This is a genomic window from Dyella dinghuensis (genome assembly GCF_003977615.1).
Classification (GTDB): Bacteria; Pseudomonadota; Gammaproteobacteria; order Xanthomonadales; family Rhodanobacteraceae; genus Dyella_B; species Dyella_B dinghuensis.
Map to the genome: position 1 here is coordinate 287,837 of NZ_RYZR01000008.1, position 57,265 is coordinate 345,101.

Genomic DNA, 57,265 nt, shown 5'->3' on the forward strand with positions numbered 1-57,265 from the left:
GACGTGCCGATGGGCTCGCCTTTGGACATCCAATACGCATACGTTTCCAGCGCCACCAGCACTGGATCGCCCAACGGGGGCGCTTTGCCGTTCATGCTGTAGTTGAAGCAACCTTGCAGCCGCTCGGCGAATGTATTCACGTGATGATTTTTGCTTCGATACGCGGGATACATGGGATACGCACCCCATAGCGGCGCGGCATTGGCAAGCCGCCCTGCATCGAGGTGGCAGTTTTCGCAGCTGAGTTGATTGCCGACATAGGCCTTCGCATACCGGCCCGGGTCCACAAAAATCTGCCGGCCGAGTGCAATCTGCTTGCCGAAATCATCGTTTGGAATCGACGACTCCTCCGGCGGCGAAAAGTGACTGACGGGCTTCGCAGCAGAAGTTGCCGGCGCCGGTACACTGGCGACGGAAGCTGCCGATTGCGGCGGCGTTGTGTGATCGCAGGCAGCCAGCAATAACGTCGCGCCGGTCACGAGCATGCGCATCGCATTCATGGCTGTCCCTCCTTCGGCAATACCGCAGGTTGCGCGGCATACCACGCGCTGATCGCGCTGATGTCGCTATCGCTTAGTTTGCTGGCGACGCCTTGCATCAGTTGCAACGGATCGTTGTGGCGCGAGCCTTGTTGCCATGCGTGCAATTCATTCGACAGATATACCGACGATTGGGCCGCTAAAGCCGGAAAATGATCGCCAACACCCACGCCGCCGGGGCCGTGGCATTGCTCGCATGCCGGCAGTCCCTTGGACCAGCGCCCGCGCGTCGCCAGGATTTGCGCGAGCTGCGCATCGTCACCGGTTGGTGCATTCGCCGACTGTGCAGAAGGTATCGGCAACTTGCTGTAGTACGCCGTAACGGCATCGCGCTCTGCGTCGCTCAATCCCGTAGCAATGGGCTGCATGGTGGCGTTGGTGCGCGAACCGTTTGCGAAGTCATCCAGCTGTTTGCGCAGATACGCTTGCGGCAAACCCGCCAGACGCGGAAAGCCCGCGGCGGCCTGACCGCCACCATCAGCGCCATGGCACGCCAGACAGGGCGCAACGCCGTGACCATTGCCCTGATGCGCCAGCGTCGCGCCATCAGGCGTGTCGGCTAGCGCTGCAAAGGCACCGAGCAAACCAAGCAGAAGCGTAATGATGTGGAATGCTTTCATGGCTGCGCAGGCTGAAAGCCGTATTTGTGATAGATCGCTTGCGCATCGGCCGACGTCATGAATGCTAGAAAATCTTTCGCCGCCTGCTCATGTGGTGCTGCCTTCAGGCGCGCAGCGGTGTACGTTGCTGTGACGTTCTGATCGGAGGGTATCGCAACGGTCTCGACCGGCCGGTGCAAAATCTGCTGCTGAAAATAGACTTCAGTCGACCATACCGGCGCAGCGTCCGATTCGCCCTGCAACACACGCAATGGCGATTCCCGATGATGGATGCGCGTGAGATACGTGCTGCCGTCTTGCACCTTGCTGTCCATGATCGTGTGATCGAGCGCGTCGCCACCCGCTTTGCGATAACTGGCTTCGATTTGCTTGGCGATACCTTCCCATTGAGGATTGGGCATGCTCACACGCACATCGGCGCGCGCGAGATCTTTCAATCCTTCAATGTGCTTGGGATTGCCCTTTGCGACCATGATCGCAAGTGGATTGCGCGCGTAATTGGTTGTGTCCGCAAACCAGCCTCGCTGTTTTTGCAGATCGGCAATCGAATCCTTGCCGTTGGTGAAGATATCCGGCTTGGCTGCAATGCGCAGATTCCCCATCACGAGCGAACCCGTCTCGATCTGCTTGACGAGAATGCCGGGCGGCAAGGTTTCCACGAAAATACGCTGATATTGCGGATAGCGCTGCTTGAACGCCTCGACCAGATCATGCACGACCATGAACTGGTTGCCCGCAAAAAACACGGTGAGTTGCGGATCGACAATATCGCCATGCAGATCGGCGATCGCATCGAACGGCGGCACCGCGAACGAGACCCCACCTGCCGGCGGCGGATTCCACGGCGGCAGGTAATCGGTCTGATCGGCGCTCGCAGCACCGCAGATAGCAACAAGCCACGCCGCCAGCAACGCACATTGCCAGCGGCGATTCGAAGATGACAGCATGGTCCGCTCCCTGTCTTACAACGGCATCAGGGCGTAACCCTGCTGTTCCAGCACCGTAATCGTGGTGAGTGCCGACAGACTCAGCGTCACGTCTTTCGATGCCCAGTCGTTCGGATAATGGTGTTCGGCCATCGCCTGCCCACACACAGCGACATCCACACCGGCCTTGCGAAGCTGGCTGATCACGACGAGGTTCGGGTTCGCCGTACCGAATTGCGCGCGGTAGTGCGCATCGTCCAGCACGATACCGGTGGCGTCGCCGGAGGCCACGGCCACGAATTTCAGATGATCGAGCGGCACGCCGGCCGAGGCATACAGATTCACCGTGCGCGCCACACGCTCAAGGCTGGGGCTGATGTGGTCGGGCTTGTCGCCGGCCTTGGTCAGCGAAAACACGACTTTGTAAGTCGCATTGCGATCCGGCTGATAGGCCGCCTGCGGCAGCGGATGATAGGCGCCTGCAGCGGTAATGACCTGCGCGGGAGCGTTGTCGGCCATCGCCGCCGCACAACCGAAAAGGCCAAGGGCACAGCACAGCAACAAGGTCGGACGGTTCATGCTTGCATCTCGCTAGGCAACGCGCAGCTGCGTCCCGGAGAAGGCTACGCCGCCTGAAGCCATCAGGCCACTTCATGTTGTCTATATGACAGATAAGATCGATTTATCCACAGCCGTCATCCTGTACCATGACGGGATGAGCGAGCAGTCCACCACCCATTTCGGCTTCCGCGACGTTCCTGTCGGGGAAAAGCAAAAGCTGGTCGGCGAGGTTTTCACGTCGGTCGCCCGCAACTACGACCTGATGAACGACTTGATGTCGTTCGGCGTCCATCGCTTGTGGAAACGCCATTTCGTCGCCGTCAGCGGCGTGCGCCGTGGCGACCGTGTACTTGACCTGGCCGGTGGCACGGGCGATATCGCCGCGCTGCTCAAGCCGGTTGTCGGCGACGAAGGCGAAGTGATCGTGGGCGACATCAACGCCGCGATGCTCAATGTCGGCCGCGACCGGCTCACCGATCGCGGCATGGTCTCCGGTTTGCGCTGGACGCAGTTGAATGCCGAAGCGTTGCCGTTCCCCGACAACAGTTTTGATGCAGTAACCATGGCGTTCGGTCTGCGCAACGTCACCGACAAGGAAAAGGCGCTCGCAGATATCCAGCGTGTGCTCAAACCCGGCGGCCGCGCACTGGTGCTGGAATTTTCCAAGGTTCAAAACGAACTGTTCGGCAAGCTCTACGATTTCCATTCCTTCCAGGTGCTACCGAAGCTGGGCAAGTTGTTCGCCGGCGACTCCGGCAGCTACCAATACCTCGCCGAATCCATTCGCAAGCATCCGGATCAGGAAACGCTCAAGAGCATGATGGAACGCGCCGGATTCGGGCGCGTCGAAGTACGCAATCTCAGCAACGGGATTGTTGCGATCCATCGCGCGTACAAGCTCTAAGCCTTCCGCGCGATGTGTGCGACAAACGCATGGCGTTTGTCGCTGCTTAGCCGCTCAGAACACCATATCGAATAGTGGCTGCTTTTTCTCTTCCATTACGCCGCGCGCAAATCCCGAAGCAACGTACCTTGACGTAACGTTTCTTCCTCGTGGTCGGGATCGCGCCACGTCTCTTTCAGTGCTGCGTCATACCAGCGGCGCATGGATGGCAACGCAAGCATCCGCTGCACATAAGCCTGGGCTGCAGCATCGATGTCCAGCGCATAGCTCTGGATGCGGAAGACAACCGGGGCGTAGAACGCATCGACGGCGGTGAACGTCGCACCAGCCAAGTACGGACCGACGAAGCGCGTGAAACCTTCGTTCCACAACTCCTGCAGTCGTGCGAGATTGCTCGATAGTGAGGCAGGAGTCGTGTGCAGCTTCAGCCGTATGCCGCAATTCATCGGGCAATGCGAACGCAGCGCCTCGAAACCCGAATGCATTTCCGCTGCAGCGCTGCGTGCCCACGCGCGTGCACGCGCGTCACTGGGCCATACGGCCGGATGGCGTTCCGCCACGTATTCGGCAATAGATAGCGAGTCCCATACGGTAATGTCGCCATCGTGCAAGCATGGCACTTTGCCGGTCGGCGAAAACGTGCGGAACAACGTCCAGCTTGACGACGTGCCGTGCTGAAAGGGTGTCAGCTTCTCATCGAAGGGAATGCCCAGTTCGCTCAACAACACCCAGGGTCGCAACGACCACGACGAGTAATTCCGGTTCGCAATGTAAAGCGTGTACATGCATGCTCCTTGTAGAAACGATGTGCCATCGCGGACGTACGTGTACAGCTGCTATCAACGCATCACGATTCGCAACCCTGCTTGGCTGCAACAGGTGCCATCGAAACTGGTGCGGGAGGAGCATTTTTGCGCCGCGCATTCGCCAATGCGACACCGCCTACGGTGATGGCGCCGCCAATCAGGGTCAGCCAACCGGGGCGCTCGCCGAGCCACACCCAGCCGATCAATACCGCAATGGGCGGCGAGAAATAGATGAAGCTGGAAACCTGCGATGCAGACGCACGCCGCAACGCCGCGTTCCACGTCAGATACCCGATGAATGTAGGCGCGATACCTAGCCAGATCAACGCGGCGATGTGCGACCACGGCGCCGCAACCAACGCATGCGGCAAGCCGAAGCCGAACGGCACAGTACCCAACGTGCCCGCGAAAAATCCAAATGCCGTCACGCCGATCATGTCGTTGCGCACAAACAACGGCTTTTGTCCGACGAAGAAAATCGCCGAGGCGATCACGCTTACCAACACCAATGCCGCCATCGGCTGAAACGTCACCTGTTTGCCGCTGGCCAGCACCACCATCACGACACCCAGCAAGGCAATCGCCAGCCCCAGCATGCGGCGCCCGCTGATGCGCTCACCAATCCAGACGGCTGAAAGCGTGGCGGTCGCCGCGGGCACCAATGCAATAAGGATTGCCGCCGTTCCGCTGGCGATGCGCGTTTCGGCGTAGTTGAGGCACAGGTGATACGTCGTCAGACCAATCACACCGAGTATCGCCAGGCGAAGCCAATCGCGCCGGTGCGGTAACGGCGTACGTCTCACCGCTATCAACACGGCAAAACACAGCGAACCGATCGCCAGCCGCGCCAGCGCCACCTGGCCTGGCGTGAACGAAGCCAACGCATAAGCGATCGCCGCGTAGGCGGACGACCACGTGAGCAAGGCGATGGCGATGTAAATCAAAGCGCGCCCATCGAGGCGCTCGGCACTGTCCATGAGTCGATTCCGCGGGGAAAAGGAATGTGCGAATCCTAGTCTTGAGTCGCTTACCGAGGAATAATGGCCCCGTAGCCGAGCTGCATGTTTCGCCGTCGAACGAAATATCCGGAAGCCATTATGACCTACGAATCGAAACCCGAAATGGACACCAAGGATTGGCAGCTATTGGAAGCACTACAGCAGGATGCGCGGCTGGGTTATGCCGAACTGGGACGCAAGGTGCGCCTGTCCGCGCCGGCCGTGGCCGAACGTGTAAAGCGGCTGGAGGAAGCGGGCGTGATCACCGGCTATCGCGCTGTAGTCGAGCCCAAACGCCTGGGCTACGGCATCGACGCCATGGTGCGTTTGCGTTGCGACGGCGGTATCTGCGCACGTATCGGAAAAATCGTGGCGGACGTACCGGAGGTTCTGGATTGCCGCCGGCTGGCAGGTGAAGATTCCGCCCTGCTTCGCGTGGTCGCGATGTCGATCACCCATCTTGAAGCAGTGCTCGATCGACTGCTGAAAATTCATTCCAGCATCAGCACGACAACGTTGATCGTGTTGCAGACGCCACATGCCAATCGCCCGATCACGCGCGTGATGTGGGATGCGGCGCGTCTGTTACCGGATGAGTGACTAGACGTCTGGCCAATGCGCGGCGCGTGAAGCAAAGCCTCCTTGCGCGATGACATGCAAGGAGGCTTTTTACATCAATTATGTGAATGATCGTCTTTCTTCTTCGGTGGCGGTGCAGGATGCGCTTCCGGCTGCGGATGCGCTTGCGGTGCCGCGTGCTGTTGCGGCGGCGGCGCTGGACGCGGCGCGGGCGCCGGATGCGGTGCCGGTTGTGGATGCGGTTGCTGCGCCGCTGGATGAAACGCAGGCTGCGGCTGCGGATGTGCCGCCGCTGGCTGTGGCTGCGGACGCGGCTGAGCCTGCGGATGGAACGCCGGCTGCGGATGCGTCACTGCCGGTTGCGGGTGAGGCTGTGGCGCAACATGAGCCGCGGGTTGCGGGTGCGGCTGTGGCAGCGGATGTGCCGTCGCAGCCGGCTGACGGAATGCTTCCGGAGCATGCGGTGTCGCAGCAGCGGGATGCGCGATTTGCGCCGGCGCCTGATGTGGAATGTTCGGAGCCGGACGCGCTTCCGGTGCTGCGTGCGGTGCTTGCGCCAGATTCGCCGAATGCCCGAAATTCGGCACACTCATCGGCTGTCCAGGCGCACGGTTGTTGTTCGTCACATTGTGGTTGAACTGATTGTTCGTCACGTTATTCGTGGCGTTGCGATTGAACTGGTTATTCGTAACGTTGCGGTTGAACTGATTGTTGTTGACGTTGTTCGTAACGTTGCTGTTATTGATCGTGCGATTGTTGGCGTAGTTATTGTTGTTATTGATGGTGGTGTTATTGACGGTATAGCGGTTGACGACCGTCGTCGATCTCGAAACGTACGTCTGATTGTTGTAGACCACCGCCGGACGATGCCAACCGCCACCGCCGCCACCGTTGTAGCCACCGCGGCCACCACCCCAGTTCATGCCCCAGGAATGCCATCCACCGCCACCACCACCGCCGCCATGTTCAAACATGGCGCCGACGACGATCGCAGCGGTAAATGCCACGGCACCCACCGCGATCACTTCACCGGTGTTGTAAGACGGTTGCGGCGGCGGATAGTCGTAGCCAGGGTAATAAGCCACGTCGCCACCGTAGACGGTTTGCGGGTTGTACACCGGCACATACACCGCATCCGGCTGCGCAGGCTCGATCTGGTAGATCTGCTGTGGTGGCGGCACGACAGGCTCACCGGAATACACCGGCGGCGCGCTGCCGTTATCGACGTAACCGCTCGCCTGTTCGCTTTGCGCGACCTGCTGCGCCGGCTGTGTCGTCACCTGCTGCTGTGCGGACGTGCGCAGATTGCCCTGTGCAGACGCGCGCTGACGCATCACCTGGATCGCATTCAACACATCCGTCGGATCGTTGACGTAGGCCTCGCCGAGTGACTGCGTCCACTGGATGTTCTGCGCCATCTGCGACAACACAGAGGGGAACTGGGTCAGCCCCTTCACGCTCGGGTCCCAGCTTTGCGGCGTAACGGCTGCCTGCAACAGATCGCCTTTCAGATTCGGATTCTGAGTCAGCATGTTTTCTGCGGCAGTGATCTGATCCGGATAGGTGGACCCGGCCAGCACTTGCGCGACGAGCTTGTCGGGGAATAAGGCAATCGGTGCGACCAACTGATAGAGCTGATCCGCCGTGGGCGGCGTGTAGGCTTGCTGCTGTTGTCCGGCAGCTGTCGAAGCAGATGCCGGCGCAGTAGAAGAAGCCGCGGGTGCATTGCTGTTATTCGACGATTGCCAGGGGCAACCGGCGAGCAACAACATGCTTGTACTCAAGCCTGCGCTGATCGCGATTTTCAGGGAAATTTGCTTGTTCACTCGATCACTCCATCGAAATATCAGTCGCAGGGAAATCGTAACTTCCCCTGATTAGGTGTGGCACGGCTGCTCACAGTCGGTATGGAGTTAGCGAGACATTAACAACTGCTTTTCCCCGCTCATGCCGCACATCGCCATGAAAGCAACTGGAGTATGCCTATACCGTCGTGATAATTGGGCTAACGCGCGTTAAATCTGCGACGCGTTTTGTTGGCGTTAGGCAAAACGGTAAGCTCTGCGTCAGCTGTGCTAGCGACATGCGTAGCGCTTCTCTCATCGATATTGCTGCTTGAGCACGATCGGACTGTCAACCATGCGCACCATGTATCCAGACATCGAACCCTATCGCACACACCAGATTGCGGTGGATGCGCGGCACACACTCTATGTCGAAGAGTGCGGCAACCCGGAAGGACTGCCCGTCGTCTTTCTGCATGGCGGCCCGGGTGCAGGATTGTCGCCCTACCATCGACGCTTCTTCGATCCGGCACGTTATCGCATCGTGCTTTTCGATCAGCGCGGAGCCGGACGTTCAACACCTTTTGCCGATCTCACCGATAACACGACGTGGCATCTGGTCGGCGATATCGAAACCCTTCGCGAACGGTTCGGTATCGAGCGTTGGGTGGTGTTCGGCGGCTCATGGGGCTCCACACTTGCGCTCGCCTATGCGCAGACGCATCCGGAGCGCGTGCTCGGGCTGGTTTTGCGCGGCATCTTTCTGAGCAGGCCGGAAGAGATTCGCTGGTACTACGAGGAAGGCGGCGCGTCGTGGATCCTGCCGGAGAAATGGCAGCGCTATGCGTCCATCATTCCGCTGGCAGAGCGCGGCAATATGCTCGACGCGTACTGGCATCGGTTGACCAGCGACGATGAAACGGTGCGGCTCGCTGCCGCCAAAGCATGGGGCGCGTGGGAAGGTGGCGGCATCACGCTGGAGGAAAGTCCGGAAACCGAAGCAAGCTTTGCCGCGCCAGATGTGGCACTCAGCCTGGCGCGCATCGAAGCGCACTATTTTCGTCACCTCGCATTCCTCGAACCGGGCCAGTTGCTGCGCAACGTAGAGAAGTTACGCCGCATTCCCACAACCATTGTGCATGGACGCTACGACATCATCTGTCCGGCAAAAAACGCCTGCGACCTTGCGGCCGAATGGCCCGAAGCGGATTTCCATATCGTCCTCGCCGGACACGCAGCCACCGAACCGGCTATTGTCGATGTGCTTGTGCAGGCGACGGATCGGTTGGCTGATCGCTATTGTTGAGCCCCGCAAAAAACGGATAGCGCAATAAGCAGCGCCATTTGAGAATAGTTGCGTCCTCTTCATAAGGTGCACGCATGCTCACGCTCTTCGATTACCCCGCTTCCGAAAATGCGTGGAAGATTCGCCAGCTACTGCATCACTTGCAGCGCCCTTATGTCACGGTGAATGTAAGCATCTTCGAGGGCGAAGGCCGTTCGCCTGAATATCGGCGCATCAGCCCGACCGGCACAGTGCCTGCGATCCAGCTTGACGATGGGCGTGTATTGTCGGAATCGAGTGCGATATTGTTTTTTCTCGCCACCGATACGCCTTATCTGCCGCCTGATGCATTTGGTCGCGCCAAGGTGCAACAGTGGTTGAGTTTCGAACAGGAACGCATCGAATCGCAGATTGGATCGCTGCGCTACTGGACGCTCACCGGCAAGCTCGACCGCCGCCCATTGTTTCTGATTCAGATGAAGCGCGACACCGGCGAGCGCGCGTTGCAGATACTCAACAACGAATTATCGCAGCGCCCCTTCTTGACCGAATACGGTTACACCATTGCAGACATCGCTGTCTTTGCGTACGGCGGCCGCGCGGAGCAAGCCGGCTTTTCGCTCGCGCCTTATCCGCACTTTCGTGCCTGGATCGAGCGGGTGAAGTCGCAGCCGGGCTTTTTGCCCGTCATGCATCCGTACTCCGAAGACCCCTTCAGCGCCAACGAGTTGCCGTAACTGACCTCCGTCACGGGGCAGGATGAAGGTGGGAGTGGCATACTCGCCCCTCCCAAAACCCTCCGGAAACTGCACGATGTTCCCGCTCCGCACCATGGCCCTGGGCGCCCTGCTTCTGCCCGTAGCGGCCTTCGCCAACGACCCGTATTCGTATGCCCAGCCCGACGAGGTGCGCGTCAGCCATCTCGACCTTCAGCTGAAGCTGGATTTTGCCCAGCGCCAGCTCGATGGCCAGGCCACGCTGACGCTGGATTGGAAGAATCCGAAGGCCACGAATCTTGTGCTGGATACACGCGATCTGAACATCAGCAGCGTGGAATCGGTGGATGCCAGCGGTAAAACCGCCGCGCTGAAATACGCGCTCGCGCCGCGCGACAAACAGCTTGGCAGCAAGCTGACCATTCAGACGCCGCAGCGGCCGCACGAAGTGCGCATCGTCTACACGACGTCGCCGGCAGCAAGCGGCTTGCAGTGGTTGCCGCCTGCGCAGACGGCGGACAAAAAGCAGCCTTTCATGTTCTCGCAATCCGAATCCATCCATGCGCGTTCGTGGGTGCCGCTGCAGGATTCTCCAGCGATTCGCTTCACTTACGACGCGCATGTCGCCGCGCCGCAAGACACGCGCGTAGCGATGAGTGCACCGAACGATCCGAAGCATCCGTTGAATGGCGATTTCAGCTTCAGTCAAACGCATCCGATCCCTTCGTATCTGTTGGCCATTGCTGCAGGCGATTTGGACGTCCGCGAAACCGGCCCGCGTTCGGCGGTGTATGCCGAACCATCCGTCGTTGGCAAAGCCGCGCACGAGTTCGAAGACACCGAAAAGATGATCGCCACCGCCGAGAAGCTTTATGGCCCGTATCGCTGGGGCCGCTACGACATTCTCGTGTTGCCGCCAAGTTTCCCGTACGGCGGCATGGAAAATCCCAACATGACGTTTGCCACGCCAACCGTGCTGGTCGGCGACAAGAGTCTTGTGTCGCTCGTTGCTCACGAGCTGGCGCATTCGTGGTCGGGCAATCTGGTGACGGCTGCATCGTGGCGTGACATCTGGCTCAATGAAGGCGTGACGACTTACGTGCAGGGTCGCATCACCGAAGCGCTGTACGGAACGCGCCAGGCGGATGAAGAAGCATTGCTCGATATTCACACGCTGCAGAAGGAAATCGGCTCGATGCCGGCGAATTCGCAGCGCCTTGCACCCAAGCCCGGCGCGGTCGATGCGGACGATTCGCTCTCTGACGTCGCCTATACGAAGGGTTCGTGGTTCCTGCGCACGCTTGAGCAACGCTTCGGCCGCGATACGTTCGACAATTATCTGAAGAGCTACTTCAATCATTTCGCATTCCAGAGCATCACTACCGAACAGATGCTCAGCTTTCTGAAGCCGAACCTGATCGACAAATACCCCGGCAAAATGAGCTGGGCCGACGTGCAGGATTGGGTTTACGGCACCGGCATTCCGAAGAATGCGCCGATCCCGGATTCGCCGCGGTTCGACACGATCGACAAGGAACGCAGCGCCTTCCTCGCCGGTACGCTGACGGCCGACAAGCTCGATGCGAAAGACTGGAACACGCAGGAATGGATGTACTTCCTCAACGGGCTGCCGGATGTGCCGCCGCTCGACAAGATCCAGGCGATCGACGCCGCATGGCACCTTACCGGGACGCCGAACGCAGAAATCGGCATGCGCTGGTACGTGCATGCCATTGCCGCAGGCGACAAGAGCGTATGGCCGGCCGCTGCGGAACACATGACGCGCATCGGGCGCCTGTATCTCACGCTGCCTGTGTATGCGGCATTTAGCAAAACACCGGATGGTCTGGCTTACGCCGAGCAGGTGTATGCCAAAGCGAAAGACGGTTATCACCCGCTGACGCAGCAGGCCGTCGAAACACTGTTTGCAAAAGCCAAAGCACGCCACCATTGAAGCAACACACCACGCGGCTCGTCATTCCGTTTCATACCGGAGTGACGAGCGCTGTTCCGTCCATGTGAGCATCAACTATGAATACACCAACCGGTCCCAACGCACGTCCACTCTGGCAACGCCTGCTGGTGCGCCGCCTGAAATTTCTCGGCATCATCGCGGGGCTAGCCATCGTCGGCCTGGGCGGAAGCTACCTGGTCGCACCACAGTTGCTGCTCAAAGGCCACGTCGCCTGGGAAGCGATGAACGCGCAGCTTGAAACACGTTCAGTGCAAGTGGGTGATACGAACTGGGTGTATTACGAAGGCGGCCAGGGACCGACCATCGTCCTGCTGCACGGGTTCGCTGCGAACAAAGACGTGTGGCTGAAAGTAGCGCCGATCCTGACCCCGCACTTTCACGTGATCATTCCCGACCTTCCGGGCTGGGGCGAGTCGTCGCGCGTTGCGGGCGCCAGTTACAACATCGATAGCCAGGCCGCGCGCCTGAGTAATTTCCTGGATGCGGTCAACGCTCACCATATCCTTCTCGTCGGTCATTCGATGGGCGGTGCGATTGCAGGCGTGTATGCGTCGGAGCACCCCGACAATGTCATCGAACTGGCGCTTGTCGATTCGCTCGGCCTGAAGTTCAAGGAGAACGACTTCGCGAAGGAGGCCTTGGCCGGTACGGATCCTTTCATTTTCAATGATCGCGCGGGTTTCGAACGTGCCACATCGTTGGCGTTCGAGAATGTGCCGAATATTCCGGGTCGTTTTATCGATGTGTTCGTGAAGGACAACATCAAAAACCGCGCATTTATCGAAAGCACGTTTAAAGAATTGCGCGACAATTCGCAGGCGCTGGCGCTTCAGGATCGCCTCGACAAATTGACCATGCCGGTGCTCGGCCTGTGGTGCCACGACGACAAGATCATCGATATTTCCGCGCTCGACACGCTGCGTGACGGCCTGACGCATTCGCCTGCGATCAGCACCAGCATCATCAATGGCTGCAACCACATGCCGCAGATGGAAAAGCCGCAGCAGTTCACACAGATTCTCACCAACTTTGCGTTGGCGCATCAGTAAAAGCATGTGGCAGGCTGCGTCATGGCGCAGCCTGCCGTGTATTCGCGTTACGGATTCAAAGCACCCAGGGAATCAGCGCTTTCACGCGCTGCATATAGGCGCGATATTGCTCGCCGAACAGCTCGGTCAGCCAGCGCTCTTCTAGTCGTAACTTTCGCCAGAACGACACGCCGACGACTGCCGTCGCGATCAATCCACGCCATTCGCCGATACCCACCGCCGTACCGAAAAAGGCGAGCAGAAGGCCTGTGTAAATCGGGTGGCGAACGAGGCTATACGGACCGCGCACGATCAGCTCGTGATCCTGCTTGAGCTGCACAACACCGCTCCAGTTGCGCCCGAGAATCACACGCGCCCAGCAGGCGAAGGCCAGGCCGGTGATGGTGAGTACAAACCCCAGCCACACGACCCACCACTGCGCCGGCACAAAACGCTCGACCAGAAAAGTACCGCGATACGCGGGATAATTCTGCAGCAGTAGCACGGCGACGATGAGCGGCAGTACGTATTTGCCAAAACGCGAAAGGCTCGATTCGACACGCACCGCGCTTTTGACGTTCAGCGCACTGACGCCCCAGTAAATCAGCCAGATCAGCCACGCGCCACCGAACAAGTAAGCGAATGAGAACGACATCCGTATCCTCCTCGTGAAGATGAGCGGCTTAGCGTGACGAACGCACCGTCAATCCGCGACGTCGGCGATCAGTCGATCCAGTTCGGCCTTCAACATCGCGCCGTTTTGGCGAAGCCAGTCGCGCTGCTCGCGCCAGTCCGGGAAAATCGATTCGACATGCGCCCAGAAACGCGGCGAGTGATTGCGCACTTTCAGATGGCAAAGCTCGTGCGCGAGCACATAGCGCAGTGCCGCAGGCGGCGCCAGCGCCAGCGCGAGATCGAGGTTGATGCGATCGCGTGTGTCGAGGCTGCCCCACAAACTTTTCATAGGGCGAATACGTAATGCCGTCGGCGCCAGGCCAAGTTGCGGGACGTAACCCGCAAGCCAGCGCGAAACGTCGCGGCGAATAAGGTTTTCGAAGTGCGAGGCGAGCAGACCGCGCGCGACCGGCAGCGCACGGCTATGCGGACGAGGGATCTCCAGCGTGACGCCACCGTCGTAAGCGACCACACGCGGATAGGCACCTTCGGCCCAGTCGAGTACCACCGGCTCACCGCGCAGCGGGAACTCCAGCACATGGCCTACGCGCAACGGCGGCAGCGGTTCGACGACGAGATTCAGTTCGTCGAGTTTCTTCTCCAGCCAATCAGCGTTGTGGCGAAGAAACGCGTTGACCTGCGACGGATGCGTGCCCTGCGGATACGTCACGCGCGCACCTTTCGGCGACACGGTGAGCCGCAGCCGTCGCGCCCGCGGGTGCGAAGCTTTAAGCACACGAATGGTGTTGCCGCTGGGGGTTGCCAGCTCCAGCCAGTCGCCGTCGAGGTACGCCATGATCCTGCCTTTCCCTACTGCTGCCAGGGGCCAAAATGGCCCTCGGCTCCATCGAGAATGTGGGGTGGCGAAGCCCTGCGCAAGGGCTATTTTGCCTCCCCCTCGGGAAGGCCGGTCTGGCGCGCGTCTCAGCTTTCGGTGGGACGCGGGAGGCCGAACCACTCCTCCATTTTGGCCAGCAAACGCTCCAGCTCCAGGGTCAGGAGGGCGAACCGGGCGTCCATTTCGGCGGCAGCGTCCTGCTGGCTGTCGCCCAGCTCGTCCATCACCACGTCGAGGAATTTCAGCTTGCGGATGACCAGATCCTCGCCCAGGACGAAACTCATGCGGTCGTCGAAGACCAGGCCCAGCTGGAAGACCTGCTTGCCGTTGCGCAGATGCTCTTTCACTTCTTCGGCATCGAGATCCTGACGACGGCAGCGTGCGATGGCGCCGGTAGCTGTGGCGGGATCGCGCAGCTCACATTCGTCGCCAAGGACCAGGCCACCTGGCAACTTGCCGGTGGCAAGCCAATCGGTCATCAGTGCACGCGGACCTTCTTCAGGCGCCAGCGACACAGCAGGGAAACTGCCGAGTGCTTCGCGCATCTGCGTCAACGCATTTTCGGCCGACTTGCGGCTAGCCGTATCCAGCACCAGCCAGCCGTTCTTGCGATCCACGTAGGAGGACATGCGCGAACTGCGCACGAACGCCCGCGGCAGCAGCTCCGTCAGCAGATCTTCCTTGATGCGCTTGCGCTCGCGGCCGCCGACCTTGCGGCCTTCTTCCTCGGCGATTTTTTGCACCTTGCGCTGCAGCTCATCGTTGACCACGGCAGCGGGCAGCAATTTCTCTTCGCTGCCGACGGTCAACAGCGTGCATTTGTTGACTTCGTGCGTGAGCGCCGCCTCGTCGCCGCGACCGACCGGCGGCACGAAACCGCGCGTGCCCATTTCAAGCGGACCACAGGGGCGAAGACGATGATCGGCCAGCGCCTCATCGAGGCGCTTCAGATCTTTGGCAACGGCGGGAGAGAAGCGAAACAGCGTGAGGTTGCGAAAAAACATGAAGACCTTTTTTTAAATGTGTTCCGACAACGTAGATGTTCCGCCCCTTCCCCTGCTTGCAGGGGAAGGTTGGGATGGGGTCATACGGATTTCGACATGGGCTGGGCTTCACCCCACCCCAGCCCTCTCCTGCTGCACGCAGGGGAGGGGGTACTACGGCGTATCAGCGAATAACAGTAGCGACAGCAGAAACCACGTTGTCGAGATTCGCGCGATTCAACGCAGCGACGCAAATGCGGCCGGTACCGATGGCGTAAATCGCATGCTCTTCGCGCAAACGATCCACCTGCGCCTTGCTCAAACCCGAATACGAGAACATGCCCGCCTGCTTCTGAATAAAGCTGAATTGCGGCGCACCTTGCGCAGCGAGTTTTTCGACCATGCCGGCGCGCATCGCATGAATGCGTTCGCGCATGCCGGCAAGTTCCGACTCCCACAGCGCACGCAATTCCGCGCTGTTGAGCACACCGGCGACCAACGCGCCGCCATGTGTGGACGGACTGGAATAGATCGAACGAATGATGCGCTTGACCAGCGACTGCACGCGCAGCGCCTCATCGCGATTCGCAGCAACGATCGACAACGCACCCACGCGCTCGCCGTACAACGAGAACGACTTCGAATACGAGTTGGCGACGATGAACGACTCGATGCCCGACTCGGCAAACAAACGCACCGCTGCGGCATCGTCATCGATGCCTTTGTCGAAGCCCTGATAGGCCATATCGATAAACGGCAGCAGGTTGCGGTCTTTCACCAATGCAACGACCTGCTTCCACTGATCGACAGTGAGATCCACACCCGTCGGGTTGTGGCAGCACGCGTGCAACAGCACCACGGTGCCAGGTTCGAGCTTGTCGAGATCGGCCAGCATGCCGGGGAAATTCAACCCATGCGTGGCGGCATCGTAATAAGCGTATTCGACGACGTCGAAGCCCGCAGCCGTGAACACGACGCGATGGTTTTCCCAGCTCGGGCTGCTGATCGCGATTTTTGCGTTCGGCAACGCTTTCTTGAGCAGATCCGCACCCACGCGTAACGCACCGCTGCCGCCGATGGTTTGCGAGGTGGCCACGCGGCCCGCAGCCAGCAGCGGCGATTCGGGACCGAACACCAGCTTCTGCGTGGCCTGCGTGTAAGCAGGCAGACCGTCGATCGGCAGATAACCGCGCGGCAGCGATTCGGCCGCGAGTTTCTGTTCAATTTCTTTGACGGCGCGCAACACCGGAATACGACCGGTTTCATCGTAATAAATGCCCACGCCGAGATTGACCTTGCCCGGACGTTTGTCCGCCACGAATGCCTCGGTGAGGCCAAGGATCGGATCGCCAGGGGTCATTTCAACGGATGCAAAGTGGGACACGGCAGTACTCGATATCAGGGGTGAATGAAATGGACGTCTAAATCAATGCTCGCCAGCGTCGCCGCCGGCCAGCCAATCGTGCGCGTCGGCGCGCATGACGCCTTCGCGCGCACCGAGCGAAGAGAAATCGAACAGCTTGCGATCGGTCAATTGCGATGGAGCCACGTTGCCGAGTGCGCGGAAGATGGTTTCGCTGCGCCCCGGAAACTGGCGCTCCCATTCCTGCATCATGCGCTTGACCGCTTTGCGCTGCAGATTTTCCTGCGAACCGCAGAGGTTACAGGGAATGATCGGAAACTGCTTGTGCTCGGCATAGTCGGAAATGTCATCTTCCTTGCAATACGCCAGCGGGCGAATCACCACATGGCGGCCGTCATCCGAACGCAACTTCGGCGGCATCGCCTTCAAACTGCCCTGATAGAACAGGTTGAGGAAAAACGTGCCGAGAATGTCGTCGCGATGATGGCCCAGCGCTATCTTGGTGACGCCGTTGGCCGCCGCCCAGTGGTAGAGCGCGCCACGGCGCAGACGCGAGCAGAGGCTGCACATCGTCTTGCCTTCCGGAATCACGCGCGTGACGGTGCTGTAGGTGTCCTGCTCGATGATGTGGAACGGCACACCGCGCTCGGTAAGGTAGTCCGGCAGCACGTGCTCGGGAAAATCCGGTTGCTTCTGATCCAGGTTCACCGCGATCAGCTCGAAGCGCACCGGCGCCTTGGCCTGCAGCGACACCAGGATATCCAGCATCGTGTACGAGTCTTTGCCGCCGGACAGGCACACCATGACCTTGTCGCCGTCTTCGATCATGTTGAAGTCGGCAATCGCCTGACCCACCTGATGGCGCAGACGCTTCGCCAGCTTGCCGGCTTCATAAGCCCGCTTGCGGGTGACTTCCAATGAAACGATGTCAAGGTGGGCGGACATGGCAACGGCATCGAACGGGCAAGCGCGTATTGTACCTGCCCCGCCCGTTCGGTTTGTTCCGCAGCGCCAGCCGCCTGGGAGCGCGCTACAATCACGTTTTCATCGCCGCCCCGAGCGCCCCTACGCCATGCAGGCTCAGGATCCGACCCAGATCGCCCACTTACTGGCAGAGCTTCGCCAGGAGCATCGCGACCTGGACGCGGCGATCGAGCAATTGGCGCAAGCCGTTGGCCGCGACGAGCTGCAAATCACACGGCTGAAGAAACGCAAGCTGCTGCTGAAAGACACCATCGCGCGGCTTGAAAGCAAACTGATCCCCGACCTTGACGCCTGAATCGATGCCCGCACTCGCCCCGGTTGCTCTCCAGGACGACTATGTCCTGCTCGAACCACTCGGTCTGCACCACGTTCCCGACCTCGAAGCGGCCGCGGCCGACGGCGAGCTGTGGAATCTGTGGTTCACCAGCGCGCCAGCACCCGGCCAGGCGCACGTCTATATCCAGAAAGCGCTGGATGGATTGGCCGCGAACACGATGCTGCCGTTTGCAGTGCGCGAGAAGAACAGCGGCCGGATCGTCGGCACCACGCGCTTTTATGATTTCGCGCCGGAACTGCCGCGTATCGCCATTGGCTATACGTGGTATGCGAAGCGCTGGCAGAAAAGCCATCTCAATACCGCGTGCAAGCGCCTGCTGCTGAAGTATGCGTTCGAGTCGCTTGATTGCGTGGCGGTCGAGTTCCATACCGATGGCCGCAACCTCGATTCGCAACGCGCTATCGAGCGGCTCGGCGCACATCGAGATGGCGTGCTGCGCGCGCACAAGCGTCGACCCGACGGCACGCTACGCGACACGGTGTGTTATTCGATCATCGCCAGCGAGTGGCCCGATGTGCAGCGCTGGCTGGACATGCGGCTGACGCGGTTGAGCAGTTAGAGCCGTCGATTTTCAGCCAAATGGCGCCCACGATAACCTCGGCAAAAATCTCATTGAAATCCACTGCGGTAGGGCAACGGCGCGTATTCGCATGCTTTCTGCCTAGCGCCAAGACTACTGATGGAATCCATCTCAACGCAGCAAAGCTATCGACTCGGAGGGGCCGCATCGGACTCGATGCCCTAACGCTTCTCATCAATCATCTTGCTCGCGTTGTTGTTTGTAATAGGCATCGGCACGCTCGATAAGCTTCGTATAGTGCTTTACGACAGCCTTCCAAGCCAGCGTTGCCTCTTTGAGATGCTCACCCAGATCGTCCGGCACCTTGTCACTAATATGATCGATCAGCTCAGGTACTTCGAGATTCCATTTGTGCAGCAATGCATCGGGCCGCACATGCGTAACGATCAGGGAATCGAGTACCGAAGACATGACGTGTAATTGTTGAACCGTGCAAATGCGCTGCACTTCCAGGAAATGGATAGTGTCGCGATGACTTTCCAGAATCGTTTTCAGCCATGGCGCCGTCTGCGCCTGCCAGTCGAACAATGCCTCAACCTTTTGCTCCATGTCATCGGTATCGCAATCCAGCGCGACCGTGGGCCCGGACGCAGGGAACAGCGCGGCCCGCTCGAGCCGCCACCGTTCCAGCTCAGCCTGGTCGATCGTCTGCGTCGGGATCTCGGCCGGGGGAAGACTCATCTGTTCGAACATCCATTGTTGTGCGATCTGCGCCCGCCTCTTTGCTCGCCACTTGCGAAAAAACATCGCTGCACTCCTGTCGCAATCTCCATGCCTGCGGTGTGACCTTCGGCCAGCCGCGAGGCGTCCCTGTGCTTTTTGGTTCCGCTAGAGTCGAGCCATCAACGTCAACTACCGGCCGCCGCCGGGCAACCCCATCGCGGGTGTCTGTGCACCGACGTGCGCGCGCTGCATCTCAAACTGTTGGTGTTCGTGCGCTTGCTGCTGCGCCACCTGCCCCATCTGCTGAAACGAGTGCTCGGGTGCATGCTGCATGGCTTGCGCAGGAACGATGTCGTTGCGGTAGCCATAAACGTGGTCGGGTTGGCGAATCACCAAGGGGCTCTGGGGTCCGATGACGCCGCTGGCGCGATCTTGCGCAACGAAGACCTGATTGCCCTGGGTCCAATCGACCTGCGTGACCTGCGCTTGCAGCAACGTCGCCGCCGTGGCGTGTTCGAGTTGTGTATCGCTGCGCGGTATACCGGCTTTGCCGTAGGCGTCTGCTACGTGCGTGTGGACCTGCCGATACAGCGCATGTTGCGGGTGATCGGGATGGCGCAGATCGTGCGGCGGCAACGTACGCGGATCGGGGCGCCATTCGGCGGCGATGGCGGGCAGCGGTTCGTGCACATGCGGCATGGCGCGTTTGGACCAATCGTCCGCGCGCTGCCCGACGGTGCGCGACAACGCATGTTCAACGCTCACACTCACGTCGCGTTCGGGCATATAGACGGAGGGCCGGCTTTGATGAGCCACCACTTGCGCGTGCTTGCCTGCGCCGCGCAGTTCAAGCCGGTCAAGGCTGCCGAAGCGCGCCTCATGCAAGGTATCGACTAACGCGGCGGCCATGCGCTCGCTGTGCTCGCCATGCGGCACCTTGTTGAGGTCTTCCATCGCGTGCACCTTGGTGAGCGCGCGCTGGTAAGGCTGCTGCATGGGATGATCGGGATGGCGAAAATCGCGCAGATGATCGGGAATCGACGGCGTTTGTTTTGCGGCGGCCTCGTGCTTGGATGGCGCATGCTCCGTGACGGGCGCATGCGGCGGGCGCTCAAGAGAAGGCGTGTGCTGCAAGTATTCCCTCGCCGCTGCCTCCCGCTGTTGGACGTAGTAATCCATGCTGGGCGCGACGGTGGCCCCCATCAAATGACGCTGGAACGCTTCGTTGCCGGTAGGAGCCGCGTGGCGCACCGCATCGACAGCCTTGTTCAAATGCGCCTGCCCGGAAGGTAGCGCAGCCGTGGAAAGCGCCACGCCAGTAGCGGACAAACCGGTGACGGCAGCGCCTGTCGCTGTGAATGCCTCGTGCTGATAATCGCCCACGCGTTGTACGGCGTTGCCGGCGCCATCCAGCTGTCGGCCGACCCATTCTCCTGCTTGTGCGCTCGCATCGTGCTGTGCTTGCCCATAGTCGTTAGCGAAGGCCGTCGTCGCATGCTCGGCGCTCAGGCCCGCACGACGCAACGCGGCCGCATCGTGTTCGCCCGCAAGCCGATCCGCAGTGGCCTGCATGGCTCCCTGCACCACAGCGCGCTGCCCGGTGCGCTCCAATGCATCGGCCTGCATAGCGAGCCGTTGCTGCGCATCGTGCGTAACCACATGCCCGATGCCGCGCAACACGGCGGCATCGAGCGACGTGCCCCACTGCCGTGCGTGACCCACGGCTTGATCGATCTGCGCGCTGATCTCTGCACCCGCCACGCGCGCATGCGCTGCGGCGGCCACGGCAACATGTTCGGTCTGGCGTCGCATCTCGCCGTCCATCTGTGTGTTTATCTGTGCCGCCTCGCCGCGCAGCTCACCTGCGTGGCGCACGTTCGCACCAACGCCATGCAAGACGTTACCTCCCAAATGCTGCGGCAGCGACGTGACGGCACCCAACGTATCGCCCGCGCGTGCACCCAACGATGCCACGCTCAGCACTTCCATCACCGGTGCGAGTCGTGCAGAGAGTTCGGGCAAGCCCATCGTTGCATCGCGCGGCACGAGGTCGCCGTGCGCATCGCGGGTCATCGCTTCGAGCAGTTGAACTTGACCGCTAGCTAAAGGCAAATCACGCAGCAGTTGATCGGCATTGCCGTGTGCCACCTTGTCCATAAACGCGAGCGTCGACTGTTGCGCTTGCAGTGGCAGATCGATCCGCTGCATCCATTCATTCAGCGCATGGCGCGCATCGGGCAACCGCGTGCCCAGATTGCTTACTTCCTTCAACACCATCGCGAGCTGCGCGCGCTCGCTGTTGTCCATGGCGTGGATATTGCCCTGCACCCCATCGTTTAAAAGTTCGCCTTTGACTTGGTAGGCGGTGACATGTTGAGAAGCGTCGTACAGCGGGATGTTGTTTTGATCGCAGAAGCGTTTGGCGGTGAGCGGATGAAGCCCGGCGGCGTTGAAGGTGGTTGCGGAATAGCCCGTAACAGCAGCCGCGGCGGAAGCCATGCCGCCTGCCAGGCTGTGGCCGGCGAAATCGACAACAATGTTATGGATCTTAAATTCGAGACCTAGCCCCATCGCACGGTCGTAATAGTCGGTCTCCAAACCGACGGATTGCGGACCGTTATTGCCAAGGAAATCTTCAATCGTGGTGTCGTGATGCTTGCCGTCGGAGGTCTTAACTTCACCGGACGAACCTTTAAAAGCCACCGTCGGCTTGAAACTGGGACCTAGGATTTGGGGATCGGGAATGTAGACCTCCGCACGAAAGCCCGATTGATCGGAATGCAGAGCTTCATTGAGTTCCGCATCGCTCATACGGAGATCCCGCGCATACTGGCGAAATAGCTCCGGATGTTCGCTCAATCTCACCCAACCCAGCGGGGGATGGCCTTCGCCATTGGCTGCCTTATAAACATCTTGCGACAGGGCTTCCATTTGTCGATCGCGATAATCCTTTTGCACTTGATTGGCGTACTGAAGCGAAGCCGTATCACCGCGAGCACGCAGTTGTTGAATCAGCTCTTGCTCGTCTTGCATTTGTTGAAGTTCGTTAGACATCACGTCATTCCTTGATCGCTGCTGTTACAGCAGAGGGATATCTTTTTCTTCGTATGGCAAACCGAACGCTTTACGCCATTCACGAAAGGGCGCTGATAGAGGCGGTCGCTTATAGCCATGGCTAAGCAACCACTGTTGGCATTTGCGTTGCCACTCAAGTACCTCCAGTTTTTTTGGGTCGGTTGGATACCAAAAAATACTTTCTATGACCGGATATCGTGTTTCGGTAGCCGGCGGAATAGGATTAGCCATCGCTGCGGACTTTGGATCAGCGCCATGCTGCAGCAGCCAATAAACCTGTTCAAAGCCACCGGATGTGGCGAAGTTGTAGAGAATGGACCTCCCCTGCGCGTGCGCATTTACATCAGCACCATGCTTCACCAGCGCCTGTACGTTCTTCCATTGTCGATGCCAAATGAATGCTTGAAACAGCAACGTTTCGTTGTTGCCATTTCTCGTGTTGGGATCGCCACCATGATCCAGAAGAAGGTTCAAATAGATCGGATCGTCCTGCTTGGCCGCCCACACCATGGCGTTGTCATACATAAAGTGATCACTAACGCTCCCATCCGGAAACTTCTTGACCCTATGTCCAGGCTTACGCGCATTCGGATCTGCCCCGTTATCCAGCATGGCCTTCAGGCCAGCTGGATTAAGATTGAACACCGGCCACGCGATCAACGGCATGCCGCTGTCGTCGTCGGCAAAGATCGTGTCGGGGTTGACGTGTTCGTCTTTCATCAGATGCCGCACTTCTTCAACATCGCCCCGCGCGGCAGCATTGGCCAGCGCTTGCGCCTTGGGGTCTTTGAAAACCTGATCGGCGAAAAAGAGCGGTCGTTGCGCAGAGCCACCCGATGAATCGGGTATGTTGCAACCGGCGAGCAACACCGCTGTTGCAACGACGCACGCGAAGCGCATCCATGCGATTTTTATAGGCGATCCCAGTCCATAACCCCCACTCTTCACCATGAGAGGGTACCGCCGTGTTCGTGCATCCGGAGAATTAATTCTTGCTCGTCCTGCAGTTGTTTCCGTTCATTAGACATATTGTTTCTCCTTGACTTCAGTCATTACAGCAAAGGGATATCTTTTTCTTCGTATGGCAAACCAAACGGTTTACGCCAATCACGAAAAGGTGCTGACAAAGGAGGGCGCTTATAACCATGACTGAGAAGCCATTGCTGACATTTGCGCTGCCAATCCAGCCAATCTGCGCGCTTGGGATTGGTGGGATACCAAAAGACACTTTCGATAACCGGATATCGTGTTTCGGTAGACGGTGGAATAGGATCAGCTATCGCTGCGGACTTTGGGTCAGCGCCATGCTGCAGTAACCAATAGGCCTGCTCAAAGCCACCGGATGTCGCGAAGTCGTAAAGAATGGACCCAGATCCGCTGTGCACGTTTACATCGGCGCCATGCTCCACCAACGTCTGTACGTTCTTCCATTGGCGATGCCAGATGAAAGCCTGGAACAACAGCGTGTCATGATCCATATTGCGCGTATTCGGATCGCCGCCATGATCCAATAAAAGCTTCAAATAGATCGGATCATCTTGTCTGGCCGCCCATACCAGTGCACTGTCATGCTTATGGAACGATTCACTGCTGCCATCTGAGTTATAGGCGATGCGTTCACCTGCCTTACGCGCATTCGGATCTGCGCCGTTATCCAGCATGGCTTTCAGTCCCGCCGGATTGAGGTTGAACACCGGCCACGCGATCAACGGCATGCCGCTGTCGTCGTCGGCAAAGATCGTGTCGGGGTTGACGTGTTCGTCTTTCATCAGATATCGCGCTTCGTCGACATCGCCCCGCGCGGCAGCATTTGCCAGCGCTTGCGCGTCGGGGTCTTTGAAAACCTGATCAGCGGAAAAGAGCGGTTGTTGCACCGAGCCGCCCGATGATTCCGGCATGTTGCAACTAGCCAGCAGCATCGCCGTCGCCACGAGCCATGCAAAGCGCGTCCACGCTTTTTTCATATATCTTCCTGTCTGCACGTGTGCGTGCGTCTTTATTCACAGTTGTCCGTTGCACTAACTCACAGTTCCAGCTTGGGCACCTCCACTGCGCCGAGCAATTTAGGCGTGCAATCCCTGTCTTCGTAATAGCGGATCTTGTCGCACAGGACGGGACGCTCCGCGCCTTCGACAAAAACGATTTCCTTTTTGGGGCTGAGTGCCTTCAACTCTTGCGGCAACATCAGTGCGCGGCGTTCTTCGATGTCGGTATACGAAACGTTGCCACCGCTGGCGCGTGTGCGCTGTTGCTTGCGCTCGGTGGTATAGCCGAGCATTTCGCTGAAGTCGTTGGCATCGCGCTGCTCGCTCGGGGCAAAAATCACTCGGCAGGCGAGGTTGGTGATCATGGTCCGTGCTTTGTCGGGCCCATAGACGTCATCGAGTTGGGATAGCGATTGAATCATGCAGGCTAGGCGGACGTTATAACCGGCAACGTAGGTCGTGCCATCGACAAGGCAGTCGATGCGACCCAAAGCGGCGAATTCATCGAGCAGAAACAGGCATTGGTGTTTCACCGACGGATCTTTTTGAGGTGTGACATCTGTGTTGAGCTTGATCGCCTGCTCGAAGAACAAGTTCAGGATGCCGCGCGCTTCAGCCAGCCTGTTTGGCGCAACGCCGACATAGATGCTTTGTCTTAGGCGGCGCAAGCTGCGCAGGTCGAAATCGTTGCCTGAGGTAGCTTCGTCCAGGACACGGCTGGCAAAAATGAGCAAAGGCGCTTGTGCGACGCCAATCACCGAGGAGAAAGTTTGATCGGCCAATGAGGTGATGTTGGCGAATGCGGTGCGCGTAGCGGTGCTGGTGCCTGGTTGCGTGAGCTGAGATTTGAAATGAGCCTTCAGATCGTCACCGTTGCCGGACATTAGGCGATATATGGCGCCCAGCGTCGGATACAGCTCCTGCGCATCGGCGCCGGATTGCTCAGCGTGCTGCCACCTATCGAATAACAGGCTGGCTGCGGCCTCAAAGGCGTTGCGTGCCGCGTTGGCCCAGAATGGATCTTGTCCGGGTGTTTGTTTGTAGAGACATTCGGAAATTGCTTGCAGGTCGCTGGCGCGGTGTAAGCGATCAGCACGCACGTAAGCAAACGGGTTCCACCGATGAGTGCGCAGGTCTTCGGCGAAGGGATTGAAAAGGAACACGGGACCTAGAAGGGAACGCGCTTTGGAGGTGATATCGAAGCCTTCCTGCTTCATATCGACCATGACGAGCGAGCCCTCGTAATGCAGCGCATTGGGTATGCCAAAGCTGACACCCTTGCCGCTGCGCGTGCCAGCGGCAAGAAGAACATGGCGCGTACCGGACAAGCGCAAAAAACGCCCGGAGGATTTGCCGACAATGATTCCGCTGGGATCCTTGCTGAGCATGCCGGATTTACCGAGATCGCTACGCGCTGCGAAGCGGGCGCTGCCGTGAGTGGCTCGCTTTTGGGTGCGCAACATGGGATACAACACGCCCAGCCACGCCAATGCCGTTGAGCCGTAACCAATGCAACCAGCCATTTTTATTCGGCCGGCATACATTTGGAAGGCGGGCATATCTAGCGCCTGTAGATAGCGCCAGTAGGTCAGCCCGCTCAGCGGGACATTGACATGGAGCAGCAGCGTGACAAGCCAACCTGATAAATACGAACCGGCGATGATCGTCGGCAACAAAAGTACGGCGGCAATACCCAGCTTCACGCGTGCGCTCATTGACCTTTCCTCCGCGCATGCGATTCGCATGCGTATGGTAAAAGGCCAAGCTATCGCGGGATGTTCGATCCAGCTGTAGGGTTCGAGCTTCACGAGCTGTGCTCGGAAATTGAATATGGCATCAGGCAATATGGCGGAAGACCACCCTGTCTTCGCTTGGGCGTGCGCCGCATCATGCGATCGGCCGCTTGTTTCGCGTCCACTGAATCTAAATCTCTAACGGATGCGGCTGGGCAAAGCGATCCCACTACAGCAAGCGATTAAGCAGGCGGTCGAGCCGAACGCGGCGCAGTCGGCGCAGCAGCGTGCGCACATCGGCGGGATAATGCCGCGGGTTGTCGAGCGCGTGATAGTCGTCCAGACGGGTGGCGTGGCGGCGTAATGCTGCCCACTCCGCTTCGTGCTGCGCCGTCAATCGATGCGATGGATCGCGCAGCAGTAATCCATTCTCCAGATCCAACGCCCACGCTCTTGGATTGAGGTTGTTGCCGGTAATGAGCGCCATCTCATCGTCGATCAGCAGACCTTTCAGGTGATAGCTGTTACCACCGTCGCGCCACAGCCACAGATTCAATTGCCCGCGTAGCATGTGCGCACGATGATTGCGGGCAAAGCGGCGCAGGTTGTTCTCGTAGAGATAGGGCAGCAGGCCAATCTTTCGGAACGGCTCTTCCGGCGGAATGTAAAAATCATTCGCCGTTTTGTCGCCGACCATGATGTCGATCACACAGCCACGGCCTAACAAATGACCTAGCACTGCGCGCACCTGTCTAGGCAAATTGAAATACGGCGTGAAGATCACCACACGTTTTTGCGCGCTGCGCAACAGCATCAACAGCGCATCGTTGAGTTGATTGGCACTGCGGCCGAAACCCACCAAGGGTGTGACGGCGACGTCGCCCTCCTTCAATGCCGCATGCGGTGTCGTGTAATGAGCATGCTGCAACGTACGGCGCAGATGTCGAATGGGTGCCTGCAAGTCGCGCGTGGAAGGAAGCGGCCGCTGATCGAGTCGCGTTACCGCCTCCGATTCGGCGAGATGGTGCTTCGCAAAGCGAACCATGCTGTCGGCCAAACCCGCGTGATGAATCCGGTGATAGCGATCGAGCCGATAGCGCCCGTGTTTCACGAGATAGACATCGTTGATGCTGGCGCCGCTATACAGCACATCATCGTCGATGACGAAACCTTTCAGATGCAGCACACCAAACAATTCGCGATTTTGTACCGGTACCCCATACACCTTCACAGCATCGCCGTGTTGCGTAGCGTACTCGCGATACATCGCAGCATTTCCTTCGCTCGCCGCCTTGCCGATCAGTCCGCGGCGCGCGCGGTGCCAGTCGACGTAGACCTCAATATCCAGCGTTGGATTTGCCTTGTGCGCGGCGGCCAGCGCTTCGAGCACCTCACGCCCCGCATCGTCGTCCTGCAGGTATAGCGCCACGAGCACGATTCGGCGTCTGGCCTGCTTGATCAGCGTCAAAAGCGCGCTGCGGAACGAGGCAGGTCCATCCAGCGTCTGGATATCTTCCGGGCGCACCGCAAAAGCGGGCATCTCCTGTGCCGGTTGCTTCCTTGATCGACTGAACGGCAAAAGGCGTCGGGCCAGTCGTTGTGGCAAAGGTGGGCGAGAACTCATGCCGCCCATGGTAGCGTGTCACGCAACGCGCCCAACACGCCCATCCTCACTGCTTAAGTCACATCTCGCATTCCCGAAGAACTTTCTTCAGGAGCCCATCGAGCTCCTTCAGCTCCGTCTGCGAGAGCACTTGCGACAAACGATCCAGCAGGGCACTGACGACGGGCAAGAAAGCATCGATAAGCTGCAAGCCCTCAGGCGTAAGATTGAATGTCACTTTTCGCCTATCTCGTTGATGTAGTCCTCGCACAATCAGCCCTTTTGAAACCAGAGGCCGAGCCAGACGTGCGAAGCTTCCTGCGCTCTCACCCATAGCGTCGCACAACGCCGCCGTGGTCAGTGTGTAACCCTCGGTGCCATAGAGCGACATCAGGATCATGTATTCCGAATGGCTGATAGCCCATGTTTGCAATACCACGTTGGCATCGGATGCGACGCGCCGCGCGATCTTCCGGATCATCCGAAGAAGGAGCGATATATCTCGCGGAAAATTGGGATGACGGCGATACGTAATCGCCACGCGTTTCTCGATGAGCACTGCACTGTTTACGGCTGCATAAGACCTTCCGCCTATCCGCGCGCATGGTCTCGCATCGAAGACGGCCATGACCACCGCCTCGCCCTTCAATCGCTGAGTCCTTCGCGAATTTAGGTATCCACCTACGTAAACATACGAACCAGTACTCCGCAAAGAACCAACTCAATTTAGTTTCGCATGAAACAAAAGTGGCGCGAAGTCATTGTTAGATGCAGACGTTTAGCCGTCCATACGCGCACGCATTCGCAGTTCGGAAAAATAATCATAAAAAAATGATTGACACATCGTTGCCGGGTGCCGTACGGTCCATGACATGCCGCAGCGCAACAGCCACCGCTACGTGACCCGGGCCATCCGTCCTCCAACGGTTGCCGACATGTTGCCTCTGGGCGGCCTCCTTCTTCTCTCCCTCGTACTCGTACTCCTTATTACTAACGGAGGTGCGGGCTGAGGGCGCGTGTCCAGGTAAAGCAAAACTAACCTAGATACCCCGAAGAACCCCGCACCCGACAAGGATGCGGGGTTTTTTGTTGCCCCTCGGCACCGACCCAAACGGAGCCAGGCATGAACCCCGAAACAGTAAATCCGACAGACCACGCCGAGGGCGGCGATAGCGCCGAGGATCGCGTACGCATCTTCGACACGACCCTGCGCGACGGTGAGCAGGCGCCCGGTTTTTCCATGGACCGGCGTGCGAAATTGTGCATGGCACAAGCCCTCGAAACCCTTGGCGTGGACGTCCTGGAAGCGGGCTTTCCACAGGCTTCTCCCGACGATTTTGCAGCCGTCGACGAAATCGCACGCACGTTGCGCAACACGACGGTATGCGCACTCGCGCGATGTCAGAACGGCGATATCGACACCGCGGCACGCGCACTCGAACGCGCACACCATGCACGCATTCACTTGTTTCTCTCGACCAGTCCGCTGCATCGCGAACACAAGCTCGGGATGAGCAAATCGCAAGTACTGGAAACGGCAGTTGCATCGATCGAGCGCGCGCGTAAATACAGCGCAGACGTCGAGTTCTCAGCGGAAGATGCATTACGCACCGAACCGGATTTTCTCGTCGAAGTCTTCAGCGCAGCGATAGCTGCCGGCGCAACCACGCTCAATGCACCCGATACCGTGGGTTACACGACGCCGGCCGAAATGGTCGAGCTGTTCACCTATCTGCGCAAACACGTTCGCGATGCGCACAAGGCGGTGTTTTCCGCGCATTGCCACGACGACTTAGGGATGGCCGTCGCCAACAGCCTCGCTGCCGTGAGCGCAGGTGCGCGCCAGGTCGAATGCACCATCAACGGTATCGGCGAGCGCGCAGGCAACGCGGCGCTCGAAGAAATCGTCATGGCACTGAAGGTTCGCGCGCCGCATTTCGGCCTGCGCACCAACATCGACACGCGCAAGCTGTATCCCACTTCGCGCTTGTTGACGCAGGTCACCGGCCAAGCGGTACCGCGCAACAAGGCTGTGGTCGGCGAAAACGCCTTTGCGCACGAATCGGGCATCCATCAGCACGGCATGCTCAAGCATCGCGGCACGTACGAAATCATGCGCCCGCAGGACGTGGGCATCGCCGAAACCACACTGGTTCTGGGCAAGCATTCCGGCCGCCACGCGCTTCGTCAGCGCCTGGAAACGCTCGGTCACACGTTCGACGAAGCCGCTATGGAGGGCATCTTCAAGCGCTTCAAGACACTCGCCGATCGCAAGCGCGATATTCGCGATGAGGATCTGGAAGCGCTGGCACTCGGCCAGGATCCGGACGCCATCGGTCCGTGGCGCATCGATCAGCTCAACACCACCTCGCATCTTGGCGGTAGCGCGTCGGCAACCGTGAAGCTGTGCCACGAAGACGGCCGCGAAATCGGCGAGGCCGCCATCGGCGACGGACCGGTCGACGCAGTATTGCGCGCGATCGAACGCGCTACCGGCACCGACATGGTGCTCAAGCGCTTTCAGGTGCGTGCGATGAGCGAAGGCGGCGATGCGCAAGGTCATGCGCAACTTACGGCACGTCACGCACAGCGCGACTGGAACGGCAGCAGTGTCAGCACCGACATCATCGAAGCCACCGCACATGCGGCACTGGCCATCGTCAACCGCATCGAGCGACAGGTAAGCGACGGACCAGGAGCCGCACGAACGGCGCAAGGAGTCTCCGCATGAGCACGCCCTTTCTTTGGCACAACGGGCGGATCAAGCCCTGGGCCGAGGCCACCGTCCACGTCAGCACGCACGCGCTGCATTACGGATCATCCGTATTCGAAGGTGAACGTGTGTACGCGACGCCGGAAGGTCCTGCGTATTTTCGCCTCGCCGATCACACACGCCGTCTGTTCGAATCCGCGCGCGTGTACGAGATCGAGATCGGCTACAGCGAGCAGGAGATCGATGAAGCATGCCTGGAACTGATTCGCGCCAACCGGATGGCATCGGCTTATGTACGACCGATTGTTTTTCGCGGCGCCGGCGGGCTCGGCGTTCTCCCCAGGGACGGTGCGCCCGTCGACGTCGCGATCATGGCCTTGGAATGGGGCGCGTATCTGGGTGAAGCCGCCGAAGTAGGCGCCGATGTTTGCGTGTCGTCGTGGAATCGCCCCGCACCGAACACGCTTCCCAGCTGGGCCAAGGCGGGCGGCAATTACCTCAGCAGTCAGTTGATCGGTCTGGAAGCGCGCCGCGGCGGTTTCGACGAAGGCATCGCGCTGGGACATAACGGGCTCCTGAGCGAAGGTGCGGGCGAAAACTTGTTCCTGGTGAAGCGCGGAAAGTTACTCACGCCACCGTCGAGCGCTGGCATTCTCGCCGGTATCACGCGCGACACGGTGGTCGCGCTTGCCGCCGATCTCGGTATCGCCGTCGAAGAGCGCGACCTGCCACGCGAAGCGCTGTATTCCGCCGACGAAGTCTTCATGACCGGCACCGCTGCAGAAATCACGCCGGTGCGTTCGGTCGACCGCAAGAACGTCGGCAACGGTACGCCGGGACCCATCACGCGCGCACTACGCGATGCGTTCTTCGGGCTTTTCGATGGACGCACGCCAGACCGCTACGGCTGGCTGACTCACGTGAATGCGGTCATCCCTGATCGCGAAAGTCAAAAAACGACTATCCATGGCCGCACTACTCAACAACAGCACGCTACGTCAGAGGTTTCGGCATGAGTCCGCGCACGCTATTCGAAAAAATCTGGGACGCCCACGTCGTCGCTGCAGAAACGCCCGATACACCGTCCGTGCTGTACATCGACCTGCATCTGGTACACGAAGTCACTTCACCCCAGGCATTCAGCGAATTGCGTCAGCGCGGACTGAAGCTGCGCCGTCCCGATCGCACACTCGCCACGCTCGACCACTCCACACCGACGTTGCCGGCGCTGGCGAACGGCGAACGTCCGTATGCAAACGACGAAGCGAAAGCGCAGGTCGCGCAACTGGAAGCCAATTGCCGCGAATTCGACGTGCAACTTTATGGTTGGGATAGCAGTGATCGCGGCATCGTGCATGTGATCGGGCCAGAACTGGGCGCGACGCAGCCCGGCATGACGATCGTGTGCGGCGACAGCCACACCTCGACGCACGGCGCGTTCGGCGCGTTGGCGTTCGGTATCGGTACCACCGAAGTCGGTCACGTGATGGCGACGCAGTGCCTGCTGCAACGCAAGCCGAAAACGTTCGCGATCCACGTCGACGGCAAGCTTCCGCGCGGCGTGGGCGCGAAAGATCTGATCCTGCACATCATCGGCCATATCGGCGTGGATGGTGGCACCGGACACGTTCTGGAATATCGCGGCGCCGCGATTGAAGCGCTGTCGATGGAAGAACGCATGACGGTGTGCAACATGTCCATCGAAGCCGGCGCACGCGCCGGATTGATTGCGCCTGACGAGACCACGTTCGCATGGTTGAAGGGACGTCCGCGCGCCCCGCAGGGCGCGGCATGGGACGCGGCAGTGCAACGCTGGCGCGCGCTGCGCAGCGACGAAGGCGCCGAGTACAACCGCGAAGTGCATATCGACGCGAGCCAGATTCGTCCGACCGTCACCTACGGCACGCATCCCGGCATGGCGATCGCCATGGACAAACCCGTTCCTGTCGCACGCAATGCGCCGGAACAGCGCGCGCTCGACTACATGCAGGCCAAGCCGAACCAACCGATGCAAGGCATGTCGGTCGATGTGGTGTTTATCGGCAGCTGCACCAACTCGCGCCTCTCCGATTTGCGCGAAGCGGCGAACGTGATGCGCGGACATCGCGTCGCCGATGGCGTACGCGTCCTGGTGGTGCCGGGTTCCGAAGCGGTGCGCCGCGATGCGGAGCGCGAAGGCTTGCATGAGGTGTTTCTCGCTGCCGGTGCGGAATGGCGCATTCCCGGCTGCTCGATGTGCATCGCGATGAACGGCGATCTTGCGCAACCGGGCCAACTCGTCGTCAGCACCTCCAACCGCAACTTCGAAGGCCGCCAGGGCAAAGGCGCACGCACTGTGCTCGCAAGTCCTGCAACGGCTGCTGCTTCGGCCATCGCCGGCGCGATCGCCGATCCACGCGAATACCTGACGGAGGCCGCCGCATGAATCACACACGCGACCACCGCGCATCACTCCCTCCCCTGCACGCAGGGGAGGGTTGGGGAGGGGTAAAGCGCACAAACCGAGGCCAGCTCGTGCAACTCCCTCCCAACCTCCCCCTGCAAGCAGGGGGAGGGGCAATACGTCGTCTTTGCATCGTCGCAGGAGTTTTTTCATGAAGGCCGTTACACGCATTCACTCGCGCACCGCGGTTCTCGTCGATGAAAACATCGATACCGATCGCATCATTCCCGCGCGCTTTCTCACCACGACCGAGCGTAGCGGTCTGGGCAAATATTGCTTTCAGGATTGGCGCTACACGCAAGACGGTGGCGATAACCCGGATTTCCCGCTCAACAAACCCGAAGCACGTGGCTGCAGCATTCTTGTCGCCGGCCGCAATTTCGGCTGCGGCTCGTCGCGCGAACACGCGCCGTGGGCGTTGCTCGATTACGGCATTCAAGCCGTGCTGTGCAGCGAGATCGCCGACATCTTCCGCGGCAATGCGCTGAAAAACGGCTTGCTCGCCATCGTGCTCGAAGAAGCGGAGCACCACTGGTTGCTCAAGAACCCCGGCATCGAACTGTCCATCGACGTGCGCGAGCAGGCGATCGAACTGCCCGATGGCGGACGCATCCGCTTCCAGCTTGAGGCATTCGCCCGGCACTGCCTGCTCAACGGCGTCGATCAACTCGGTTTTCTGCTTCAGCAAAACAACGCAATCACACACTACGAACAGCAACAGGAGAAGGCAGCATGAAAGCGCGTATCGTTACCCTGCCCGGCGATGGCGTGGGTCCGGAAGTCACCGATGCGGCTGTTGCCGTACTGAAAGCTGTCGCCGAGCGCAGCGGTCATACCTTCGAATTCGAATCGCATGCCATTGGCGGTTGTGCCATCGATGCGACCGGCCAACCGCTGCCCGCTTCCACGCTTGAAGCGTGCAAGAAAGCCGATGCCGTGTTTCTGGGCGCAGTTGGCGGTCCGAAATGGTCCGACCCGCACGCGAAAGTTCGTCCGGAACAAGGCTTGCTCGCGTTGCGTGCTGCGCTGGGCGTATTCGCCAACCTGCGCCCGCTGCAGGTGCATCCGGCGCTCGCGTCGTTCTCGCCGCTGAAGAACGAGAAGCTGAAGAATGTCGACGTGTTGTTCGTGCGCGAACTCACCGGCGGCGCCTACTTCGGCGCCAAGACGCGCACGGAAGACGCTGCCACCGATGAATGCAAATACACCGTCGCGGAAATCGAGCGCGTCACACACCGCGCGTTCGAACTGGCGCGTGATCGCCGTCAACATGTCACGTCGGTCGACAAGGCCAATGTGCTCGAGACATCACGTCTGTGGCGCAGCACCGTGCAGCGTATCGCAGCCGATTATCCCGACGTCAAACTCGAACATCAGCTGGTCGATTCAATGGCCATGCTGTTGCTGACGCAGCCGTCGCGTTACGACGTTGTCGTAACCGAAAACCTGTTCGGCGACATTCTCACCGACGAAGCAGCCGCACTCGCTGGCTCGCTGGGCTTGCTGCCTTCGGCGTCGCTCGGTGCAGGCAAAGTGGGTCTGTATGAACCCATTCATGGCTCCGCACCGGATATCGCCGGCAAGGGCATCGCCAATCCGCTGGGCGCGATTCTTTCGGCAGCGTTGTTGTTGCGTCACTCGCTGGAACTGGAGATCGAAGCGACGACCGTCGAAGCTGCCGTTGCCCAAGTGCTCTCCAACGGACCGTACAGCCGCGATTTGAGTGGCAACGCAACTACCACGCAATTGCGTGATGCAGTGATCAGCGCATTGGATGATGTGGCAACGCCCGCCTTCCTGTGCGGCTTGCGCGCGTGCGGCTGAGCGAGGGAACGATGCGAAGCGATCTCATCAAAACCGGTCCGGATCGTGCACCCGCTCGTGCCATGTTGCGCGCCACGGGTTTGCAGGATGCCGATATCTCCAAGCCACTCATTGCCGTCGTGCACACGTGGTCCAACGTCAGCCCGTGCAATCTCAATTTACGCGAGCTGGCCGAGCACACAGCGGCGGGTATCCGTGCAGCGGGTGGCACACCTATCGAATTCAACACCATTGCCGTGACCGATGGCATCGCGATGGGTACGCCAGGCATGCGTGCGTCGCTGATCAGCCGTGAAGTGATTACCGATTCCATCGAGCTGGCCGTGGACGGTCACTGCCTGGATGCGATGGTGGTGCTCTGCGGCTGCGACAAAACCATTCCGGCCGCCGCGATGGCGATGGCGCGTTTGAACATTCCAGCTGTTGCGCTGTACGGCGGCAGCATTGCGCATGGCACGCACAACAATCATCCGATCACGATTCAGCAGGTGTTCGAAGCAGTCGGCGCGCATGGCGCAGGCAAGATCGATGATGCGGAACTCGCCGCCGTCGAGAAAGATGCATGCCCCGGCGCAGGGGCGTGTGGTGGACAGTTCACCGCGAACACGATGGCCATGGTGATGCAGGCGCTCGGCTTGTCGCCGATGGGTTTCAACGACATTCCCGCCACGCATCCTGCGAAAGCACACGCTGCCTTTCGCTGCGGCGAGCTGGTGATGGATTGTCTGCGCGCGGACCGCAAGCCACTCGACATTCTCGATGTCACCGCATTCCGCAACGCTGCACGCATGGTCGCTGCGACAGCCGGTTCGACGAATGCCGTGCTGCACTTGTTGGCGATCGCACGCGAAGCAGGCGTGCCATGGACGATCGAGGATTTCGAACCGGCATCCGTGCACACGCCTGTCATTGCCGACTTGCTGCCCGGCGGCCGCTATACCGCCGTGGAATTGTTCGGCGCAGGCGGCAGTGCGCGCGTGGCGCAGGAACTCATCGCCGCCGGCATGCTCGAAGATCGCCCGACGGTCACCGGCGTGCAGCTGTTTGAAGAATGCGCGAAGGCACCGCGCGCCGAGCAACAGGATGTCGTGCATCCGGTGAACAAGCCGCTCAAACCACGTGGTGGCTACTCGATTCTGTACGGCAATCTCGCGCCGGAAGGCTGCATTCTCAAACTCGCCGGCAAAGGCGCCAATCACTTCGAAGGTATCGCGCGCGTGTTTGAAAGCGAGGAGGAAGCCTTCGCCGCCGTGCAAGGCGGAAAGATCAAACCAGGTGACGTCATCGTCATTCGCAACGAAGGTCCCGCTGGCGGCCCTGGCATGCGCGAAATGCTCGGCGTCACGGCCGCGCTGGTCGGACGCGGACTCGGCAACGACGTCGGCCTGATCACTGACGGCCGCTTCTCCGGCGCCACGCACGGCTTCATGGTCGGCCACATCGCACCCGAAGCCGCACGCGGCGGACCGATTGCATTGCTGCGCGACGGCGATCGCATCTTCATCGATGGCGACCACCGTGAGCTGCGCACGAATGCCGATCTGGAAAGCCGGCGCGCCAGCTGGAAGGCGCCCGCCGCGAAAGTCACGCACGGTGCACTCGCCAAGTACGCGCAGCTGGTCGGCTCTGCCTCGGACGGCGCAACGACGCATCCGCGCACCGCCGTCGCCACACCGCATTCCACTCAACGACATACCTCGACAGAGACCCAAGCAGGAGTTCCCGCATGAGCACCACCGCAACTACCGATATGCTCGCCAAGGCGCGCATCGCCGTTCTCGGCTATGGCAGCCAGGGCCGCGCCCACGCGCTCAATCTCAAAGACTCCGGCCTGGATGTTGTGATCGGCCTGCGCCCGAATGGGCCGACCTGGAGCAAAGCCGTCGCCGATGGCTTCCATGTGGTGGAACCTGCCGAAGCGGTGCGCGATGCCGATCTGGTCGCTGTATTGACCCCGGATATGGTGCAGCCGACTCTGTACAAAGAATCGATCGAACCGAACATCAAGGCCGGTGCTGCACTGTTGTTTGCACACGGCTTCAACGTGCACTTCAAGCAGATCGAACCACGCAGCGACATTGATGTGATTCTCGTCGCACCGAAAGGTCCGGGCGCACTGGTTCGCAGCGAATACGAACGCGGCCGCGGCGTTCCATGCGTGTATGCCGTGCACCAGGACAAGACCGGTCACGCCGAAGACAAAGCCAAGGCGTATGCAGCCGGCATCGGCGGCGCACGCGCCATGCTGATCAAGACCGACTTCAAGGAAGAAACCGAAACCGATCTTTTCGGCGAGCAGGCTGTGTTGTGCGGCGGCGCGAGCGAACTGGTCATCAAGGGTTTTGAAACACTGGTCGAAGCGGGCTATCAGCCTGAAATTGCCTACTACGAAGTGCTGCACGAACTGAAGCTGATCGTGGATCTGTTCTACGAGGGCGGCATCACGCGCATGCTGCAGTTCGTGTCGGAAACCGCGCAGTACGGCGATTACGTCAGCGGTCCGCGCATTGTGGATTCGGCGACGAAAGAACGCATGAAGGGCGTGCTCACGGACATTCAGGACGGCACCTTCGCGCGCAACTGGATTGCCGAATACAAAGCGGGCCTGCCGAACTACAAGAAGCTGAAGCAAGCCGACCTCGATCATCCGATCGAGCAGGTTGGCGCAAAGCTGCGTGCGCGCATGCCGTGGCTGCAAGCCGGCGCGAAAGCCGAGCAGCCCCAGCTGAAGAAAGTGGGTTGACACCGTGCAGCGCTCTCTCATCTCCCTTCCCCAAGGACTCCGGCGAGAGAGCGCTGCGGCTTTTTTTATCGGCACTGTTTGATCGTCACCAAGGGACCGTTGTGAATATGCCGCTGCTGAAATCTTCCTCCGCTGCGGATGCCGAACCGGGCATCTCGCGCCATCCGCTGACCGGGACGTCGCTGAGCGGTGCGGATGTCGTCGTACAGGTCTTGGCGGATGAAGGCGTCGATGTGCTATTCGGCTATTCCGGCGGCGCGATTCTGCCGGTGTACGATGCAGTGTTCCGTCACAACGCCGAACACATCAAACCTGATGGCAGCGAACCCATGCCGTTGATCGTTCCCGCGAACGAACAAGGCGCAGGTTTCATGGCCGCCGGTTATGCGCGCGCATCGGGCAAGGTTGGCGTGGCGGTGGTGACGTCGGGCCCAGGCGCCACCAACATGGTGACGCCCGTGCGCGACTCGACGGCGGATTCGATTCCGCTAGTGGTGATCTGTGGACAGGTCGCAACGCAAGCCATCGGCAGCGACGCCTTCCAGGAAGCGCCCATCAGCAACATCATGGGTTCCTGCGCCAAGCATGTGTTTCTGGTGACCGATGCATCGCAACTTGAAGCAACCATGCGCACCGCGTTCACCATTGCACGCAGCGGGCGGCCAGGACCGGTGGTCGTGGATATTCCCAAGGATATCCAGAACACCACGATGACTTTCAAAGGCGAAGGCGAATTGGCGTTGCCGGGTTACCGCGCACGCCTGCGTGCCATTGAGCAAGCCTCGCTTGCCGATGAAGATTGCAAGCTCTTCTTCGAGGCGCTGTCGCGTGCGAAGCGTCCGCTGATCTATGCGGGCGGTGGAGTCGTTGCGGGTGGCGCAGCTGCGGCCTTGAAAGCCTTTGTCGATGCATTTGGTCTGCCCGTTACTACCACGCTGATGGGCATCGGCGGCTACGACACGACCGACGCGCTTGCGCTGCACATGCTCGGCATGCATGGCACGGCGTACGCGAATTACGCAGTGGAAGATTGCGATTTCCTGCTGGCGCTCGGTGCACGTTTTGATGATCGCGTGGCCGGCGTTCCCACGCAGTTCGCGCCGCGCGCGAAATTCGTGGCGCATATCGATATCGACCCTGCCGAAATCAACAAGGTCAAACAGGCGCACTGGCATCACATCGGCCCTCTCGACCGCGCCTTGCAACGTCTTACCCGTTTCGGAAAAACACACGATTACAGCTTGTCGCTGTCGGATTGGCACGCGCATGTCGCGGCACTCAAGCGCGATCACGCGATGAACTACGACCGCGACAGCGCGCTGATCCAGCCCTACGCGGTGCTGGAAGAAATCAACCGTCACGCGCAAGGCCGCGCCATCGTCAGCACCGGCGTCGGCCAGCATCAGATGTGGGCGGCGCAATACCTCGATTTCTGCGCACCGCGGCATCTGCTCACCTCCGGCTCGATGGGGACGATGGGTTTCGGTCTTCCCGCCGCCATCGGCGCGCAATTTGCCAGACGCGATGCGTTGGTCATCGACATCGATGGCGACGCCAGCATTCGCATGAATCTGGGCGAGTTGGAAACCGTGACCACGTATGGGCTTCCATTGAAGATCGTCGTGCTGAATAACGTCGGCGACGGCATGGTGCGTCAATGGCAGAAGCTGTTTTTCAAAGGCCGCTTCGCCTCGTCCGATAAAAGCCTGCATCGCAAGGATTTCGTGCGTGCAGCCGAAGCGGATGGATTCGCGTGGGCGCGCCGCCTGGAACAGCGCGACGAACTTGCCGCAACGATCGCCGAATTTCTCGCCTTCGACGGCCCCGCTTTTCTGGAAGTGATGATCGACCCCGATGCCGGCGTGTATCCGATGGTTGGCCCTGGCGCCAACTACGCACAGATGATCACCGGCGACTTCATTCCCGCACGCACGGCTCCGAAAGCAGCCGATGCGGCGGCCACCGACATGTTCTGATCTGACTGGAATCCATCATGCAACACACGTTGTCCATTCTTCTGCAGAACGAAGCCGGTGCATTGGTGCGCGTGGCGGGTCTGTTCGCCGCACGTGGTCACAACATCGATACGCTGACCGTTGCCGCGACAGCCGACCCTGCCGTTTCGCGCCTGACGTTGACGTTGCGTGGCGACGACGCAGCCCTGACGCAGATCGTGCAGCAGACACGCAAACTCGTCGATGTCCTGCAGGTCGAACATCCCACGCACGCATGAACGCAAGGCCCTCGCATGCCGAAAGCGATCCAGTACTGACCGCAGCATCTGTATTGCGCCGAGCTGAAGCCGCTCGTGTGTACGAGGTTGCCGAACACACGGCGCTGGATCTGGCGCCGTTGTTATCCACGCGAATTGGCGCATCCGTGCTGCTGAAGCGCGAGGATCAACAACCTGTCTTTTCCTTCAAGCTGCGCGGCGCGTACAACCGCATGGCGCAACTCGATGAGGTGCAGCGAGCCAAAGGCGTGATCGCTGCATCCGCTGGCAATCATGCGCAAGGCGTAGCGCTGGCGGCTTCTCGTTTGGGTATCCGAGCCACCATTGTCATGCCCGTCACCGCGCCACAAGTCAAAGTCGACGCCGTGCGGCGCTTCGGCGGAAACTTCGTCGACGTGGTGCTGGCTGGCGATTCGTACAGTGACGCGCAGACCGAAGCACAGCGTCTTCGCGATGCCTTGGACGCAACCTTCGTGCATCCGTTCGACGACCCCGATGTCATCGCCGGCCAGGCCACCGTTGCGCTCGAATTGCTGGATCAACACCCCGGCCCCTTGCATGCCGTTTTTGTGCCCGTAGGCGGTGGCGGCCTTCTGGCTGGCGTCGCGTCAGTGATCAAAGCGCGGCGACCGGATGTGCGCGTGTTCGGCGTACAAGCGTGCGACGCCGACGCCATGGTCCGCGCACTCGACAAGGGCGAACGCATTGTGCTCGAGGATGTGGGCCTGTTCGCCGACGGCACGGCCGTCAAGCAAGTGGGCGCGCTGACGTTTTCGCTTTGCCAGCAATACGTCGACGGCATGCTGCGCGTGGATACGGACGCCATCTGTGCCGCCATCCGCGACATTTATCAGGACACGCGAAGCGTGCCTGAGCCTTCCGGTGCATTGGCACTGGCCGGTCTCAAACAATACGCCGCGGCACACGGCCATTGCGACGGCGCGCTCGTTGCCATCGTGTCCGGCGCCAACATGAACTTCGATCGCCTGCGTTTTGTTGCCGAGCGCGCGGAAGTCGGCGAGCAACGCGAAGCCGTATTTGCTGTGACGATCCCCGAGCAGCGCGGCAGCTTTCGGCGCTTTTGCCATGCGTTGGGCCAGCACGCCATCACCGAGTTCAATTACCGCATCGGCGATGCACGCGCCGCACATATCTTTGTGGGCATTCAAACGGCACAGCGCGGCGAGCGCGCGGCTTTGGCGAACGCATTTCGCGACAACGATTTCGGTGTGCTCGATCTCACCGACGACGAACTATCCAAGCTTCACCTTCGCCACATGATCGGCGGCCGTTCGTCGCTGGCACACGATGAGCGGCTTTATCGCTTCGACTTTCCGGAACGCCCGGGCGCATTGGCGCGTTTTCTCGAGCGCATGCATCCTGACTGGAATATCAGCCTGTTCCATTACCGGAATCACGGCGCCGACTACGGGCGCATTCTGGTGGGTATTCAGGTGCCGCCGAGCGAAGACGCGTTATTTCAGCGATTCCTCACTACGCTTGGCTATCGATACATCGACGAAAGCGACAATCCGGCTTACCGGCTGCTGTTACGCGTGTAACGTGTACGTCTGCTGCGCGCAGCCAGCAAGCACTTCATCGAGAGAAGCATCCACGTTCAACTCGAACACGTGGTTGTCGTAGTCGGTGAAATACAGCGCGGTGTCTTTCCGCGCCATGTAGTGCTCGACGTCGAACGTCGTAAGCTTGTCCGCGCAGGCGGTCAATTCGTCCTGGCTGACATGCAGTGAAATGTGGTCGCCATTACGCACGGAAGGGCCATCGCCCTGACGCAGCACGAACCACAGGCCGCCGAATTTCGCAAAGCTTTGCGGGTGACCGTCGTCATCGGGACGAGGCGGAACGATTCGGGCGCCAAGGACACCGGCAAATAATTCTGCCGTGCGCGCAGGATCACGCACGATCAGTGCGATGTGACTGATGGACCCGACCATGAATAACCCAACTCCCCCAAGCGTAATGGTCGATCCTAGACCGTTCACCTGCTGGCGGGCAATCTACATCAAAGCGCGGCCCGGTGGGATTCGGCACACTTTCCCGGTAAGAGCAGCACGTTACACTTGTGGGATGGCACCGACTTCTCGCAAACGTCCAAGGCGCACTCCTTCGGCACCGACTGTTAACCGCACCCGGCCCATCCCGCCGACGGTGCGTAAGGTACCGCAGCCGGCCGACAGCTCCACGCATGCTTCGCGCGTGCTGGACTGGTTGCTGCAGAAACTGCCGGAGGCCTACCGCGAAAAAGTGCGCGACATTCTTGTACTTACGCGCATGGATCGGCCGATCGGCGCACTCTTGCTGCTGTGGCCGACGTGGTGGGCGCTATGGCTGGCCGCCAATGATTTTCCGCCTTGGAAGCCGTGGCTGATTTTCACGCTTGGCGTTTTTGCCATGCGCGCGGCCGGTTGCGCCATTAACGATTACGCAGATCGCAACCTGGATCCACAGGTGGCCCGCACCGCCGGCCGGCCGATCGCCGCCGGGCGGGTTACGCCACGCGAAGCCCTGATCGTGTTCCTTGCGTTGCTGGCTTTTGCCTTTCTGCTGGTGCTGCTGACCAATCCGCTGACGATCAAACTTTCCTTCATCGGCGCTGCCCTCGCAGCGCTGTATCCGTTTACAAAGCGATATACCGACCTGCCGCAGGTCGTTCTCGGCGCAGCGTTCGGCTGGTCGATTCCGATGGCATTTGCAGCGATTCAAAACACCGTGCCGCCGGTCGGGTGGCTGCTGTTTATTGCCAACATTCTGTGGTCGGTGGTTTACGACACCGAATACGCGATGGTCGATCGCGACGACGATATCAAGGCGGGTGCACGTTCCACCGCCATTTTGTTCGGCGATGCCGATGTGCCGATCATCGGTGTGCTGATGGGGACCTTCGTCATTGCCCTGGTGATGGTCGGCACGCGCGCAAAACTTGAATGGCCGTTTTGGCTGGGCATCGTCGGTGCGGTGGCACTGTTTGGATGGCAGCTGTGGTTGATTCGCAACCGCGAGCGCGACGCCTGCCTGAAGGCATTTCGCCACAACAACTGGCTCGGCTTGACGGTCTGGATCGGTATCGCACTGGCACTGGCCGTGCGTTGATTTTCAACGACCGGGAATCGGTGCGCGCGCGAGTGCCCAGACATCGACGCGTGCAACCCCCGCGCGTTTCAGCACTTTTGTGCATTCGGCCAACGTGGTGCCCGTCGTGAATACATCGTCCAGCAGCGCGATGTGCGGCGGCAGCTCGACACCTTTGCGCAATGCAAACGCGGCATTCAAATTGCGGCGACGCTCCGCCGCATTCAACGTCGTCTGCGCGCCGGTATTCCGCACGCGCTCTAGAACATCAAGGCGATAAGGCACATTCAACGCACGCGCCAGCGGCGCTGCTAATTCCAGCGCCTGATTGTAGCCACGCTCCCGAAGGCGTTGCTTATGCAGCGGAACGGGCACGATAAATTGCGGCAACGGCAATCGTCGCGCCTCGCCTTCCCACAACGTTGAAAGAACCCGGCCCGCTGCAAGATCGCGACCGAACTTGAAGCGTGTTTCCAGACGATCAAGCGGCCACGCATAACGAAACGGCGCCCACGCTGCATCCCACCGCGGTGCCTTGCGCTGACATTGGCCGCATAGTGGCGCAGACAAAGGAAGTGGCAGCGCGCAGCGTTCGCAGCAGTGCGTATTGCGCGGAAATTCCGCGATACATGCGGGACAAAGATCGACGCCCTCGGCTCCGGCATCCGCGCACAGCAGGCAACGCCAAGGAATCAGCCATCGGCGCAGCGGGTCGGTCAATCGATTCAGCGCATCCATGCGCAAGGACTTACCTCAGTTGCCGGGTTTGTAGAGCGCCGCGTCGATGATCGACCAAAGGTGAATGATCCAGCCCATCCAGATCACCCACAGCGCCGCTGCCAACACAAACATGACGATCGCCTTGAGCAATCGCCCCTGCACCAGCTGCCCCAGGCCGGGGATGAAGAAACTGCATACCGCGGCGATGACATTGCCCGTACTGCCCTGACCTGCACTCATGAATCGCGTCCTTGATGGGTGGTGACGCCATGGTAACGGGTTCGGGGGCGTCAACCATTCCGTGGCGTATCTAGTTGACAGCCTTCCGGGGCACTTCCACACTTATACGCCGCGTATTTTGTGGATTTCCCAGCCTATGTCCGTAGCCGCTCTTCGCCACGACTGGACCCGCGACGAAGTCGTCGCGCTGTTCGCCCTGCCTTTCAACGAATTGCTGCATCGGGCGCATGGCGTGCATCGCGCCAACCACGACCCCAACGCAGTGCAGGTTTCCACCCTGCTCTCGATCAAGACCGGCGGCTGCCCCGAGGATTGCGGGTATTGTCCGCAGGCTGCGCGTTATCACACCGGGGTCAAGGCGGAAAAACTGATGGCGGTTGACGCAGTGGTCGCGCGCGCGCAGGCGGCGAAGGATGCCGGGGCCAGCCGCTTCTGCATGGGCGCGGCATGGCGCAGCCCAAAAGATCGTGACGTCGCCCAGGTGGCGGAAATCGTCTCGGCGGTGAAAGCACTCGGCCTGGAGACGTGCGCCACGCTCGGCATGCTGACCGACACGCAAGCACAAACGCTCAAGCACGCCGGTCTGGATTTCTACAACCACAATCTGGACACCGCGCCGGAGTTTTACGGCGAGGTCATCCACACGCGCGAGTATCAGGATCGTCTCGACACGCTCGAACATATTCGCGAAGCGGGTTTGAAAACCTGCTGCGGCGGCATCGTCGGCATGGGCGAATCGCGCGAGCAGCGCGCCGGTTTGCTGCAGACGCTCGCCACACTGCCCGAGCATCCGCAGTCGGTGCCGATCAATCAGCTGGTGCAAGTGGAAGGCACACCGCTTTACGGTACCGATGCGCTCGATCCGTTCGAGTTCGTACGCACGATTGCCGTCGCGCGCATCTTGATGCCCGCCTCGATGGTGCGTTTATCCGCAGGCCGCCAGCAAATGGACGATGCGGTGCAGGCACTCTGCTTCTTCGCCGGTGCCAACTCCATTTTCTACGGCGAAAAACTGCTGACCACAGGCAACCCGGAAGTCGAACACGATCGCGCGCTGTTCCGCCGCCTCGATCTGCACGCGTTGGAAGTGGTCGAAGAAGCTGGCACCGTGCACGCAGACATTGTCGAAACGGAAGCAGCGAGCTGCGGGCAAGGCTGTGGCTGCAGTGCCGCGGCCTGATCTGATCGAACGATTGGCCGCTCAGACGGCCGAACGTGCGCAGGCTCAATTACTACGACGCCTGCGTACGATCACGCAAACCGACGGTGCGTTTATCGAAAGCGACGGACGCCGCCTTCTTTCGTTCTGCAGCAACGACTATCTGGGTTTGGCGCAGCATCCCGGGCCGGTCGCCGCATTGAAGCAGGCTGCCGATGCGAGCGGCGTCGGCAGCGGATCGGCCCATCTGATCTGCGGCCACCGTCGCGAGCATGCTGCGCTGGAAGAAACGCTGGCCGAATGGACGGGGCGCGAACGCGCGCTACTCTTCTCCACCGGCTACATGGCCAACCTGGGCGTCGTCCAGGCACTGCTCGAACGCGGCGAACTGTGCGTGCAGGACAAACTCAATCATGCGTGCCTGCTCGACGGCGCGCAGCTCGCTGGCGCAGCGCTCAAGCGTTACCCGCATGCCGATGTCGAAGCGGCATCACGTCAACTGCAAGGCCAAACTGAAGGTTGCGCCTTGCTGGCCACCGACGGTGTTTTCAGCATGGACGGCGATATTGCACCTTTGCGTGAGCTTGCTTCGCTTTGCGCAAGCGAAGGCGCAACGTTGATGGTCGACGACGCGCACGGACTAGGCGTACTCGGTGACGATGGCGCGGGAAGCATTACCGAAGCGCGCTTGAGCGAGCGCGACGTTCCCGTGCTGATGGCGACATTAGGCAAAGCACTGGGATGCAGCGGCGCATTTGTCGCCGGTTCCGCCGCGCTTATCGATGGCCTGATCCAGTTTGCACGCACCTACATCTACACCACGGCCATGCCACCTGCGCTCGCGGCAGCGACACACTGCGCAGTGAATCTGGCACGCCAGGAAAGCTGGCGTCGCGAAAAACTTCAGCATCTGATCCAGCGCTTTCGCCGTGGCGCAAGTGAGCTCGGGTTACCGCTGATGCCTTCGCGCACGGCCATTCAGCCGCTTTTGATAGGTGATTCGCAACGCGCGCTGGAGGCTTCGCGCGCCCTGGAAGCAAAAGGCTTGCTAGTCGTCGCGATCCGCCCACCTACCGTGCCCCAGGGGCAAGCGCGGTTGCGTATCACCCTATCCGCCGCGCACGAAGACGCGCACGTCGACCAGCTGCTGCAGGCGCTCCAATCCCTGCGGCTCGCACACGCCCCGGTATAATTGCGTTTCAAGCATCCCTGCCTCTCCTATGTCGATCCTGAACATCTCCGCCTATCGCTTCGTCAGCCTGGACGATCTGCCAGCGCTGCGCACACGCGTGCTTGCCCAATGCGAGGCGTTGGAACTGAAGGGCACCATCTTGCTCGCGCCCGAAGGCATCAACCTGTTTCTTGCGGGCTCGCGCGACGCGATCGATGCGTTCCTGGCATGGCTGCGCGAAGACTCGCGCTTCGCCGGTCTGGAAGCGAAAGAATCGGTTTCCGACGACGTGCCGTTCAAACGCATGCGTGTGCGTCTGAAAAAAGAAATCATCACCTTGCGCCAGCCCACGATTCGGCCGGAAGGTGGCCGTGCGCCTGCCGTAGACCCAGCCACACTCAAACGCTGGCTCGATCAGGGACACGATGACGACGGTCACGAAGTCGTGTTGCTCGATACACGCAATACGTATGAAACCGACGTCGGCATGTTTCCCCACGCCGTTGACTATCGCATTGCGAGCTTCACCGAATTGCCCGCCGCGCTGGCTGACGATCAATCGCGTTACGACGGCAAAACCGTCGTGTCGTATTGCACCGGCGGCATCCGCTGCGAGAAGGCCGTGTTGCACATGCAGGACATCGGCATGCAGCGCGTGTTTCAGCTGGAAGGCGGCATCCTGAAATACTTCGAAGAAGTGGGCGGTGCGCACTGGCACGGCGATTGTTTCGTCTTTGACGAACGCGGTGCAGTAGACAAAGCGCTTGAGCCTGCACCGATCTCGCCTCCCGATGCGGGAGATGGCACCAAGGCGACTTCCACATGAGCCTGCACGTCGAGGTTCATGGCAGCGGCACGATACCGCTGGTGATGATTCACGGCTGGGCCATGCACGGCGGCGTTTTCGCGCCACTGGTTGAAGCGCTGCAAGAGCACTGCACGATGTATCTGGTCGACCTTCCCGGCCACGGTTATTCGCGTGACAGCACGCTGCCGCTGCAGCCGGATATCTGCGCACGTGCGATTGCCGACGCCACGCCGCCCGCTACGTGGCTCGGCTGGTCCTTGGGTGGCCTTGTTGCGTTGAGTGCCGCGGTGAATCTTCCGGATCACGTACGCGGGCTGGCCATGCTTTGCGCGACACCGCGCTTCACCAGTGCAGCCGATTGGCCGCATGGCAGAGATCCCGCACTTGTGCAGCAGTTGGCCACGGATCTGGAAACGGATTACCACGCCACCATCGAGCGTTTCCTTGCACTGGAAGTCATGGGCAGCCCCGATCCGCGCGGCGAATTGCGCCGTTTGCGTGCCGAAGTGTTTTCGCGCGGCGAACCGAACATGCGCGTACTGCAGGAAGGCATTCGCATCCTGGATGAAACGGATCTGCGCGCCAGCTTGCCGACTTTGAAAGCAGGAAATAGCTGGTGGACCGCTGGACGTCTTGATCGCCTTGTTCACCCCGACGCCATGCAGTGGTCCGCCGATACGAGCCACGGCGAATTCCACGTCGTTGCGCATGCCGGACATGCGCCTTTTCTAAGTCACGCCGATGCCGTTGCGCAGACGCTGCTGCCCTGGCTTGAGGCAAATCCATGAGCGACTTTCACGTCGATATCCAACGCGTGCGTGCCAACTTCGGCCACGCCGCTGCGAGCTACGAACAACACGATGCGTTGCAGCGCGAAGTGCAGCAGTTGCTGCTGGAGCGCCTCGATTTCTATCTGCAGCAACCCGAACGCATCATCGACGTCGGTGCCGGTACAGGCCGCGGCAGCGCAATGCTGAAGAAACGTTATGCCAAAGCACAGCTAATCGCCGTCGATGCCGCACTACCCATGCTGCATGCCGCGAAGGCGCATACCGGTTGGCTGAAGCCTTTCGTGCGCGTGTGCGGTGAGGCGACAGCGTTGCCGCTGCCCGATCACAGCGTCGACATATTGCATTCCAACCTGTGCTTTCAGTGGATCGACGATCTCTCCGCGCTGTTCGGCGAATGTGCGCGCGTACTGAAACCCGGCGGCATGCTGCTGTTTTCCACCTTCGGTCCCGATACCTTGCGCGAATTGCGTGCTGCGTGGGCTTCTGTCGATCAGCATTCCCACGTCAGCCGGTTTCTGGATATGCATGATGTAGGTGACGCGATGATCGCCGCTGGTCTGCGCGATCCGGTGCTGGACGTAGATCGGTACACACTGACGTACAGTGAACCCAAAGCGTTGCTGCGCGAACTCAAGGGTTTGGGCGCAACACACGCTGACCGTGGTCGCGAACGCGCGCTAACGGGCAAGCATCACTTTCAGCGCATGTTGGCAGCTTACGAAGCGATGCGTGTCGATGGTCGCATTCCCGCCACGTGGGAGGTGGTGACGGCACACGCCTGGGGTCCTCCGCCGGGCCAGTCGCGCCGCGGGAAAGACGGCGGCGAGATTGCAAGCTTCTCTCTCGACAGCTTGCGCGGCTCGCGTCGGCGCTAAGCGCCGCCAGACTTACGTGTGCGCAGCGGGCTCGGCTGCTGCGCCGTCAGCTGAAGAGGACTTCGCATTGCCAGGTTGTGCCGGCGCGTCTTTTCCCGTTTTTTGCTTCGGATAATAAATTGCGCTGACATTGCCCACCCCCGTGAAGTGCGTGGTGTTGGTGTCGTAGGTGATCTTGTCCGCGCGGGCTTCGCCGGTGTTCTGCTCGGTGACAACCGCATTCGGATAAAGCACCGCAATGCCGTTGATGTTGTCGTAATCGAGCGTGGGCGCCTCGCCCGTCATGAGGTTGTTGTCGTCGTCCAGCTGCTCGATATGCGCATGCGGCTTGCCGGTCATGACGATGCGGCTGACCTGCGTATCGGCATCCAGATAGATTTTGGCGACGTCGCCTTTTGCCTTCATCGTGCCCTGCGTGACCACCACGTTGCCGGTTAGCGTGGTGATGGTGTTGGGCGCATTGAAACCGTCGAGATGATCCTGCGCGGTGTTCATCGGCTGATTGCGGTCGCCGGTTTTGGCGTAAGCCGATGCGGCGGCCAGCGCAAAAACAGCTGTCGCACTGACCAGCAGAACGCCCCGGGCAGCACGCATGCGAGAGGGGAAATTTAGTGAGCTCATGATTAAGGCTTTCCTCCGCAGGCTTTGAATCTGAAACATTCAGTGACGTGATCGTTGACCATGCCGGTCGCTTGCATGAAGGCATAGCAGATGGTCGTGCCGACAAACCGGAAGCCACGCTTCTTGAGCGTCTTGCTCATCGTATCCGACACGGGCGTGCTCGCAGGCACATCACCCTTGCTTCGCCAGCGGTTCTGAATGGATTTGCCATTCACGAACGACCAGAGGTACGCATCGAGGCTGCCGAATTCATCGATGACTTCCAGCGCTACTTTGGCATTATCGCGCGCCGCCGTGATTTTTAGGCGATTGCGGATAAGTCCCGGATCGAGCAGGAGCTTTTCCAGCTCGCGATCCTTCATGGCGGCGACGCGGGCGATGTCGAAGTGATGAAACGCGCGCCGATAGTTTTCGCGCTTTTGCAGCACGGTGCGCCAGGAAAGTCCGGCCTGCGCGCCTTCCAGGCAGAGAAACTCGAACAGTGCGCGGTCGTCATGCAACGGGGCGCCCCATTCGGTGTCGTGATACGACTGCATCAGCTCACCGTCGGCCGCCCAATGGCAGCGAATGCGTGACGTCACTGCCGTTCTCCCTTGGTCCCAGGAGAACAGAATAACGCCACGCAGCGGAGGATGGTGAGGAATCCTTAAATGCTGAGGCTGGAACGGTAGCGCTGGCGCCAGTAATGAAGCACCAGCGTCAAACCCAGCAAGGTGGCGGTGATCACGAAGATGGTGACGCCCAGATTACCCACGCGCAGACCGTCGGCATAACCATCGGGCACCTGACCGCCGTTGTCCTCGAAGGTCGCCGCGGCCATGCCGGTGTAATGCATGCCACACACGGCGACGCCCATCACCAATGCGCTGCCGATCATCTGCAGCGGACCGCGAAGATTGAACGCGAGCCACAGCGCGGCCATCGATGCGGCCACGGCGATGACAAAGGAGAGGAACACTACGCCGTAATCGTAGTTCACCGTGGCCGGCATCATCATCGCCGCCATGCCGAGGTAATGCATGGAAGCCACGCCGACGCCCATGCAGGTTCCCGCTCCCGCCAATTTCAGCCAGCTGAATTGCCCATCGCCGACCAGCAGCAAACCGCCGGAGCAGGCTGCGAATGCCACGACGGCCGATAGTGCGGTGATGGCCGGGTCGTACGTCACATCCATACCGCTGTCGCACGCAAGCATCGCGATAAAGTGCATCGCCCAGATGGCGCCAAGCCCCATGGCGCCTCCCGCCATGGCGACCGCTGCGGTTTTCTGGCGCTGATTGCGCGCCAGCGGAATGGCCACGGCGAGCTGCAACGCGGTGAATGAACCGAGCACTGCAACGGCGTACGACAACAGCACGAGCAGCCAGTTGTAACTCATCGGCATAGGCATGTCGGTTCCCCCCGGAATGACGCGATCAATGTGAGATTTCCATACTGCAGTGAGCCGCTCCGGCGCTTCGGCAGCTCAGATGTCGAACGAATACTTTTTTGGGCGTGACGGATGCGCCGAGCAAACCTTCCAGATAACCGCCGTAGAACTTGCAGCCCGACTGCACACCCGGCGTGCACAAGGGACTATTGAGAATATTGATGTGCACGCCGTGTTGTTCGATGTCCGCGAGCAGCTTCAGCGCCGGCACGCCGATGCGCTTGATCGCATCGCTCAGGCTCAGCTTGGCGCCCATCGCGTAGTCGCGTTTGTAGACCCACGCGCCGGTGCGTCGTCCGGCCAATATCAACGAGGATTCGCGCACCGAATCGGCGACGCTGTTTTCCAGCGCAACAAGCCACGGATAGATGTGCGGATAGTCCTGCGCGAGCTTGGGCAAGATGTGCTCGACCTGAGAAATATCCGGCGTTACCGGCGCAGTAGGTGCGACGGGCGGTTCCGGCATCGGCGCAGGTTCTTCCACCACCGGCTGGGCCATCGTTTCGGTAATTCTTGGAATGTGTGCCACCGGTGCCGATAGAGGTGTCACTTCGCCAGCGAGTGCCGCTTCAAAGCTCAACACACGCGTATGTGTCCCAAGCATTTCTTCCAGCGCAAAGCGTTGCTCGGCGGGGCCGCGCACGAGCATGGACAGCCAGGCACCGCGGCTGTCCTGTGTCAGCCGCTGTCGCAACAGCGAAAAATGATTGGTGACGACAACGTGCCCAAGCTCGGTGAGCAGGCCCTCTCTGCGGTCAGAGTGGACCTGTATTTCCAGCTCGACCATAAGGCCCCCCTGTTGCTCGATGCTGGGATCAGATTGTGAGCCGGGAGGATGAGTGATTTAAAAAAAGGAAAGCGTGATTGACATCATGATTCACCACGCACAAAAACACGCGATGACATTTCTGGCGCGAATCTTGCAGATTTTTCGGGCGTAGATCACAACATGATCGCAAGCACGTTCGATCACGCCGCTTGCGTGCTGCTACCAGGGCAGCGCATCCAGATCCACATTGCCGCCGGTCAGCACCAGGCCGACACGCTTGCCTGCGAAACGCTCGCGCTGTTTGAGTACGGCCGCGAAGACCGTGGCGCTGGATACTTCCACCACCAGCTTGAGCGAACGCCACAGTTCGCGCATCGCAGCGATGCTCTCTTCGTCGGTGACGGTGATCACGTCGACACGATGCGCACGCAGTGCTTCGAGGTTCGATTCGCCAACAAGGGTGCGCAACCCATCGCAAACGGTATTCGCCGTGAAGTGGTCGATGCGTGCGCCACGCGCGAGCGATTGCGCAGTATCGTCGGCGCCAGCCGGTTCGGCACCGAATACCTTGATGGTTGGATCGATGCCGTGTGCAGCAATCGCGCTGCCGCTGGATAATCCGCCGCCGCCAATGGGCGTGATGAGCATATCCAGGCCGTCGGACTGGCGCAGCAACTCCAAGGTGGCCGTAGCCTGCCCGGCCATTACCTGCGTGTTGGCATACGGGTGAACCAGAATGGCGCCGGTCGCCTGCTGCACTTCCGCCGCTTTTGCTTCGCGTGCTGCAGTCGTCGCTGCGCAACGATGCAAGATGGCCCCTGCTTTTTCGATGGCCTGGAGTTTGGCGAGCACCGCGCCTTCCGGCACCACGACGTGCGCAGGAATACCGCGCGTGGCCGCCGCCATGGCAAGTGCATTGCCGTGATTGCCAGACGAATGCGTCACGACGCCACGCGCCGCCTCTTCATCGGAGAGCGACCACACAGCATTGCAGGCGCCGCGAAATTTGAAGGCACCGCCACGTTGCAGGTTTTCGCATTTGAAAAACAGCTGCGCGCCGACCAATTCGTCGAGCGTGGCGTTGCGCAATACAGGCGTCAATACGGCGTAAGGCGCAATGCGTGCAGCTGCATCGCGGATCTGATCCATCGTCGGCAACGGAACACTCATGCGACAGCGATCTCCACACCGCAACGGAATTCGCGTTCGGCACCGGGCTCCAGGCGAATCGCGTCCGCGCAATCGGGACGATTGAATGCGTTGGACATGCTTTCCATTGGCTCGAGTGCAACGGAGCGGCGGACGTCACGCGTCACCGTATCGGCGGTAAATGCGAGCGTCACACCCTTTTCCTGCCAGACGCTGATGCGTATGCCGCTCGCCGGATCGCGCAGACGTGCGTGTGCGCGTCCATCCGCGCCGTAAACGAGATGGGCGTAAGCGTTATCGATCTTTGTCGCGCCGATAGGTTTGGCGTGGCGAAAATCTAATGCACGTGGAGCGTCGTCGAGCGGCTGATAAGCCTCCGTACCGGCCAATGGAATGGCATCGGCGTTCATCCGAATGAAGCTCGTTGCTGGAATCTCTAGTTCCCAGGTGTCGACGCTACTGTCACCGACGCGAAAGTACGGATGCCAGCCGAAGAAACAAGGTGCCGCCTTGTCACCGACATTGCGCATGCGCGCCACCAGCGACAAACCGCTGGCATCAAGCGCAAAAGTCACCGCCAGATCGATGGCGAACGGATAACCTGCGAACTTGCCGGGCCGGATAACGGACGTTGTAAACGTGACCTGCGCAGATTGCGCGTCGGCATGCAATGCGGCGATATCGAAATCCACGCCACGCACGAAGCCATGTCTGGCGGCGCGCTCCGCACCCTGCACGCCCGGCTGCAAATCGTAGGACTGACCGTTGAACGTGTAGCGAGCATCGTCGATACGATTGGCGAACGGCGCCATGATCGCGTAGCGCGAACTCGGACGGCTCTCGATCTCGGCGGCGTCGCGGTAACCGTCGGCGAGCTGATGCACCGTGCCGCCGATGGTCTGCTCCAGGCTGATCAATGCCGCGCCATGGCGTGCGAACCGCACCGAGCGCTCTCGCGCGGCGTCGCGGAGAATCACGATATCTTGCGTCCCCAGACGCGCCTGCTCGATGCTGAATGCGTTCATCCGCTTGTTCCTGCCGGGGAAAACCCGCATGTTAGCCTGATCCGTCCTTGCTCGGCCCTTCTGCAGTATGACCCTTGTGAACGAAACCACCGCCGCCCCCATCCGACTGCGCGATTACCGCCGCCCGCCGTGGTCGGTCGACACAGTTGAACTCGATGTCGATCTGGGTATCGACACCGCCGAAGTCACCGCACGACTGGTGCTTCGTCGCGACGCCGAACAATCCCAGCCGCTGAGATTGGACGGTGAAGGGCTCGAATTGCTGGCAATTTCGCTCGACGGCCGCGCACTGGATGCCAACAGCTATCGCCACGAAGACAGCGTGCTGGAAGTGGATGGCGCGAAAGACGGTAGCGTGCTTGAGACGCGTGTGCGTTTGAAGCCCGCGGCGAATACGGCGCTGGAAGGCCTTTATTTGTCCGGCTCGCGCGAAACCGGCTTCCTACTGACTCAGTGCGAAGCCGAAGGGTTTCGCCACATCACCTTTTTCCCGGATCGACCGGATGTGCTGGCGCGTTACACCGTGACATTGCGCGCCGACCGCGAACGTTTTCCCGTGCTTCTTGCCGGTGGCAACCCGAACGGCGCGGGCGAACTTGAGCACGGTCGCCACTGGGCGCGCTTTATCGATCCCCACCCCAAGCCGAGCTATCTCTTCGCACTCGTCGCCGGCCGACTGAAAAATATTCGACGTGACTACATCACCGCCGACGGCCGCAACGTCGCGCTGGTGATGTGGTCCGAGGCAAATGTCATCGATCGCTGTCACTACGCACTCGACGCGCTGGAACGTTGCATGCGCTGGGACGAGAAAGCGTATGGCCGCAACTACGATCTCGATGTTTTCCACGTCGTCGCCACCCACGATTTCAATATGGGAGCGATGGAGAACAAGGGGCTGAACATCTTCAACGCGAAATATCTGCTTGCCGATCCGGATAGCAGCACGGACGAGGAATATCGTGCCGTGGAAGCCGTCGTGGCGCACGAATACTTCCACAACTGGACCGGCAATCGCGTGACGTGCCGCGACTGGTTTCAGTTGTCGCTGAAGGAAGGCCTGACGGTGTTTCGCGAACAGCAGTTTTCAGCCGACATGAATTCGCCGTCGCTGAAACGCATCGAAGACGTGTCACTGCTGCGTCGCGCACAGTTTCCGGAGGATGCAGGCCCGCTGGCGCATCCGGTGCGGCCTGCCGAATATCGCGAGATCAATAATTTCTACACGGCGACCGTTTACGAGAAAGGCGCGGAGTTGGTACGCATGCTTGCCGGAAGCCTGGGCCCGGATGGCTTTCGTCGCGGCATGGATCTTTACTTCGAGCGCCACGACGGACAGGCGGCAACTATCGAGGATTTTCTGTCCGCGCTGGGTGACGCCAACAGCGTCGACTTGATGCCTTATTTGAGCTGGTACGGGCAGGCTGGCACGCCACGACTGCACGCGCATGGCGAATACGACGCAGCACGCAAGGAATACACACTCACGCTGTCGCAACACACGCGCGCGACGCCGAACCAGCCGGAGAAAACACCGCTCCCCATTCCGGTGAAGCTTTCGCTGTTCGATCACAGCGGCAACGTGCTGCCTTTGCATACCGACGGACAAACGCCCGAGACGGAAAAGGTCGTGGTCGTCAGCAAGGCATCGCAGCCGATTGTTTTCCGTCACATTGACGCACCACCCGTACCATCGCTGCTGCGTGGCTTCTCTGCACCGGTGTTGCTGGAATACGGTTACGCACCGGCGGAACTCGCGTTGCTGCTGACGCACGACCCCGATGGCTTCAATCGCTGGGAAGCTGGCCAGCATTTGGCTTTTCTTGCGTTCGACTCGCTGCATGCGCCAACAGACAACGATGCGTGCGGCGCCTGGTGCGATGCGCTCGCGTCGCTATTCCACGGTCGTGCTATCGACGATGCCTTGCTCGCCGACCTGATGACACCGCCCGGTGAAATCGAATTTGCCGACCGCCAAACGGAAGTCGATCCCGCAAAAATTCATGCGCATCGGCAGGAGTTGCAACGACGACTGGCCGCACATATCGGCATCGAGACGCTACACGCGCGCTATCACGCGTTGAACGTGGGCGGTGACTTGAAACTCGACGCCGGGAATCAGGCCAAGCGCCAACTCAAACGCCGCGTGCTCGAATTATTGGCGCTGGTCGATGCCGACGGAGCGCACGCACTGGCGGCCAAGCAATACGAGTCGGCGACGGGCATGACCGATCGCCTCGCCGCTTTGGGTGTGCTGGTTCGTCAACGTGCACCGCAAGCAGCAAAAGCGCTTGCGCACTTCCGTGAACGCTACGCGGACAATCCGCTCGCGTTGGACAAGTGGTTCACCGTGCAAGCACAGGTACCGGGCGATGCAGCACTCGCATCGATTAGAACGCTGGAAATCGATCCGGCATTCACGCTGAAAAATCCGAATCGTGCGCGTGCGTTGTTCGGCACGTTCGCCAGCGGCAATCCAAGCGGCTTTCATCGCACCGACGGCGAAGGTTATCGCTTGCTCACTGATCGGCTCGCGCAACTGGACGCACTCAATCCGCAAATCGCGGCACGATTGGCGACGGCGTTCAACGGATGGCAACGTCTGGAATCAGTACGCCGCGAAGCGGCGCGCACTGCACTGGTTGCGTTAGCTCAGCGTGGCGGCTTGTCGCGCAATCTGAGCGAAATCATCGGAAACGTGCTGCAACACTGACTGCCCTTATCGCGGACGGCGACCCCTAAAGGGCCGCCGCCACGGGGCGGCGCAAAAAACACGTCGCTGCTTACGCAGGCAGATGATCCAGCTCGCTAAGCAAGTGAGTCATGCGCGACTCGAGACGCGGACGCAGTTGCTGTTGCTGCGTTTGTTCACGCTCTTCGAGATGATCCATTGCCATTTCCAGGCGCCCAATCTCGATCATCAAGTCGTGACGCATGTAAACCGGTGCGAACTCGTTACTGTTGTCCATGATGGCTTCCCCTCTTTGGCCTGCACCGAAGACCTGCATGAGGCGTGCCAGCATGTGACGTACTTCACACAACATATTTGCTCCAAAACACGCTGTGACCTTTTGTGTCAGCAGCTGCCGTACATCGGCATAATTTTGCGTTTCAGTCACCCCATGTTCACGCGTTTGGGGCCATGATCCACCCACGCTCAGGGGGAGCGGCAACGGCCGTTCAGCCCTGCAACGTTTGCCAGTTTCTGGCGCCCGGCAACACGGTCATCCTGGATTCCCCCTGTTCCTGAGACCGCCGGGCGCCAGATCTCTTATCTCAAGAGATCGAAAATAACGACGGCGCCCTAATGGGCGCCGTCTTGCTTCCTCTCCCGGCACGCGAATGGACCCCTGTCGTCCGATCTCCGTGCGCAAACTGCGCGACATCTGCCCGTGAAAGTGCGGGGATATTCAAGCAGAAAACATGCCAGTCTGCTGTAAGGGATGCCTCGCAGCCGAGGGCGCATTACCATAAGCCCCTGACCAACCCTTTATTTTGCCCATTCCGATGCTTCATCCGACCTCCTACGACGTGATCGTGATCGGCGGCGGCCATGCCGGCACCGAAGCTGCGCTGGCCGCGGCGCGCACGGGTGCGCGTACGTTGCTGCTCAGCCACAACATCGAAACGATCGGCCAGATGAGCTGCAATCCGGCCATTGGCGGCATCGGCAAAGGGCATTTGGTGAAGGAAATCGACGCGCTGGGCGGCGCCATGGCGCAGGCCGCCGATCGCGCGGGCATCCAGTGGCGCACGCTGAACGCGTCAAAGGGACCGGCAGTACGCGCTACGCGCTGCCAGGCCGACCGCGCGCTCTACAAGGCGGCGATTCGCCGGACGGTCGAGACGCAGCCGAATCTCGACCTGTTCCAGCAGGCGGTCGACGATCTGATCATCGAGAACGGCCGCGTCACCGGCGTAG

Annotated in this window: 55 protein-coding genes (2 of these 55 cut by a window edge); 26 read left to right on the forward strand and 29 right to left on the reverse strand. The window is 60.2% G+C overall.

Annotated elements, in window-relative coordinates; all coding sequences use genetic code 11:
* The 4 genes in view from EKH79_RS18335 to EKH79_RS18350 are tightly spaced (at most 15 nt apart) and all read right to left on the reverse strand, a layout consistent with a single transcriptional unit that may run on beyond the window.
* A protein-coding gene (locus EKH79_RS18335; RefSeq protein ID WP_126675297.1) for a c-type cytochrome crosses the window boundary here: on the reverse strand, nt 1-500 show its 5' portion. It extends 430 nt beyond the left edge of the window; only the first 500 of its 930 coding nucleotides appear in the window; its start codon is at nt 498-500; its stop codon lies beyond the left edge, outside the window.
* Nucleotides 497-1,159, reverse strand: a complete 663-nt coding sequence (locus EKH79_RS18340; protein ID WP_126675298.1) for a c-type cytochrome — start codon at nt 1,157-1,159, stop codon at nt 497-499. Before EKH79_RS18340 ends, EKH79_RS18335 begins: the two co-directional genes overlap by 4 nt.
* Nucleotides 1,156-2,106 (reverse strand): molybdate ABC transporter substrate-binding protein, encoded by a 951-nt coding sequence (locus EKH79_RS18345; protein ID WP_126675299.1) that lies wholly within the window; start codon nt 2,104-2,106, stop codon nt 1,156-1,158. The genes EKH79_RS18340 and EKH79_RS18345 overlap by 4 nt, the downstream gene beginning before the upstream one ends.
* Before the next feature lie 15 nt (nt 2,107-2,121).
* Entirely contained in the window at nt 2,122-2,664 is a 543-nt protein-coding gene (locus EKH79_RS18350; protein ID WP_126675300.1) for a DsrE family protein, read from the reverse strand.
* 136 nt (nt 2,665-2,800) lie between these two features.
* Between EKH79_RS18350 and ubiE the strand changes: the two genes are divergently transcribed.
* Nucleotides 2,801-3,550 (forward strand): bifunctional demethylmenaquinone methyltransferase/2-methoxy-6-polyprenyl-1,4-benzoquinol methylase UbiE, encoded by a 750-nt coding sequence (gene ubiE, locus EKH79_RS18355; protein ID WP_126675365.1) that lies wholly within the window; start codon nt 2,801-2,803, stop codon nt 3,548-3,550.
* Nucleotides 3,551-3,645: 95 nt separating this feature from the next.
* Here the strand turns inward: ubiE and EKH79_RS18360 are convergent, their stop codons facing one another.
* Both EKH79_RS18360 and EKH79_RS18365 read right to left on the reverse strand, forming a co-directional pair.
* Nucleotides 3,646-4,335, reverse strand: coding sequence for a glutathione S-transferase family protein (locus tag EKH79_RS18360; protein ID WP_126675301.1), 690 nt, complete (start codon nt 4,333-4,335; stop codon nt 3,646-3,648).
* 62 nt (nt 4,336-4,397) lie between these two features.
* The gene (locus EKH79_RS18365; RefSeq protein WP_126675302.1) at nt 4,398-5,333 is read right to left on the reverse strand and encodes a DMT family transporter; all 936 of its coding nucleotides are present in this window, start codon (nt 5,331-5,333) and stop codon (nt 4,398-4,400) included.
* Between the two features lie 120 nt (nt 5,334-5,453).
* On the opposite strand from EKH79_RS18365, the gene EKH79_RS18370 reads away from it, so the two are divergent.
* Complete coding sequence (locus EKH79_RS18370; protein ID WP_126675303.1) at nt 5,454-5,954, forward strand: Lrp/AsnC family transcriptional regulator; 501 nt, start codon at nt 5,454-5,456, stop codon at nt 5,952-5,954.
* Nucleotides 5,955-6,028: 74 nt separating this feature from the next.
* On the opposite strand, the gene EKH79_RS18375 is transcribed toward EKH79_RS18370, so the two are convergent.
* The gene (locus tag EKH79_RS18375) at nt 6,029-7,759 is read right to left on the reverse strand and encodes a DUF3300 domain-containing protein (RefSeq protein ID WP_199754381.1); all 1,731 of its coding nucleotides are present in this window, start codon (nt 7,757-7,759) and stop codon (nt 6,029-6,031) included.
* Between the two features lie 313 nt (nt 7,760-8,072).
* Between EKH79_RS18375 and pip the strand changes: the two genes are divergently transcribed.
* From pip to EKH79_RS18395, 4 genes are all read left to right on the forward strand, one after another.
* Complete coding sequence (gene pip / locus EKH79_RS18380; protein WP_126675304.1) at nt 8,073-9,023, forward strand: prolyl aminopeptidase; 951 nt, start codon at nt 8,073-8,075, stop codon at nt 9,021-9,023.
* 74 nt (nt 9,024-9,097) lie between these two features.
* On the forward strand, nt 9,098-9,739 hold the full coding sequence (locus EKH79_RS18385; protein ID WP_126675305.1) for a glutathione S-transferase family protein: 642 nt from the start codon (nt 9,098-9,100) through the stop codon (nt 9,737-9,739).
* Nucleotides 9,740-9,815: 76 nt separating this feature from the next.
* Nucleotides 9,816-11,672, forward strand: a complete 1,857-nt coding sequence (locus tag EKH79_RS18390) for a M1 family metallopeptidase (RefSeq protein WP_126675306.1) — start codon at nt 9,816-9,818, stop codon at nt 11,670-11,672.
* A gap of 77 nt (nt 11,673-11,749) precedes the next feature.
* Complete coding sequence (locus EKH79_RS18395) at nt 11,750-12,742, forward strand: alpha/beta fold hydrolase (RefSeq protein ID WP_233590390.1); 993 nt, start codon at nt 11,750-11,752, stop codon at nt 12,740-12,742.
* Nucleotides 12,743-12,797: 55 nt separating this feature from the next.
* Here EKH79_RS18395 and EKH79_RS18400 read toward each other — a convergent pair whose 3' ends face one another.
* The 5 genes from EKH79_RS18400 to ttcA form a co-directional block, all read right to left on the reverse strand.
* Nucleotides 12,798-13,376: a methyltransferase family protein gene (locus EKH79_RS18400; RefSeq protein WP_126675307.1), complete on the reverse strand. Its 579-nt coding sequence runs from the start codon at nt 13,374-13,376 to the stop codon at nt 12,798-12,800.
* Nucleotides 13,377-13,424: 48 nt separating this feature from the next.
* Complete coding sequence (locus EKH79_RS18405; RefSeq protein ID WP_233590391.1) at nt 13,425-14,192, reverse strand: M48 family metallopeptidase; 768 nt, start codon at nt 14,190-14,192, stop codon at nt 13,425-13,427.
* A gap of 128 nt (nt 14,193-14,320) precedes the next feature.
* Nucleotides 14,321-15,238 carry a recombination-associated protein RdgC gene (locus EKH79_RS18410; protein ID WP_126675308.1) on the reverse strand — a complete coding sequence of 306 codons (918 nt, stop codon included), beginning with the start codon at nt 15,236-15,238 and terminating at the stop codon, nt 14,321-14,323.
* 163 nt (nt 15,239-15,401) lie between these two features.
* Nucleotides 15,402-16,601: an amino acid aminotransferase gene (locus EKH79_RS18415; protein WP_126675309.1), complete on the reverse strand. Its 1,200-nt coding sequence runs from the start codon at nt 16,599-16,601 to the stop codon at nt 15,402-15,404.
* A 42-nt stretch (nt 16,602-16,643) separates the two neighbouring features.
* Nucleotides 16,644-17,525 (reverse strand): tRNA 2-thiocytidine(32) synthetase TtcA, encoded by an 882-nt coding sequence (ttcA, locus tag EKH79_RS18420; protein WP_126675310.1) that lies wholly within the window; start codon nt 17,523-17,525, stop codon nt 16,644-16,646.
* 127 nt (nt 17,526-17,652) lie between these two features.
* On the opposite strand from ttcA, the gene EKH79_RS18425 reads away from it, so the two are divergent.
* Nucleotides 17,653-17,859 carry a YdcH family protein gene (locus EKH79_RS18425; protein WP_126675369.1) on the forward strand — a complete coding sequence of 69 codons (207 nt, stop codon included), beginning with the start codon at nt 17,653-17,655 and terminating at the stop codon, nt 17,857-17,859.
* Nucleotides 17,860-17,863: 4 nt separating this feature from the next.
* Nucleotides 17,864-18,460 (forward strand): GNAT family N-acetyltransferase, encoded by a 597-nt coding sequence (locus EKH79_RS18430; RefSeq protein ID WP_126675370.1) that lies wholly within the window; start codon nt 17,864-17,866, stop codon nt 18,458-18,460.
* Nucleotides 18,461-18,655: 195 nt separating this feature from the next.
* Here the strand turns inward: EKH79_RS18430 and EKH79_RS18435 are convergent, their stop codons facing one another.
* The 7 genes from EKH79_RS18435 to EKH79_RS18465 all read right to left on the reverse strand — a co-directional run bounded on the left by EKH79_RS18435 (nt 18,656) and on the right by EKH79_RS18465 (nt 28,168).
* Nucleotides 18,656-19,228, reverse strand: coding sequence for a hypothetical protein (locus tag EKH79_RS18435; RefSeq protein ID WP_126675311.1), 573 nt, complete (start codon nt 19,226-19,228; stop codon nt 18,656-18,658).
* 105 nt (nt 19,229-19,333) lie between these two features.
* Entirely contained in the window at nt 19,334-22,198 is a 2,865-nt protein-coding gene (locus EKH79_RS18440) for a Tle-like phospholipase domain-containing protein (protein WP_126675312.1), read from the reverse strand.
* Between the two features lie 24 nt (nt 22,199-22,222).
* The gene (locus tag EKH79_RS18445) at nt 22,223-23,089 is read right to left on the reverse strand and encodes an ankyrin repeat domain-containing protein (protein WP_233590392.1); all 867 of its coding nucleotides are present in this window, start codon (nt 23,087-23,089) and stop codon (nt 22,223-22,225) included.
* A 182-nt stretch (nt 23,090-23,271) separates the two neighbouring features.
* Nucleotides 23,272-24,183 carry an ankyrin repeat domain-containing protein gene (locus tag EKH79_RS18450; RefSeq protein WP_233590393.1) on the reverse strand — a complete coding sequence of 304 codons (912 nt, stop codon included), beginning with the start codon at nt 24,181-24,183 and terminating at the stop codon, nt 23,272-23,274.
* Between the two features lie 59 nt (nt 24,184-24,242).
* A complete protein-coding gene (locus EKH79_RS18455; protein ID WP_126675313.1) occupies nt 24,243-25,919 on the reverse strand; it encodes a type IV secretory system conjugative DNA transfer family protein in 1,677 nt (558 codons plus the stop codon).
* 247 nt (nt 25,920-26,166) lie between these two features.
* Nucleotides 26,167-27,570, reverse strand: coding sequence for a CDP-diacylglycerol--serine O-phosphatidyltransferase (gene pssA, locus EKH79_RS18460; protein WP_425478528.1), 1,404 nt, complete (start codon nt 27,568-27,570; stop codon nt 26,167-26,169).
* Nucleotides 27,571-27,619: 49 nt separating this feature from the next.
* Nucleotides 27,620-28,168, reverse strand: a complete 549-nt coding sequence (locus EKH79_RS18465) for a MarR family winged helix-turn-helix transcriptional regulator (RefSeq protein WP_126675315.1) — start codon at nt 28,166-28,168, stop codon at nt 27,620-27,622.
* A 495-nt stretch (nt 28,169-28,663) separates the two neighbouring features.
* Here EKH79_RS18465 and EKH79_RS18470 point away from each other — a divergent pair, with 495 nt between their 5' ends.
* The 10 genes from EKH79_RS18470 to ilvA all read left to right on the forward strand — a co-directional run bounded on the left by EKH79_RS18470 (nt 28,664) and on the right by ilvA (nt 41,058).
* Nucleotides 28,664-30,271 (forward strand): 2-isopropylmalate synthase, encoded by a 1,608-nt coding sequence (locus EKH79_RS18470; protein WP_126675316.1) that lies wholly within the window; start codon nt 28,664-28,666, stop codon nt 30,269-30,271.
* The gene (locus tag EKH79_RS18475) at nt 30,268-31,269 is read left to right on the forward strand and encodes a branched-chain amino acid transaminase (RefSeq protein ID WP_126675317.1); all 1,002 of its coding nucleotides are present in this window, start codon (nt 30,268-30,270) and stop codon (nt 31,267-31,269) included. The genes EKH79_RS18470 and EKH79_RS18475 overlap by 4 nt, the downstream gene beginning before the upstream one ends.
* Nucleotides 31,266-32,678: a 3-isopropylmalate dehydratase large subunit gene (gene leuC, locus EKH79_RS18480; protein ID WP_126675318.1), complete on the forward strand. Its 1,413-nt coding sequence runs from the start codon at nt 31,266-31,268 to the stop codon at nt 32,676-32,678. Before EKH79_RS18475 ends, leuC begins: the two co-directional genes overlap by 4 nt.
* 169 nt (nt 32,679-32,847) lie before the next feature.
* Nucleotides 32,848-33,432, forward strand: a complete 585-nt coding sequence (gene leuD / locus EKH79_RS18485) for a 3-isopropylmalate dehydratase small subunit (protein WP_126675319.1) — start codon at nt 32,848-32,850, stop codon at nt 33,430-33,432.
* Nucleotides 33,429-34,520 (forward strand): 3-isopropylmalate dehydrogenase, encoded by a 1,092-nt coding sequence (leuB, locus tag EKH79_RS18490; protein ID WP_126675320.1) that lies wholly within the window; start codon nt 33,429-33,431, stop codon nt 34,518-34,520. The genes leuD and leuB overlap by 4 nt, the downstream gene beginning before the upstream one ends.
* A gap of 11 nt (nt 34,521-34,531) precedes the next feature.
* Nucleotides 34,532-36,250 (forward strand): dihydroxy-acid dehydratase, encoded by a 1,719-nt coding sequence (gene ilvD / locus EKH79_RS18495; protein ID WP_126675321.1) that lies wholly within the window; start codon nt 34,532-34,534, stop codon nt 36,248-36,250.
* Nucleotides 36,247-37,263 (forward strand): ketol-acid reductoisomerase, encoded by a 1,017-nt coding sequence (gene ilvC / locus EKH79_RS18500; RefSeq protein WP_126675322.1) that lies wholly within the window; start codon nt 36,247-36,249, stop codon nt 37,261-37,263. The genes ilvD and ilvC overlap by 4 nt, the downstream gene beginning before the upstream one ends.
* A gap of 107 nt (nt 37,264-37,370) precedes the next feature.
* Complete coding sequence (gene ilvB / locus EKH79_RS18505) at nt 37,371-39,239, forward strand: biosynthetic-type acetolactate synthase large subunit (protein ID WP_126675373.1); 1,869 nt, start codon at nt 37,371-37,373, stop codon at nt 39,237-39,239.
* 17 nt (nt 39,240-39,256) lie between these two features.
* Nucleotides 39,257-39,496: an acetolactate synthase small subunit gene (gene ilvN / locus EKH79_RS18510; RefSeq protein WP_126675323.1), complete on the forward strand. Its 240-nt coding sequence runs from the start codon at nt 39,257-39,259 to the stop codon at nt 39,494-39,496.
* Nucleotides 39,493-41,058 carry a threonine ammonia-lyase, biosynthetic gene (gene ilvA, locus EKH79_RS18515; protein WP_126675324.1) on the forward strand — a complete coding sequence of 522 codons (1,566 nt, stop codon included), beginning with the start codon at nt 39,493-39,495 and terminating at the stop codon, nt 41,056-41,058. The genes ilvN and ilvA overlap by 4 nt, the downstream gene beginning before the upstream one ends.
* Here ilvA and EKH79_RS18520 read toward each other — a convergent pair.
* Nucleotides 41,047-41,451, reverse strand: a complete 405-nt coding sequence (locus tag EKH79_RS18520) for a VOC family protein (protein ID WP_126675325.1) — start codon at nt 41,449-41,451, stop codon at nt 41,047-41,049. The two genes, ilvA and EKH79_RS18520, sit on opposite strands and share 12 nt — an antisense overlap.
* A gap of 262 nt (nt 41,452-41,713) precedes the next feature.
* Here EKH79_RS18520 and ubiA point away from each other — a divergent pair, with 262 nt between their 5' ends.
* Complete coding sequence (ubiA, locus tag EKH79_RS18525) at nt 41,714-42,607, forward strand: 4-hydroxybenzoate octaprenyltransferase (RefSeq protein ID WP_233590399.1); 894 nt, start codon at nt 41,714-41,716, stop codon at nt 42,605-42,607.
* A gap of 3 nt (nt 42,608-42,610) precedes the next feature.
* Here the strand turns inward: ubiA and EKH79_RS18530 are convergent, their stop codons facing one another.
* Nucleotides 42,611-43,324 (reverse strand): ComF family protein, encoded by a 714-nt coding sequence (locus tag EKH79_RS18530; protein WP_126675327.1) that lies wholly within the window; start codon nt 43,322-43,324, stop codon nt 42,611-42,613.
* Nucleotides 43,325-43,339: 15 nt separating this feature from the next.
* Entirely contained in the window at nt 43,340-43,546 is a 207-nt protein-coding gene (locus tag EKH79_RS18535) for a hypothetical protein (protein ID WP_126675328.1), read from the reverse strand.
* A gap of 136 nt (nt 43,547-43,682) precedes the next feature.
* Here EKH79_RS18535 and bioB point away from each other — a divergent pair, with 136 nt between their 5' ends.
* From bioB to bioC, 5 genes are read left to right on the forward strand one after another with little or no spacing between them, the layout of a single operon-like run.
* Nucleotides 43,683-44,726 (forward strand): biotin synthase BioB, encoded by a 1,044-nt coding sequence (bioB, locus tag EKH79_RS18540; protein WP_126675329.1) that lies wholly within the window; start codon nt 43,683-43,685, stop codon nt 44,724-44,726.
* A complete protein-coding gene (bioF, locus tag EKH79_RS18545; protein WP_126675374.1) occupies nt 44,713-45,897 on the forward strand; it encodes an 8-amino-7-oxononanoate synthase in 1,185 nt (394 codons plus the stop codon). Before bioB ends, bioF begins: the two co-directional genes overlap by 14 nt.
* A 28-nt stretch (nt 45,898-45,925) precedes the next feature.
* Nucleotides 45,926-46,702: a sulfurtransferase gene (locus EKH79_RS18550; protein ID WP_126675330.1), complete on the forward strand. Its 777-nt coding sequence runs from the start codon at nt 45,926-45,928 to the stop codon at nt 46,700-46,702.
* Nucleotides 46,699-47,472, forward strand: coding sequence for a pimeloyl-ACP methyl ester esterase BioH (bioH, locus tag EKH79_RS18555; RefSeq protein ID WP_126675331.1), 774 nt, complete (start codon nt 46,699-46,701; stop codon nt 47,470-47,472). Before EKH79_RS18550 ends, bioH begins: the two co-directional genes overlap by 4 nt.
* On the forward strand, nt 47,469-48,350 hold the full coding sequence (gene bioC / locus EKH79_RS18560) for a malonyl-ACP O-methyltransferase BioC (RefSeq protein WP_126675332.1): 882 nt from the start codon (nt 47,469-47,471) through the stop codon (nt 48,348-48,350). The genes bioH and bioC overlap by 4 nt, the downstream gene beginning before the upstream one ends.
* A 12-nt stretch (nt 48,351-48,362) precedes the next feature.
* On the opposite strand, the gene lptA is transcribed toward bioC, so the two are convergent.
* From lptA to EKH79_RS18590, 6 genes are all read right to left on the reverse strand, one after another.
* Entirely contained in the window at nt 48,363-48,971 is a 609-nt protein-coding gene (gene lptA, locus EKH79_RS18565) for a lipopolysaccharide transport periplasmic protein LptA (RefSeq protein ID WP_233590394.1), read from the reverse strand.
* A gap of 2 nt (nt 48,972-48,973) precedes the next feature.
* Nucleotides 48,974-49,552, reverse strand: coding sequence for a DNA-3-methyladenine glycosylase I (locus EKH79_RS18570; protein ID WP_267900456.1), 579 nt, complete (start codon nt 49,550-49,552; stop codon nt 48,974-48,976).
* A gap of 65 nt (nt 49,553-49,617) precedes the next feature.
* Nucleotides 49,618-50,361, reverse strand: coding sequence for an MHYT domain-containing protein (locus EKH79_RS18575; protein ID WP_126675333.1), 744 nt, complete (start codon nt 50,359-50,361; stop codon nt 49,618-49,620).
* 25 nt (nt 50,362-50,386) lie between these two features.
* Nucleotides 50,387-51,187, reverse strand: coding sequence for a hypothetical protein (locus tag EKH79_RS18580; RefSeq protein ID WP_126675334.1), 801 nt, complete (start codon nt 51,185-51,187; stop codon nt 50,387-50,389).
* A 201-nt stretch (nt 51,188-51,388) separates the two neighbouring features.
* Nucleotides 51,389-52,339: a pyridoxal-phosphate dependent enzyme gene (locus EKH79_RS18585; RefSeq protein ID WP_126675335.1), complete on the reverse strand. Its 951-nt coding sequence runs from the start codon at nt 52,337-52,339 to the stop codon at nt 51,389-51,391.
* Nucleotides 52,336-53,343, reverse strand: a complete 1,008-nt coding sequence (locus EKH79_RS18590) for an aldose 1-epimerase (RefSeq protein WP_126675336.1) — start codon at nt 53,341-53,343, stop codon at nt 52,336-52,338. Before EKH79_RS18590 ends, EKH79_RS18585 begins: the two co-directional genes overlap by 4 nt.
* A 67-nt stretch (nt 53,344-53,410) precedes the next feature.
* Here EKH79_RS18590 and pepN point away from each other — a divergent pair, with 67 nt between their 5' ends.
* The gene (pepN, locus tag EKH79_RS18595; protein WP_126675337.1) at nt 53,411-56,056 is read left to right on the forward strand and encodes an aminopeptidase N; all 2,646 of its coding nucleotides are present in this window, start codon (nt 53,411-53,413) and stop codon (nt 56,054-56,056) included.
* A 70-nt stretch (nt 56,057-56,126) separates the two neighbouring features.
* Here the strand turns inward: pepN and EKH79_RS18600 are convergent, their stop codons facing one another.
* Complete coding sequence (locus EKH79_RS18600; RefSeq protein WP_233590395.1) at nt 56,127-56,366, reverse strand: hypothetical protein; 240 nt, start codon at nt 56,364-56,366, stop codon at nt 56,127-56,129.
* A 484-nt stretch (nt 56,367-56,850) separates the two neighbouring features.
* Here EKH79_RS18600 and mnmG point away from each other — a divergent pair, with 484 nt between their 5' ends.
* Nucleotides 56,851-57,265, forward strand: partial view of a tRNA uridine-5-carboxymethylaminomethyl(34) synthesis enzyme MnmG gene (mnmG, locus tag EKH79_RS18605; protein WP_126675339.1) — the 5' end (the start) only. It continues 1,463 nt past the right edge of the window; only the first 415 of its 1,878 coding nucleotides appear in the window; the start codon lies at nt 56,851-56,853; its stop codon lies off the right edge, out of view.

Bases quoted from the DNA above. Each gene is read 5' to 3' on its own strand.
- EKH79_RS18365 (WP_126675302.1), bottom strand. From the start codon at position 5,333: ATGGACAGTGCCGAGCGCCTCGATGGGCGCGCTTTGATTTACATCGCC.
- leuD (WP_126675319.1), top strand. From the start codon at position 32,848: ATGAAGGCCGTTACACGCATTCACTCGCGCACCGCGGTTCTCGTCGAT.
- leuB (WP_126675320.1), top strand. From the start codon at position 33,429: ATGAAAGCGCGTATCGTTACCCTGCCCGGCGATGGCGTGGGTCCGGAA.
- EKH79_RS18440 (WP_126675312.1), bottom strand. From the start codon at position 22,198: ATGTCTAACGAACTTCAACAAATGCAAGACGAGCAAGAGCTGATTCAA.
- EKH79_RS18470 (WP_126675316.1), top strand. From the start codon at position 28,664: ATGAACCCCGAAACAGTAAATCCGACAGACCACGCCGAGGGCGGCGAT.
- EKH79_RS18425 (WP_126675369.1), top strand. From the start codon at position 17,653: ATGCAGGCTCAGGATCCGACCCAGATCGCCCACTTACTGGCAGAGCTT.
- ilvN (WP_126675323.1), top strand. From the start codon at position 39,257: ATGCAACACACGTTGTCCATTCTTCTGCAGAACGAAGCCGGTGCATTG.
- EKH79_RS18530 (WP_126675327.1), bottom strand. From the start codon at position 43,324: ATGGATGCGCTGAATCGATTGACCGACCCGCTGCGCCGATGGCTGATT.
- EKH79_RS18580 (WP_126675334.1), bottom strand. From the start codon at position 51,187: ATGGTCGAGCTGGAAATACAGGTCCACTCTGACCGCAGAGAGGGCCTG.
- ttcA (WP_126675310.1), bottom strand. From the start codon at position 17,525: ATGTCCGCCCACCTTGACATCGTTTCATTGGAAGTCACCCGCAAGCGG.
- lptA (WP_233590394.1), bottom strand. From the start codon at position 48,971: ATGAGCTCACTAAATTTCCCCTCTCGCATGCGTGCTGCCCGGGGCGTT.
- EKH79_RS18600 (WP_233590395.1), bottom strand. From the start codon at position 56,366: ATGCTGGCACGCCTCATGCAGGTCTTCGGTGCAGGCCAAAGAGGGGAA.
- ilvA (WP_126675324.1), top strand. From the start codon at position 39,493: ATGAACGCAAGGCCCTCGCATGCCGAAAGCGATCCAGTACTGACCGCA.
- pssA (WP_425478528.1), bottom strand. From the start codon at position 27,570: ATGGGCGGCATGAGTTCTCGCCCACCTTTGCCACAACGACTGGCCCGA.
- EKH79_RS18395 (WP_233590390.1), top strand. From the start codon at position 11,750: ATGAATACACCAACCGGTCCCAACGCACGTCCACTCTGGCAACGCCTG.
- EKH79_RS18455 (WP_126675313.1), bottom strand. From the start codon at position 25,919: ATGAGCGCACGCGTGAAGCTGGGTATTGCCGCCGTACTTTTGTTGCCG.
- ilvB (WP_126675373.1), top strand. From the start codon at position 37,371: ATGCCGCTGCTGAAATCTTCCTCCGCTGCGGATGCCGAACCGGGCATC.
- EKH79_RS18475 (WP_126675317.1), top strand. From the start codon at position 30,268: ATGAGCACGCCCTTTCTTTGGCACAACGGGCGGATCAAGCCCTGGGCC.
- EKH79_RS18450 (WP_233590393.1), bottom strand. From the start codon at position 24,183: ATGAAAAAAGCGTGGACGCGCTTTGCATGGCTCGTGGCGACGGCGATG.
- pepN (WP_126675337.1), top strand. From the start codon at position 53,411: ATGACCCTTGTGAACGAAACCACCGCCGCCCCCATCCGACTGCGCGAT.
- EKH79_RS18340 (WP_126675298.1), bottom strand. From the start codon at position 1,159: ATGAAAGCATTCCACATCATTACGCTTCTGCTTGGTTTGCTCGGTGCC.
- EKH79_RS18350 (WP_126675300.1), bottom strand. From the start codon at position 2,664: ATGAACCGTCCGACCTTGTTGCTGTGCTGTGCCCTTGGCCTTTTCGGT.
- bioH (WP_126675331.1), top strand. From the start codon at position 46,699: ATGAGCCTGCACGTCGAGGTTCATGGCAGCGGCACGATACCGCTGGTG.
- EKH79_RS18435 (WP_126675311.1), bottom strand. From the start codon at position 19,228: ATGTTTTTTCGCAAGTGGCGAGCAAAGAGGCGGGCGCAGATCGCACAA.
- ilvC (WP_126675322.1), top strand. From the start codon at position 36,247: ATGAGCACCACCGCAACTACCGATATGCTCGCCAAGGCGCGCATCGCC.
- EKH79_RS18410 (WP_126675308.1), bottom strand. From the start codon at position 15,238: ATGTTTTTTCGCAACCTCACGCTGTTTCGCTTCTCTCCCGCCGTTGCC.
- bioB (WP_126675329.1), top strand. From the start codon at position 43,683: ATGTCCGTAGCCGCTCTTCGCCACGACTGGACCCGCGACGAAGTCGTC.
- ubiE (WP_126675365.1), top strand. From the start codon at position 2,801: ATGAGCGAGCAGTCCACCACCCATTTCGGCTTCCGCGACGTTCCTGTC.
- EKH79_RS18390 (WP_126675306.1), top strand. From the start codon at position 9,816: ATGTTCCCGCTCCGCACCATGGCCCTGGGCGCCCTGCTTCTGCCCGTA.
- pip (WP_126675304.1), top strand. From the start codon at position 8,073: ATGCGCACCATGTATCCAGACATCGAACCCTATCGCACACACCAGATT.
- EKH79_RS18585 (WP_126675335.1), bottom strand. From the start codon at position 52,339: ATGAGTGTTCCGTTGCCGACGATGGATCAGATCCGCGATGCAGCTGCA.
- EKH79_RS18405 (WP_233590391.1), bottom strand. From the start codon at position 14,192: ATGGCGTACCTCGACGGCGACTGGCTGGAGCTGGCAACCCCCAGCGGC.
- EKH79_RS18535 (WP_126675328.1), bottom strand. From the start codon at position 43,546: ATGAGTGCAGGTCAGGGCAGTACGGGCAATGTCATCGCCGCGGTATGC.
- EKH79_RS18590 (WP_126675336.1), bottom strand. From the start codon at position 53,343: ATGAACGCATTCAGCATCGAGCAGGCGCGTCTGGGGACGCAAGATATC.
- EKH79_RS18575 (WP_126675333.1), bottom strand. From the start codon at position 50,361: ATGCCTATGCCGATGAGTTACAACTGGCTGCTCGTGCTGTTGTCGTAC.
- EKH79_RS18360 (WP_126675301.1), bottom strand. From the start codon at position 4,335: ATGTACACGCTTTACATTGCGAACCGGAATTACTCGTCGTGGTCGTTG.
- EKH79_RS18345 (WP_126675299.1), bottom strand. From the start codon at position 2,106: ATGCTGTCATCTTCGAATCGCCGCTGGCAATGTGCGTTGCTGGCGGCG.
- EKH79_RS18370 (WP_126675303.1), top strand. From the start codon at position 5,454: ATGACCTACGAATCGAAACCCGAAATGGACACCAAGGATTGGCAGCTA.
- ilvD (WP_126675321.1), top strand. From the start codon at position 34,532: ATGCGAAGCGATCTCATCAAAACCGGTCCGGATCGTGCACCCGCTCGT.
- EKH79_RS18385 (WP_126675305.1), top strand. From the start codon at position 9,098: ATGCTCACGCTCTTCGATTACCCCGCTTCCGAAAATGCGTGGAAGATT.
- leuC (WP_126675318.1), top strand. From the start codon at position 31,266: ATGAGTCCGCGCACGCTATTCGAAAAAATCTGGGACGCCCACGTCGTC.
- EKH79_RS18430 (WP_126675370.1), top strand. From the start codon at position 17,864: ATGCCCGCACTCGCCCCGGTTGCTCTCCAGGACGACTATGTCCTGCTC.
- EKH79_RS18550 (WP_126675330.1), top strand. From the start codon at position 45,926: ATGTCGATCCTGAACATCTCCGCCTATCGCTTCGTCAGCCTGGACGAT.
- EKH79_RS18400 (WP_126675307.1), bottom strand. From the start codon at position 13,376: ATGTCGTTCTCATTCGCTTACTTGTTCGGTGGCGCGTGGCTGATCTGG.
- EKH79_RS18465 (WP_126675315.1), bottom strand. From the start codon at position 28,168: ATGGCCGTCTTCGATGCGAGACCATGCGCGCGGATAGGCGGAAGGTCT.
- EKH79_RS18520 (WP_126675325.1), bottom strand. From the start codon at position 41,451: ATGGTCGGGTCCATCAGTCACATCGCACTGATCGTGCGTGATCCTGCG.
- bioC (WP_126675332.1), top strand. From the start codon at position 47,469: ATGAGCGACTTTCACGTCGATATCCAACGCGTGCGTGCCAACTTCGGC.